The sequence below is a fragment of the Rhizobium sp. WSM4643 genome, assembly GCF_025152745.1.
Taxonomy (GTDB): domain Bacteria; phylum Pseudomonadota; class Alphaproteobacteria; order Rhizobiales; family Rhizobiaceae; genus Rhizobium; species Rhizobium leguminosarum_I.
Map to the genome: position 1 here is coordinate 3,650,172 of NZ_CP104040.1, position 55,956 is coordinate 3,706,127.

At 61.5% G+C, this 55,956-nt stretch carries 57 protein-coding genes and 1 other RNA gene (2 of these 58 running past the window's edge); 37 read left to right on the top strand and 21 right to left on the bottom strand.

From position 1 onward, the window contains the following. From tilS to ybgC, 8 genes are all read right to left on the bottom strand, one after another. Positions 1-1,397 carry the 5' portion of a tRNA lysidine(34) synthetase TilS gene (gene tilS, locus N1937_RS18155; RefSeq protein ID WP_260056678.1) on the bottom strand. It extends 79 nt beyond the left edge of the window, so the window shows 1,397 of its 1,476 coding nt (coding positions 1-1,397); it begins with the start codon at positions 1,395-1,397; the stop codon falls past the left edge of the window. A gap of 11 nt (positions 1,398-1,408) precedes the next feature. After that, a complete protein-coding gene (gene ybgF / locus N1937_RS18160; RefSeq protein WP_222294058.1) occupies positions 1,409-2,395 on the bottom strand; it encodes a tol-pal system protein YbgF in 987 nt (328 codons plus the stop codon). 163 nt (positions 2,396-2,558) lie between these two features. Then, entirely contained in the window at positions 2,559-3,089 is a 531-nt protein-coding gene (gene pal, locus N1937_RS18165) for a peptidoglycan-associated lipoprotein Pal (RefSeq protein ID WP_017968098.1), read from the bottom strand. 151 nt (positions 3,090-3,240) lie between these two features. After that, on the bottom strand, positions 3,241-4,551 hold the full coding sequence (tolB, locus tag N1937_RS18170; RefSeq protein ID WP_260056679.1) for a Tol-Pal system beta propeller repeat protein TolB: 1,311 nt from the start codon (positions 4,549-4,551) through the stop codon (positions 3,241-3,243). A gap of 21 nt (positions 4,552-4,572) precedes the next feature. Then, complete coding sequence (locus tag N1937_RS18175) at positions 4,573-5,709, bottom strand: hypothetical protein (protein WP_260056680.1); 1,137 nt, start codon at positions 5,707-5,709, stop codon at positions 4,573-4,575. 8 nt (positions 5,710-5,717) lie between these two features. Next, positions 5,718-6,170 carry a protein TolR gene (tolR, locus tag N1937_RS18180; protein ID WP_170262185.1) on the bottom strand — a complete coding sequence of 151 codons (453 nt, stop codon included), beginning with the start codon at positions 6,168-6,170 and terminating at the stop codon, positions 5,718-5,720. Positions 6,171-6,188: 18 nt separating this feature from the next. Then, positions 6,189-6,908: a protein TolQ gene (gene tolQ, locus N1937_RS18185; protein ID WP_260056681.1), complete on the bottom strand. Its 720-nt coding sequence runs from the start codon at positions 6,906-6,908 to the stop codon at positions 6,189-6,191. A gap of 375 nt (positions 6,909-7,283) precedes the next feature. Further along, positions 7,284-7,739, bottom strand: a complete 456-nt coding sequence (gene ybgC, locus N1937_RS18190) for a tol-pal system-associated acyl-CoA thioesterase (protein ID WP_017968104.1) — start codon at positions 7,737-7,739, stop codon at positions 7,284-7,286. Between the two features lie 119 nt (positions 7,740-7,858). Between ybgC and N1937_RS18195 the strand changes: the two genes are divergently transcribed. The 7 genes from N1937_RS18195 to N1937_RS18225 all read left to right on the top strand — a co-directional run bounded on the left by N1937_RS18195 (position 7,859) and on the right by N1937_RS18225 (position 14,474). Beyond that, positions 7,859-9,079, top strand: coding sequence for an NAD-dependent epimerase/dehydratase family protein (locus N1937_RS18195; protein ID WP_260056682.1), 1,221 nt, complete (start codon positions 7,859-7,861; stop codon positions 9,077-9,079). Between the two features lie 400 nt (positions 9,080-9,479). After that, positions 9,480-10,247: a glycosyltransferase gene (locus N1937_RS18200; protein ID WP_260058977.1), complete on the top strand. Its 768-nt coding sequence runs from the start codon at positions 9,480-9,482 to the stop codon at positions 10,245-10,247. After that, positions 10,244-11,161 (top strand): NAD-dependent epimerase/dehydratase family protein, encoded by a 918-nt coding sequence (locus N1937_RS18205; RefSeq protein ID WP_260056683.1) that lies wholly within the window; start codon positions 10,244-10,246, stop codon positions 11,159-11,161. The genes N1937_RS18200 and N1937_RS18205 overlap by 4 nt, the downstream gene beginning before the upstream one ends. A 60-nt stretch (positions 11,162-11,221) precedes the next feature. Continuing rightward, entirely contained in the window at positions 11,222-11,932 is a 711-nt protein-coding gene (locus N1937_RS18210; RefSeq protein WP_260056684.1) for a DUF1552 domain-containing protein, read from the top strand. Positions 11,933-12,049: 117 nt separating this feature from the next. Continuing rightward, positions 12,050-12,637 carry a 5-formyltetrahydrofolate cyclo-ligase gene (locus N1937_RS18215; protein WP_260056685.1) on the top strand — a complete coding sequence of 196 codons (588 nt, stop codon included), beginning with the start codon at positions 12,050-12,052 and terminating at the stop codon, positions 12,635-12,637. 3 nt (positions 12,638-12,640) lie between these two features. Continuing rightward, on the top strand, positions 12,641-13,465 hold the full coding sequence (locus N1937_RS18220; protein ID WP_170277149.1) for a TIGR00282 family metallophosphoesterase: 825 nt from the start codon (positions 12,641-12,643) through the stop codon (positions 13,463-13,465). 163 nt (positions 13,466-13,628) lie between these two features. Then, a complete protein-coding gene (locus tag N1937_RS18225) occupies positions 13,629-14,474 on the top strand; it encodes an MBL fold metallo-hydrolase (RefSeq protein WP_260056686.1) in 846 nt (281 codons plus the stop codon). 123 nt (positions 14,475-14,597) lie between these two features. On the opposite strand, the gene N1937_RS18230 is transcribed toward N1937_RS18225, so the two are convergent. Continuing rightward, on the bottom strand, positions 14,598-15,101 hold the full coding sequence (locus N1937_RS18230; RefSeq protein WP_170257739.1) for a pyridoxamine 5'-phosphate oxidase family protein: 504 nt from the start codon (positions 15,099-15,101) through the stop codon (positions 14,598-14,600). A gap of 138 nt (positions 15,102-15,239) precedes the next feature. Between N1937_RS18230 and N1937_RS18235 the strand changes: the two genes are divergently transcribed. Together N1937_RS18235 and N1937_RS18240 are read left to right on the top strand one after the other, a co-directional pair. Beyond that, a complete protein-coding gene (locus N1937_RS18235) occupies positions 15,240-15,674 on the top strand; it encodes a DUF6636 domain-containing protein (RefSeq protein ID WP_260056687.1) in 435 nt (144 codons plus the stop codon). Between the two features lie 116 nt (positions 15,675-15,790). Further along, on the top strand, positions 15,791-16,537 hold the full coding sequence (locus N1937_RS18240; protein ID WP_017968114.1) for a YebC/PmpR family DNA-binding transcriptional regulator: 747 nt from the start codon (positions 15,791-15,793) through the stop codon (positions 16,535-16,537). A gap of 102 nt (positions 16,538-16,639) precedes the next feature. Here N1937_RS18240 and N1937_RS18245 read toward each other — a convergent pair whose 3' ends face one another. Beyond that, positions 16,640-17,641 carry an LLM class flavin-dependent oxidoreductase gene (locus N1937_RS18245; RefSeq protein WP_260056688.1) on the bottom strand — a complete coding sequence of 334 codons (1,002 nt, stop codon included), beginning with the start codon at positions 17,639-17,641 and terminating at the stop codon, positions 16,640-16,642. A gap of 125 nt (positions 17,642-17,766) precedes the next feature. After that, entirely contained in the window at positions 17,767-20,082 is a 2,316-nt protein-coding gene (locus N1937_RS18250; RefSeq protein WP_260056689.1) for a methyl-accepting chemotaxis protein, read from the bottom strand. 245 nt (positions 20,083-20,327) lie between these two features. On the opposite strand from N1937_RS18250, the gene ruvC reads away from it, so the two are divergent. From ruvC to N1937_RS18300, 10 genes are all read left to right on the top strand, one after another. Beyond that, entirely contained in the window at positions 20,328-20,837 is a 510-nt protein-coding gene (ruvC, locus tag N1937_RS18255; RefSeq protein ID WP_003542749.1) for a crossover junction endodeoxyribonuclease RuvC, read from the top strand. A 57-nt stretch (positions 20,838-20,894) separates the two neighbouring features. Next, complete coding sequence (locus N1937_RS18260; protein ID WP_017961997.1) at positions 20,895-21,146, top strand: AbrB/MazE/SpoVT family DNA-binding domain-containing protein; 252 nt, start codon at positions 20,895-20,897, stop codon at positions 21,144-21,146. Then, a complete protein-coding gene (locus tag N1937_RS18265; RefSeq protein WP_170279781.1) occupies positions 21,146-21,559 on the top strand; it encodes a type II toxin-antitoxin system VapC family toxin in 414 nt (137 codons plus the stop codon). The genes N1937_RS18260 and N1937_RS18265 overlap by 1 nt, the downstream gene beginning before the upstream one ends. 13 nt (positions 21,560-21,572) lie before the next feature. Continuing rightward, positions 21,573-22,187, top strand: a complete 615-nt coding sequence (ruvA, locus tag N1937_RS18270; protein ID WP_260056690.1) for a Holliday junction branch migration protein RuvA — start codon at positions 21,573-21,575, stop codon at positions 22,185-22,187. Between the two features lie 54 nt (positions 22,188-22,241). Then, positions 22,242-22,502 (top strand): AbrB/MazE/SpoVT family DNA-binding domain-containing protein, encoded by a 261-nt coding sequence (locus N1937_RS18275; protein ID WP_017968119.1) that lies wholly within the window; start codon positions 22,242-22,244, stop codon positions 22,500-22,502. Continuing rightward, positions 22,499-22,897 (top strand): PIN domain-containing protein, encoded by a 399-nt coding sequence (locus tag N1937_RS18280; protein ID WP_017968120.1) that lies wholly within the window; start codon positions 22,499-22,501, stop codon positions 22,895-22,897. Before N1937_RS18275 ends, N1937_RS18280 begins: the two co-directional genes overlap by 4 nt. Beyond that, positions 22,894-23,934: a Holliday junction branch migration DNA helicase RuvB gene (ruvB, locus tag N1937_RS18285; protein WP_017968121.1), complete on the top strand. Its 1,041-nt coding sequence runs from the start codon at positions 22,894-22,896 to the stop codon at positions 23,932-23,934. Before N1937_RS18280 ends, ruvB begins: the two co-directional genes overlap by 4 nt. Beyond that, the gene (locus N1937_RS18290; protein WP_260056691.1) at positions 23,935-24,837 is read left to right on the top strand and encodes a metallophosphoesterase; all 903 of its coding nucleotides are present in this window, start codon (positions 23,935-23,937) and stop codon (positions 24,835-24,837) included. A 7-nt stretch (positions 24,838-24,844) separates the two neighbouring features. After that, positions 24,845-25,357: an NUDIX hydrolase gene (locus N1937_RS18295; RefSeq protein WP_017968123.1), complete on the top strand. Its 513-nt coding sequence runs from the start codon at positions 24,845-24,847 to the stop codon at positions 25,355-25,357. Positions 25,358-25,448: 91 nt separating this feature from the next. After that, a complete protein-coding gene (locus N1937_RS18300) occupies positions 25,449-26,012 on the top strand; it encodes a DinB family protein (RefSeq protein ID WP_162119445.1) in 564 nt (187 codons plus the stop codon). Positions 26,013-26,101: 89 nt separating this feature from the next. Here N1937_RS18300 and N1937_RS18305 read toward each other — a convergent pair whose 3' ends face one another. Further along, positions 26,102-27,484 carry a virulence factor family protein gene (locus N1937_RS18305; RefSeq protein WP_260056692.1) on the bottom strand — a complete coding sequence of 461 codons (1,383 nt, stop codon included), beginning with the start codon at positions 27,482-27,484 and terminating at the stop codon, positions 26,102-26,104. Next, on the bottom strand, positions 27,481-30,084 hold the full coding sequence (gene mprF / locus N1937_RS18310; protein WP_170257733.1) for a bifunctional lysylphosphatidylglycerol flippase/synthetase MprF: 2,604 nt from the start codon (positions 30,082-30,084) through the stop codon (positions 27,481-27,483). The genes N1937_RS18305 and mprF overlap by 4 nt, the downstream gene beginning before the upstream one ends. 237 nt (positions 30,085-30,321) lie before the next feature. Between mprF and N1937_RS18315 the strand changes: the two genes are divergently transcribed. Continuing rightward, on the top strand, positions 30,322-30,699 hold the full coding sequence (locus N1937_RS18315) for a DoxX family protein (RefSeq protein ID WP_017968127.1): 378 nt from the start codon (positions 30,322-30,324) through the stop codon (positions 30,697-30,699). 6 nt (positions 30,700-30,705) lie between these two features. Here N1937_RS18315 and N1937_RS18320 read toward each other — a convergent pair whose 3' ends face one another. The 3 genes from N1937_RS18320 to N1937_RS18330 form a co-directional block, all read right to left on the bottom strand. Further along, positions 30,706-32,814: a mechanosensitive ion channel family protein gene (locus N1937_RS18320; protein ID WP_170257732.1), complete on the bottom strand. Its 2,109-nt coding sequence runs from the start codon at positions 32,812-32,814 to the stop codon at positions 30,706-30,708. Between the two features lie 221 nt (positions 32,815-33,035). Continuing rightward, on the bottom strand, positions 33,036-34,067 hold the full coding sequence (gene gnd / locus N1937_RS18325; protein ID WP_170279788.1) for a phosphogluconate dehydrogenase (NAD(+)-dependent, decarboxylating): 1,032 nt from the start codon (positions 34,065-34,067) through the stop codon (positions 33,036-33,038). Positions 34,068-34,203: 136 nt separating this feature from the next. Next, positions 34,204-34,686, bottom strand: a complete 483-nt coding sequence (locus N1937_RS18330) for an SRPBCC domain-containing protein (RefSeq protein WP_017968130.1) — start codon at positions 34,684-34,686, stop codon at positions 34,204-34,206. A 55-nt stretch (positions 34,687-34,741) separates the two neighbouring features. On the opposite strand from N1937_RS18330, the gene N1937_RS18335 reads away from it, so the two are divergent. The 4 genes from N1937_RS18335 (at position 34,742) to N1937_RS18350 (ending at position 38,498) form a co-directional block, all read left to right on the top strand. Beyond that, positions 34,742-35,074, top strand: coding sequence for an ArsR/SmtB family transcription factor (locus N1937_RS18335; protein WP_170262166.1), 333 nt, complete (start codon positions 34,742-34,744; stop codon positions 35,072-35,074). 73 nt (positions 35,075-35,147) lie between these two features. Continuing rightward, positions 35,148-35,684: a helix-turn-helix transcriptional regulator gene (locus tag N1937_RS18340; RefSeq protein ID WP_260056693.1), complete on the top strand. Its 537-nt coding sequence runs from the start codon at positions 35,148-35,150 to the stop codon at positions 35,682-35,684. Positions 35,685-35,781: 97 nt separating this feature from the next. After that, complete coding sequence (locus N1937_RS18345) at positions 35,782-36,765, top strand: NAD-dependent epimerase/dehydratase family protein (protein ID WP_260056694.1); 984 nt, start codon at positions 35,782-35,784, stop codon at positions 36,763-36,765. Positions 36,766-37,010: 245 nt separating this feature from the next. Next, positions 37,011-38,498 (top strand): esterase-like activity of phytase family protein, encoded by a 1,488-nt coding sequence (locus N1937_RS18350; RefSeq protein WP_260056695.1) that lies wholly within the window; start codon positions 37,011-37,013, stop codon positions 38,496-38,498. A gap of 80 nt (positions 38,499-38,578) precedes the next feature. Here the strand turns inward: N1937_RS18350 and ssrS are convergent. The 3 genes from ssrS to N1937_RS18365 form a co-directional block, all read right to left on the bottom strand. Continuing rightward, a non-coding RNA gene (gene ssrS, locus N1937_RS18355) (6S RNA) lies at positions 38,579-38,737 on the bottom strand. A 69-nt stretch (positions 38,738-38,806) separates the two neighbouring features. Beyond that, entirely contained in the window at positions 38,807-39,184 is a 378-nt protein-coding gene (locus N1937_RS18360) for a cell division protein ZapA (protein ID WP_260056696.1), read from the bottom strand. Between the two features lie 15 nt (positions 39,185-39,199). Beyond that, positions 39,200-39,475: a DUF4164 domain-containing protein gene (locus N1937_RS18365; RefSeq protein WP_020486258.1), complete on the bottom strand. Its 276-nt coding sequence runs from the start codon at positions 39,473-39,475 to the stop codon at positions 39,200-39,202. Positions 39,476-39,809: 334 nt separating this feature from the next. Here N1937_RS18365 and tkt point away from each other — a divergent pair, with 334 nt between their 5' ends. The 8 genes from tkt to N1937_RS18405 all read left to right on the top strand — a co-directional run bounded on the left by tkt (position 39,810) and on the right by N1937_RS18405 (position 50,140). Beyond that, a complete protein-coding gene (gene tkt, locus N1937_RS18370) occupies positions 39,810-41,783 on the top strand; it encodes a transketolase (protein WP_260056697.1) in 1,974 nt (657 codons plus the stop codon). A gap of 81 nt (positions 41,784-41,864) precedes the next feature. Continuing rightward, entirely contained in the window at positions 41,865-42,875 is a 1,011-nt protein-coding gene (gene gap / locus N1937_RS18375) for a type I glyceraldehyde-3-phosphate dehydrogenase (RefSeq protein ID WP_024323244.1), read from the top strand. Between the two features lie 247 nt (positions 42,876-43,122). Next, entirely contained in the window at positions 43,123-43,440 is a 318-nt protein-coding gene (locus N1937_RS18380; protein WP_017968139.1) for a hypothetical protein, read from the top strand. A 258-nt stretch (positions 43,441-43,698) separates the two neighbouring features. Next, positions 43,699-43,878 (top strand): hypothetical protein, encoded by a 180-nt coding sequence (locus N1937_RS18385; protein WP_162119434.1) that lies wholly within the window; start codon positions 43,699-43,701, stop codon positions 43,876-43,878. A gap of 488 nt (positions 43,879-44,366) precedes the next feature. Further along, positions 44,367-46,241, top strand: a complete 1,875-nt coding sequence (locus N1937_RS18390) for a potassium/proton antiporter (protein WP_026154567.1) — start codon at positions 44,367-44,369, stop codon at positions 46,239-46,241. 70 nt (positions 46,242-46,311) lie between these two features. Further along, positions 46,312-47,514, top strand: a complete 1,203-nt coding sequence (locus N1937_RS18395; RefSeq protein WP_222294091.1) for a phosphoglycerate kinase — start codon at positions 46,312-46,314, stop codon at positions 47,512-47,514. Positions 47,515-47,738: 224 nt separating this feature from the next. Next, the gene (locus N1937_RS18400) at positions 47,739-48,764 is read left to right on the top strand and encodes a class I fructose-bisphosphate aldolase (RefSeq protein WP_170257724.1); all 1,026 of its coding nucleotides are present in this window, start codon (positions 47,739-47,741) and stop codon (positions 48,762-48,764) included. Positions 48,765-49,216: 452 nt separating this feature from the next. Beyond that, positions 49,217-50,140: a PhzF family phenazine biosynthesis protein gene (locus N1937_RS18405; RefSeq protein ID WP_260056698.1), complete on the top strand. Its 924-nt coding sequence runs from the start codon at positions 49,217-49,219 to the stop codon at positions 50,138-50,140. Positions 50,141-50,186: 46 nt separating this feature from the next. Here the strand turns inward: N1937_RS18405 and N1937_RS18410 are convergent, their stop codons facing one another. Then, positions 50,187-50,351, bottom strand: a complete 165-nt coding sequence (locus N1937_RS18410; RefSeq protein ID WP_017968145.1) for a hypothetical protein — start codon at positions 50,349-50,351, stop codon at positions 50,187-50,189. 172 nt (positions 50,352-50,523) lie between these two features. On the opposite strand from N1937_RS18410, the gene N1937_RS18415 reads away from it, so the two are divergent. The 3 genes from N1937_RS18415 to rcdA all read left to right on the top strand — a co-directional run bounded on the left by N1937_RS18415 (position 50,524) and on the right by rcdA (position 53,110). Beyond that, positions 50,524-51,822, top strand: coding sequence for an MFS transporter (locus N1937_RS18415; protein WP_017968146.1), 1,299 nt, complete (start codon positions 50,524-50,526; stop codon positions 51,820-51,822). Positions 51,823-52,013: 191 nt separating this feature from the next. Beyond that, the gene (locus N1937_RS18420) at positions 52,014-52,205 is read left to right on the top strand and encodes a DUF1192 domain-containing protein (RefSeq protein WP_017968147.1); all 192 of its coding nucleotides are present in this window, start codon (positions 52,014-52,016) and stop codon (positions 52,203-52,205) included. 389 nt (positions 52,206-52,594) lie between these two features. Beyond that, entirely contained in the window at positions 52,595-53,110 is a 516-nt protein-coding gene (gene rcdA / locus N1937_RS18425; protein ID WP_003542804.1) for a protease adaptor protein RcdA, read from the top strand. 193 nt (positions 53,111-53,303) lie between these two features. On the opposite strand, the gene rpmE is transcribed toward rcdA, so the two are convergent. Further along, positions 53,304-53,525 carry a 50S ribosomal protein L31 gene (gene rpmE, locus N1937_RS18430; protein ID WP_003542805.1) on the bottom strand — a complete coding sequence of 74 codons (222 nt, stop codon included), beginning with the start codon at positions 53,523-53,525 and terminating at the stop codon, positions 53,304-53,306. Between the two features lie 193 nt (positions 53,526-53,718). On the opposite strand from rpmE, the gene N1937_RS18435 reads away from it, so the two are divergent. Next, the gene (locus N1937_RS18435; protein WP_260056699.1) at positions 53,719-55,521 is read left to right on the top strand and encodes an ABC transporter transmembrane domain-containing protein; all 1,803 of its coding nucleotides are present in this window, start codon (positions 53,719-53,721) and stop codon (positions 55,519-55,521) included. A gap of 143 nt (positions 55,522-55,664) precedes the next feature. Continuing rightward, positions 55,665-55,956, top strand: partial view of a Bug family tripartite tricarboxylate transporter substrate binding protein gene (locus tag N1937_RS18440; protein WP_222280432.1) — the beginning only. 701 nt of this gene lie beyond the right edge of the window; only the first 292 of its 993 coding nucleotides appear in the window; its start codon is at positions 55,665-55,667; the stop codon falls past the right edge of the window.

The window sequence follows — 55,956 nt, forward strand, 5'->3', positions numbered from 1 at the left end:
GCAAAGATGAAGTCAAATCGTGTCAAAAAGCGGTCGAAGGGTGCGAAATAGGGCGTCAGTTCGACCTTACGGACGGATTCCTCAGATAAAGGGGGTCCCTCGGCAGACAAAACCGGCGCTGCGGCGACGGCGCGCTTCCATGCACCCTTGGGAAGGTCCCTGCCCAAGCCTCCCTCATTCCTGTGCTCGTCACGGGAATCGAGCGCGCCCAAGTCCTTGGGCGCGGGAGACTCTTCGCGCATTGTTGAGTCATTCACCGCGCCGACGCGCGGTGGCTGGATTCCTGTGACATCCCTCGGGTTGGACCCGAGGGCGGGAATGAGGGAGTGTCCGGCCTGGGCTTCCACCTCTATAGTCGTTCCAGACCTATTTACGGCCCCGAACCTTCCATCCCAAACCCCAGCCGCTCCCGGCTGCAGAACTAGGGGCAATATCCCCCGGCTCTCGCGCGCCAGATAAAGCCCGTCACGCCTGAGATCGAACACCACCCTGCCGGCGGTCACCCGTGCCGGCTTGCTGCCGGTGGCAAATGCAAGGAGACGCTCCATCTGCGCCCTGCCCGGCGCAAACGGTTGTCCACCGAAAACGGCTGCCAGACGGCCGAGTGCATAATCGAGGACCGCCCGATCCTGCCGCAGCCCGTCGGGCGTCACCTGCCCGAGTAGACCGCCGTGAAGCGTGAAATGACGATCCAGCCATTCTGCTCCCCTAGCCGAAAGAGCCAGCCGCGCTTCCCAAGCCGCGCGGACATTCCTCTCGGCACCTGCATCGGCCGAGAGCTTCCGGCGTGTCCGCACGCGCTCATAGGTCACATCTTCGTTGCTCGGATCATCGATCCACGGCACGCCCCGCTCCCTGAGGAAAGCGCGGATATCTGCCCGGCTGGAAAAGAGAAGCGGCCGCCAAATCCAGAAGCGCCGGTTGAAAAGCACCGCATCCGCAATGCCGGTCGAAATCTGCTCCGTTCGCATCCCACGCATCTGCAGTGTTTCACGCTGGTCGTCCAACGTATGGCCAGTGACGATGAGATCGGCTTCGAAACTTTCGGCGGCGGTTGCCAGCAGGCCATAGCGCGCCTCGCGAGCCGCCGCCATGATGCCGGTTTTCGGCTTGTCGCCCTCCCAGATCATGGTGGTGTGGGGAATGCCAAGCGATGCGCAGAGGTCTGCGACTTCACGCGCCTCGTCTGCCGAGCCGGCGCGCAACGCATGGTCGACGGTTGCAGCGCAAAGGGAAATCTTGAGATGGGGTGCGGCCTTCAGGGCTTCATCAAGGAGAAGAAGCAGGCCGGTGGAATCGCTGCCGCCCGATATTGCGACGAGAATGCGTGCGGGGCTTTGAAGCGACGAAAGAAACTGGAGGATCGCCCGTTGAGGCGATGCGGTTTCCGGAGACATTCCGGAAACCCTTAGCAGGCGAGGCGCTTCTGTTCGCTCGCAACCTTGCTTATGACGGCGCGCGAGGCCTTCGGATAACGCTTCGACACTTCGCGCAGCGTCGCGCACGCCGTCTCGGTATTGTCGAGGGCGGCAAGCGACATGCCGAGCTTCAGCAGCATTTCCGGCGCCTTTTCCGATGTGCCGTATTTCTGATGTGCATTGAGAAAGGTCTTGGCGGCCTCATTGTACTTGCCCTGCGAATAGAGTGCTTCGCCGAGCCAGAAATTGGCATCCGCCGCCCGCGCGCTGCTCGGGTAGTGGGTGATATACTGCGTGAATTCCTGTTCGGCTGTGCTGTAATCACCGGATAGCACGTGCCCGTAGGCGGCCTTATACTGGTCGGCCTCGCTGCCGAGCGAAGCGGTCTGCTGCGGCGTTTTGCTATTGGCATCGGGAATCGGACCGGAACCGATCTTGGCATTTTCGTCGACGCTTCCGCCGATCGGATTGCCGTTCTGATCGAAATCGATCGAGCCGAGCTCCTTCGGTGGTTGGCCGAGACCGCTATTCTCCGGCACGCTGGTGGAGGGAGCCGTTTCGGCTCCCTGCGGTGCTTGGATCACCCTGGCAATATCGTCGCCGCCGGAGGCTGCTGGAGCGCCATCGGTCTCGCTCTTCTTGACAGGTGCCTTGGCGGCACCGCCGCCACCGGTCTTTTCGAGCTGCTGGAAGCGGAATTCATTGTCTTCCTGCTGCTTGCGGATCGTCTCCTGCATCTGCAGAAGCTGAAAGCTCATCTCTTCGATCCGGCCGTTCAGCTGCCGCAGCTGCTCTTCGAGCTGCTGCACGCGGATCTCCGCGTCGCCGCTCTGCACCTTGACAACAGGCGGCGCCGCCTGGTTTTCCGCGGATCGGTCGCCGAGATGTAGCCCGAAAAACGAGGCGGAATGGGCCGCCCGTTCGCTTCCGGTCACAGCCGCGAGGCACAGCATGCCTGCCACGACAAGTTTCTTCATATGTATCGTCCTGTCCCAGTGATTCTTCGCACCTCGATGGCACGAACAGGAGATTTTTCCAATTGCTTTCAAAAAGCAACGGAGTCTGGCCAAAGTGTGGTCAAAAAGAAAAGGCGGCCCCACGCGGGACCGCCTTTCGAAAAAGCGAATTGTTGCTCGGCAGTTACATGCCCGCGCCGCCAAGCACGGTAACCGCGCGGCGGTTCTGCGACCAGCAGGAAATATCGTCGCAAACGGCGACCGGACGTTCCTTGCCGTAGGAGATCGTCTTCAGGCGCTGCGCCGGGACGCCGCGCGAAGCGAGATAGTCCTTGGCGGCAGCCGCACGGCGGGCGCCGAGCGCGAGGTTGTATTCGCGCGTGCCGCGTTCGTCGGCATGGCCTTCGACGGTGATCTGGTAGTTCGGGTAGCGGGCGAGCCACTGGGCCTGACGGTCGAGCGTCTGCGAGGCGTCGGCGCGGATCGACGAGGAGTCGGTATCGAAGAAGATGCGGTCGCCGACATTGACCGTGAAGTCCTGGGCAGAGCCCGGCGTCGCGGCGCCAGCACCAGTGCCGAGCCCGAGGTCGCCGGCGCTGTTCGGCGGCTTCTTGGCGCAGCTTGCGAGCGCTAGGCCGGCGATAAGCGCGATCATGACGGGGTTGCGGGCGAAATTCTGCATGCGGCTCATTGCCGGGGTATGAATTCGGCTCATGGCCGGTCTCCTTGCGATTTCATCAGGGTTTCCGGACAGTAACCGCACTCGGTTAACCGCCCCTCAAAGATTATGGTTAACGATTTACTGATTTGTCCCGGGTCGCTCGGTTCCATGACTTTGGGGCGACAAGAAGGCAGCAGCGCATCGCCTACTCCATAAGCGGCGACCAGGCCGGGTCGGAACCGTAGGTCGGCGTCTTCACGAGTTGCTCGTTGTAACCGGTCAGATCGATCGAATAGAGCTGCGGGCCACCTGCGCCTGCCGCCTGGCGGAAGAACATCAGCACGCGGCCGTTCGGCGCCCAGGTCGGGCCCTCATTGTGAAAGCCGGTCGTCAGGATGCGCTCGCCGGAACCATCCGGCTTCATCACGCCGATTGAGAACTTGCCGCCGGCCTGTTTGGTGAAGGCGATGAGATCGCCGCGCGGCGACCAGACCGGCGTCGAATAGGAGCCGTCGCCGAAGGAGATACGGGTCTGGCCCGAGCCATCGGCGTTCATCACGTAGATCTGCGGTTTTCCGCCGCGGTCGCTCTCGAAGCTGACACGCGCACCATCAGGCGAATAGGAGGGCGAGGTGTCGATCGCCGCCGTCGAGGTCAACCGGGTCGTCGTGCGCGAGCGCAAGTCCATCGTATAGATGTTGGAATTGGCATCCTGCTGCAGGCTCATGATCACCTTCTGACCATCCGGCGAAAAGCGCGGCGAGAAGGTCATGCCGGGGAAATTGCCGACGACTTCGCGCTGCCCGGTTTCGAGCTGCAGCAGATAGACGCGCGGCTGCTGGTTGGCAAAGGACATGTAGGTGACTTCCTGCCGGCTCGGCGAGAAGCGCGGCGTCAGCACGAGATCGCTGCCATCGGTCAGCATCCGCACGTTGAAGCCGTCCTGATCCATGATCGCGAGCTGGCGCTTGCGCTGCTGCTTGGTGCCGGATTCGGAGACGAAGACGACGCGCGTGTCGAAATAGCCCTCTTCCCCGGTAATCTGCTTGTAGATCGCATCGGCGATGATGTGGGCAACACGGCGCCAATTCTCCGGCTGCGTATAGAACTGCTGGCCGGTCATCTGCTGTCCGGCAAAAGTATCCCAGAGACGGAACTCGGCACGAAGACGACCATCCGCTTCCTGCGTAACTCGGCCGGTGACCACCGCCTGCGCGTTAATAACCTTCCAGTCCTCGAATCGCGGCGAAGCGTCCGGGTTGGAAATTTTCTCGATGAAAGCGGACTTGTTAATGGGCGCAAACAATCCGGAACGCTGCAGGTCGGCGGCAATCACTTGCGACACCTGCGCGCCCATATCGCCCTGGAGGAAGTCCGTCACTGCAATCGGCAACGGCTGAACGTTGCCCTTGTTGATATTGATCTCGACGAGAGCGTTCGCCGGCGTCGCGAACGCGGCAACGGTCATCAGACCCGCAGCGACCATAATGGCGCGGAAGAAGGAACACTTTTTCATGGAGGAAAAGCCTTTCAGCATTTAGATTCCTAGATCGCTAGGGTCGAAGTTCACGACAACTTCGTTCCAGGCGTCGTATTTGTCTTTCGGGAGCGACGAGAAAGGGGCCGATTTCATGATGGCGCGATAGGCCCCCCCGGCAAGCGCCCGGCGAGTAGATTCATTATCGCCACCAACCGCCTCTACCTCCGGCTCACCGACGATATTGCCGTCCTGGTCGAGCTTCATATGCACTTTGATGCGCACGTCGCCCATGCCTTCCATGCCGGGAATAACCGACCAATTGCCGGCGATGGCGCTCTTCAGCGCGTCCATCTCGCTCATGGAAAGCTTTGAGCCGCCATTGCTCTTCTTCGCGCCGAGCGATGCCTCCTGCGTCGAACGTTTGGCGCCGCCAGCGGAAGGGTCGGTCTTGTTCAGCAACGCCGCAACCTCGTCGGCATTGAAATCGCTCTTCATCGACGAGGCCGATTTCGCAGTCTCCTGCTTCTGATCGGCCTTCTTCTTTTCGGTCGGCTTCTCGGCAGCCTTCGGCTGGTCGGCTGTCTTTTCCGGCGGCTTTTCGGCGGGCTTCTGTGGTTCCGGCGGTTTCACCTGCGGCTTGGCGACGGGCGTCGGCACATTGTCCGGCAGCGCCTCGGCATCGGGCTTCGGCGGCTCCTCCGGCTTGGCCTGCTCTTCCGGCGGTTTTTCCTCGGGCTTCGGCGGCGTTACTTCCGCCGGCTTCGGCGGAGGAATCGAGGCGACCTCCTTCGGCTGCTCGACTTCCGTTTCCTCCTTGACGATCTCCTTGACGTCATTCGGCTTAGGATCGATCTTCGGCATCGGCTTTTCGCTTGAATTCGCAGCGGCAGCCTCCGTATTGCTGGGCTTGGCATTCGGCACCGGAGGCATCTTCAGATCGACATTGTTGTCGCCGGCATTCTCGGCCGGCTGCGCGATCGGCGGCCGCGTCGTCGGCACCGGCGCGGAAGTCTCCTTCTTCGGAGCCTTCTTGTCGCCTTGCTGCATCTGGGTAATGGATTCCACCGGCACCAGATCGACCGGCATCGCCTCGAAATCCTCCACCTTGAAAGATTCCGGCGCGCTAAGCGACACCAGCGCCCAGGTAAGCACCAGCCCGTGCAAAACAACAGATGTGACGACGCTGGCCTTCATTTTGAGCGCTATTGGTCCTTCTTCTGCTGCGTCACGAGGCCGATATTCTTGAAGCCTGCACCCTGGATACGGGCCATGACGTCGGCGATGACGCCATAAGGCGCGGTCGCGTCGCCGCGCACAAAGATCCGTTCGTTATAACCGGTGGTGGCGATCGCCTCGAGCTTGGCGGCGATCTCCACGGCCGGGATCGACGTTTCCTGCAGGAACACCTGGCCATCATTCTTGACGGAAATGGTGATCGGCTGCGTCTCGGAATTCAGCGCCTTGGCCTGCGTTTCCGGCAGGTCGATCGGCACGCCGACGGTCATCATCGGTGCCGCGACCATGAAGATGATCAAAAGCACCAGCATGACGTCAACGAGCGGCGTCACGTTGATTTCGGAAATCACGGCCCTGTTCCGACCGCCGCGACGGCGGCGTCCGCCGCCTCCGCCATTGCCTCCAACAGCCATACCCATGTGAGAATACTCCGTTGGTTACTGAGCGGCAGCGCGCGGCTGCAGTTTCTCGTCGATCTGGCGCGAAAGTATGGCGGAGAATTCATCCGCGAAACCTTCCATTCGACCCGAGAGCTTGCCGACATCGGCAGAGAACTTGTTGTAGGCGATAACTGCCGGGATAGCGGCGACGAGGCCGATCGCGGTGGCAAGCAGCGCTTCGGCGATACCGGGCGCGACGACCGCAAGGTTGGTCGACTTCGAACCGGCAATCGCCTGGAACGAGGTCATGATACCGACGACCGTGCCGAAGAGACCGATGAACGGACCGGCTGAGCCGATGGTCGCGAGCGACCCGAGACGGGCGCCGAGAAATTCGGATTCACGGGCGAGCGTCACGTCCATCGCACGATCGATACGCATCTGCAGGCCGATCGGCGAGCGGGCGCCGCGTTCGAAGGATTTCTTCCATTCGCGCATGGCAGCCACGAAGATTGCCGCGAGCCCCGTATTGTTGCGTTCCGACAGCGAGCGGTAGAGTTCTTCGAGCGACTGGCCCGACCAGAACACCTGTTCGAACTTGTCGAACTGGCGCCGCGCGCGGCCATAGGCCAGGTATTTGTCGATGACGATCGCCCAAGTCCACACCGAGGCTGCGATAAGCCCGAGCATGACGAGCTTGACGACGATGCCGGCCTGCATGAAAAGCGACCAGAGGCTGACGTCCGTCGCTGCTGCTGCCAATCCTATTTGTTCCATTGGTCCAAAATCCCCGAATCCAAACGCCCGGTGCTGGACCGGGCGGCACAAACTGATCTCGCAAGAAGTGTCCGGCGGCCGCCGCCCAAAGCCCTGGTCAAACTTCCAAGCTCATCTTCCGCCTTCTTGCCGTCAAATTTGGTCAAAGGAAGGCGTGCACCGCACAAACTCCGACTTTCCCAGTAAGACACTATTATGGTTAATAGATCGTTAGTGCCGGACTGTGACAGTAAGCCTGTATTTGGAAGATTTCGTTCCATGGATTACTTGACCGGAGCAAGGTCCGGCTGCCGAAAGAGCGCTCATCCTGCGGCGCGGGAATTCCTTCACATAAAGTTCAAGTTTTGACAAGGTCCGATTTTTCGGCAATTCGGACTATAGCGGCGTGCTGCCTTCCAGGAATTTCGCTGCCAGTGTTTCCGGCAACCGCCTCGGCCGCCCTCGAGCGTTGATGACGGCGATGATCACCCTGGCGGCGATCAGCAGCGTCTCGCCCGAGCGGATCTGCTGATTGAGCACCATTTTGGCGCCGCCGGCTTTTTCCGTATGCGTCAGGATCGTCAGGACATCGTCCATGCGCGCCGGGCTCTTGAAGTCGATCTCCATGCGGTGGACGACGAAGACGAGGCCCTCCTCGTCGGCGGTGACGAGCTCGCGCTGCTCGACGCCGAGGCAGCGCAGATAATCGGTGCGGCCGCGCTCCAGGAAATGCAGGTAGCGGGCGTGATAGACCAGGCCTGAGAAGTCCGTATCTTCATAATAGACCCGCTGGACGAGGCGGTGTCCGGCCTCCGTCAGCTCTCCCGAAATGGAAAAAGGGCGTTCCGTCATAATTTTCTCCAAACTGAGGTGCCCTCTTTGGCGCAACGCTTCCAGACAGGCAAGCATTGAATAACTGTCACAATTCCTAACTATTCCCGACAACGAGCGACCAATCAGGAGACGATGCGATGAAGATTGCGGTTATGGGCGGAGACGGTTTCATTGGTTGGCCAACATCGCTGCATCTCTCCGATGCCGGTCACGACGTCCATATCCTCGACAATCTTTCGCGCCGCTGGATCGACACCGAACTCGGCGTGCAGTCGCTGACGCCGATGGATTCGATCCAGGAGCGAACCCGCATCTGGCATGCTGAAACTGGGCGCCGCATCCACTTCAATCTGATCGATCTCGCCAAGGATTACGAACTCCTGAAGAACTGGCTTTCCGAACATCGCCCGGATGCCGTCATCCATTTCGCCGAGCAGCGGGCCGCGCCCTATTCGATGAAGAGCGACCGCCACAAGAACTACACGGTGAACAACAATGTCAGCGCCACGCACAACCTGCTGAACGCGCTGACGGAGCTCAATCTCGATACCCATCTCATCCATCTCGGCACCATGGGCGTCTACGGCTATTCAACGGTCGGCGCGGCGATCCCCGAGGGTTACCTGCCGGTCGGCATCGAAACCGCAGCCGGCGATATGGTCAACCAGGAGATCCTCTACCCGTCCAATCCCGGCTCGATCTATCACATGACCAAGTGCCTGGATCAGCTTCTCTTCCAGTTCTACGCGAGGAATGATGGTCTCAGGATCACCGATCTGCACCAGGGCATCGTCTGGGGCACGCATACCGAGCAGACACGCCGCCACACGCAGCTGATCAACCGTTTCGACTACGACGGCGATTATGGCACGGTGCTGAACCGCTTCCTCATCCAGGCGGCGATCGGCTATCCGCTGACGGTGCACGGCACCGGCGGCCAGACGCGCGCCTTCATCCATATCCAGGATTCGGTGCGCTGCATCGAGCTGGCGCTGAAAAACCCGCCGGCGCGCGGCGCCCGCGTCGAGATCTTCAACCAGATGACGGAAACCCACCGGGTGCGCGACCTCGCCGAGATGATCGCCAGGATGAGCGGCGCCAAGATTGCCTGGCTGCCCAACCCGCGCAAGGAAGCCGCCGAGAACGAGCTGATCGTCCGGTCCGAAAAATTCCGCGATCTCGGCCTCGACCCGATCACGCTGGAAGCAGGCCTGCTCGGCGAAATCGTCGACGTGGCGAAGAAATTCGCCTATCGCGTCGACCGCGCACGCGTGCCGGCCGTCTCCGCCTGGACCAAGGATATCGCCGCGACGATCAATCACGATCCGGAAGGCAAGCGGTTGAAGTCGGTGTCGTGAGTGCGGGCGTGTTCATATTGGAAGGCTCCATAGAGACTCCCTCACCAAGTCACTTTATGTGGGAAGGAGACGGCATACAGTGTGAGCCCCCCTCTGCCCTGCCGGGCATCTCCCCCACAGGTGGGGAGATCACAAGCGGCTCGCACTTCCCACCCATTTACCGTTTCGCTGTGCTGGGCGCCGGTTGCTGGGGGAAGTCGTCGCGCCTAGCTAATCTCCCCACCTGTGGGGGAGATGCCCGGCAGGGCAGAGGGGGGTGGCCACGGCACACCCTCTTCTCCATCCCGTCCTTGGGCCTGATCAAGGACAGAAACAAGGAAGTGTGGTAGTGGCTAACGTAACCACGCAACCGCCTCATCGCTTCGCCTATGTCACGCTCGTCACCAATGCCGACTACGTCATGGGCGCGACCGCGCTTGCCCGCTCCCTGCGCCGAACCAGCACCAGCGCCGACATCGTCGTCCTCCACACCGGCGGCGTCGATGCAGCCGCCCTCGCGCCCCTGAAAGCGCTCGACTGCCGCCTGATCGAAGTCGAGCATTTGCCGCTCTCCGAGGCCTTCAACGAGCGCCACGCCCGCGGTCAGCTCCATTCGACAGCCCCTTTCACCAAGGGCCGCAAGCCGGATTTTCATTCGCCGCTCGACAATTTCTGCAAGCTCAGGCTCTGGCAACTCGTCGAATATCAGCGCTGCGTCTTCATCGACGCCGACGCCCTCGTACTGAAAAACGTCGACAGGCTCTTCCTCTATCCGGAGTTTTCCGCCGCCCCCAATGTCTACGAAAGCCTCGCCGACTTCCGCCGCATGAATTCCGGCGTCTTCGTCGCCACGCCCTCGCATGACACATTCCGGCACATGCTCGAAAGGCTTGACAGGCTGGACGCTTTCTGGCGGCGCACCGATCAGACCTTTCTCGAGACGTTCTTCCCGCATTGGCACGGCCTGCCGGTTTATTTCAACATGCTGCAATATGTATGGTTCACCATGCCGGAGCTTTGGGACTGGAAGAGCATTTCGATCCTGCACTACCAGTATGAAAAACCGTGGGAAAAGGATCATCCCAAGGCAGCGCAACTACAACCTTTGATCGATCTGTGGCACAGTTTCCACGATGGCGGGGATGTGCCTGAGGTGACGGCGCTGGACAATCCGGAAGGGGCAGCATGAAGGTACTGGTGTCGGGTGGAACGGGTCTTGTCGGCCGGTATGTGGTCGAGGAACTGCTGGCCGCCGGATATCAGGTGATCGTCGGCGGGCGCCGCGCGCCACTGCCCCGCCTCTTCTCCCGCCCGGTCGAGTTCGCAGCGCTTTCGCTCGATCCCGACAAGGATCAGATCGATGTCTTCGATGACGCCTATTTCTTCGTCCACGCCGCTTTCAGCCATGTCCCGGGCAAATATCGCGGCGGCGAGGGCAACGATCCGAAGACCTTCCACAGGTTGAACCTTGACGGCACCGTTCGGCTTTTCGAAGCCGCCAAACGCGCCGGCACGCGCCGCTGCGTCTTCCTGTCCAGCCGCGCCGCCTATGGCGAACACCCGCCAGGAACCGAACTGACGGAGACGATGCTGGCCAAGCCCGAAACACTCTACGGCCAGGTCAAACTCGATGCCGAACGGGCGCTTGCCCATCTCTCGACGCCTGGTTTTGCCGGCGCAAGCCTGAGGCCGACCGGCGTCTATGGCGATCTCTCGCCGAACAAATGGGACGGCCTCATCGCCGACTACCTCGCCGGCCGCCCGGTTGTTGCCCGCGTGGGAACCGAGGTTCACGGCCGCGATCTCGGGCGGGCGGTACGGCTGATGCTGGAGACGGAAAGCACCCGCATCTCCGGCGAGGTCTTCAACGTCTCGGACATGTCGGTCGACACGCGCGATATCCTTTCACGCATCCGCCGAGAGACGGGCTGTCGGCACGCGCTGCCGGCCGCTGCCGATAGTGCCGCGCTCAACCCCATGAACACTACGAAAATCCGCGCGCTCGGCTGGGCGCCCGGCGGAGTGCCTCTGTTCGAGGAGACGATGCAGCGGCTGGCCGCTGCGCTTCCCGAATCCCCAAGACACAGTTCCACGCAAGTCTGACGTTGCAGAATGCGCCCGAATTGCAATCGGGGGCCCGAATTAAAGATCGGGGAATTGTCCATGCAGATCGCAACCACGTCTGCCTCCATCATCTTGCGCGGCACGTCTTCGGCGGCAGCCATTTCAGCCGCCGGAACCGAGACCGATCAAGGCGTGCTGAAGCTGCAGCGCGCCACCCAGGCGCTGCAGCAGATGCGCCAGACCTTGGCGAACTCGGGAGACGAGGCCAAGGCGAAGGCGCAACGCAAGCTCGAAGAGGCAAAGCAGCAGTTGGAGATGCTGCGCAGCTCCAACATGGCTCCGGAGGTGGTCGCCCGGCTGGCCGCCGAACTCGCGCGCAAGGTCGGCACCGCCGCCTCCGAATTCGCATCATCAGTCGCGGCCGACAGCGCGGCAACGGCTGTTCCGGTGGATGCAACAACCACGGATGCGACAGCAGTCGCAACCAGCGGGGCCGCCGCTGCGCTGACGGATACTTCAGGAGAAGCTGCGGCCGGCGAGACCGGCTCCCAGGAACCAGACGCCGCCACCAACGCCCGCAACGCCTATGCCAGCGTCGCCGAGGATGCCCCGAAATTCTCGGGCATCTCGGCCGATGATCGCGAAACGATGGAAGAATTCAAGGCGGTGGTGCGCGAACTCAAGCAAGTGCTCGAAAAGGCGATGCGCGAGTTGCGGCTGCAAGATCGGCAGGCCGGAGCCAATGCCGTTCCTGATATGGCAGGCTTCTCCATCGCCGCGGCGACAATACCGACAAGCATCATCGTCTGACGATCGCTGCCGTCGGCGGCCGAGGCATGAAACGCGCGTGATACCGTCGCATCCGGCATTTGCATCGGACATCCCGCCGTCTATGCTCGGGTAAATCTCTCAGAACCGGCAGATCCAATGACCGCGAAAGAATTGAAAGCGCAGTTGCGCAACGAGCGGCTGTCCGCCCGCGACGCTATCCCCGCCGAGAAACGCGCCTCCAAAAGCCTCGCAATGGCCGAACATGCCGGCGAGGCCGTCGGTTTTGCACTGGGTACGATCATCTCCGGCTTTCTGCCGATCCGTTCGGAGGCCGATCTCAGGCCGCTGATGGCGCGCTTTGCCGTACGCGGTGCGCGGCTCTGCGTACCGGCAATCCTCGATCGGCAGACCATTGTCTTTCGCGAGCTGGCGGAAGGTGCGCCCCTCGTCGATACCGGTTTCGGCACGGTCGGCCCCGGCACAGATGCCGCCATTCTTGATCCCGAGATCATGCTGGTGCCGCTTTCGGCCTTCGATATCAGAGGCCACCGCATCGGCTACGGCGCCGGCCACTACGACCGCGCCATCAGCCGGCTAAGGCAAAAAGGCCTGCATCCGAAGCTGATCGGCATTGCATTCGACTGCCAGGAAGTGGCACATGTGCCCGCTGAGCCGCACGACATAAGCCTGGATGCCATCCTGACAGAAAGCGGCCTTCGCTTTTTTGCCTCTTGGATTGGATAGGGAATGCGGCTGCTTTTTCTGGGTGACATGGTCGGCAAGACGGGACGCACGGCGGTCTGGGACCGTCTTCCCGGCCTGGTTTCCGACCTCAAACTCGATTTCGTCATCGTCAACGGCGAGAACGCCGCTGGCGGCTTCGGTATCACCGAGGACATCTTTCTGGAAACGATCAATGCCGGTGCCGATGTGGTAACGACAGGCAATCACGTCTGGGACCAGAAGGAAGCCGTCGCTTTTGCCGGCCGGCACGATCAGTTCCTGCGTCCTGCCAACTATCCGCAAGGCACGCCTGGCCGCGGCTCCGGCCTTTTCTACGCCAGGAACGGCGCGCGGGTGCTTGTCGCCAACGTCATGGGCCGGGTCTTCATGCATCCGGAACTCGACGACCCTTTCAAATCGGCGGAAGTCATCCTCGACGCCTGCCCCCTGAAGGAACAGGCCGACGCGATCATCTTCGATTTCCATGCGGAGGCGACCAGTGAGAAGCAGTGCTTCGGCCATTTCGTCGACGGCCGCGCCAGCTTCGTCGTAGGCACCCACACGCATGTACCGACCGCCGACGCACAGATCCTGAACGGCGGCACCGCCTATATGTCGGATGCCGGCATGTGCGGCGACTACGACTCCTCCCTCGGCATGGACAAGGAGGAGCCGCTCAACCGCTTCATCTCCAAGATGCCGAAGGGCCGCATGGAGGCCGCGACCGGCCCCGCGACGATCTGCGGCGTCGGCGTGGAGATCTCGGATACGACGGGACTTGCCGAAAAGATCGCGCCGCTCCGGCTCGGACCGCGGCTGGCGGAGACGGTGCCTGAGTTCTGGCGGTAGCAGGCTGCGGGCGCCATCCAACACGCAATTGTGAGCACCCTCCGTCTGGACCCCTGCGGCCTCATGCCGCATCCTCCCGCCATTCGCGCATAACCCCGAAAATCGGAATCGATTTTCGGGGTTATGCGCCGATCAAAGGGTGATAGAGCGCCGGAGGGGTGGCATGAAGCCGCGATATCTTGTCCTCGCTATCGCATGCCTTGCGGCCTTCGCCGCGCCGAATCTTGCCGGGGCACAAGAGCAGCGGCCACCGGCCAGCCAGTGCCAGGCGATCGCGCAAACCATCCCCGAGGTGACCTTCGCAAGCTTTTCCGGCGCTCCGCTGCTGATGCCTGCCGTCTCCGAGGGCGAGGACGTCAAACTCACCTTCCTCGGCCACTCCACCTTCGAGATCGAAACGCCCGCAGGCATCGTCATCGCGACAGATTATAATGGCTGGTACAGGCCGCCGACGATGCCCGACGTCGTGACCATGAACAAGGCCCATTCGACCCACTTCACCTTGACGCCCGATCCCGGCATCAAGCATGTGCTGCATGGGTGGAGCGATATTCCGGGCGAAAAGGCGAATATTAATCTCGTCGTCGGCGATGCTTATATCCGCAACGTCACGACGGATATCCGCTTCAGCTATGGCCTCGGCGGTGCGCACGAGAACGGCAACTCCATCTTCATTTTCGAAATCGCCGGCCTCTGCATCGGTCATCTCGGCCACCTGCACTACGAACTGACGGATGCCCATTATACCGAGATCGGCCGCCTCGACGTCGTCATGGTCCCCGTCGACGGTGGCCTGACCATGGGCGCTGACAGCATGAGCCGCGTCATCAAGCGGCTACGCTCGTCGCTGATCCTGCCGATGCACCGCCGCGGCCCGCCGGTCGAAGCCTTCGTCTCGATGTTCGGCAAGGATTTCGACGTCGTCAATGCGCCCGATGACAGTATCACCGTCTCGATGCGCACGTTGCCGAAAAAACCGCTGATCTATGTGCTGAAGGGTGTGCAGTAAACAGGCTCGGCGGTTTTCCGCGCGTCTTTTAGGCGCGCAAAGGACGCTGTAGCACTCTGAACTGCTGCATAATTCTATCCCTAAATCGATTCCAATTTAGGAGTTATCCAGGAGCCTCGTACATCAGGCGAACTGCAGATGGCGCTTGATTCCGACATCCGGCATCTTGTCGTCGTCGAGATTGGCCTTGGCGATCTCCCAGCCGAATTTCAGCGTGTTGCCTGTGGAAACCCAGATCTCGGCATCGTCGACATGGAGGGACAGCATGGTAAGCTTGGGGTCCTTCTTGCCGCCGTCATACCAGGCCGCGACGATCGAACTCCAGTATTCCTCGATCTTGGAAGGGTCGGGGCGCACGTCGATCACGCCGGCAAGGCAGGCGTGATAGTCGTGATCCTTGCCGACGACACAGAAATGCGCGCGGCTGCCGGGCTTGATGGCGCGCACGATGTCGGCATCGGTCTTGGTGTAGAACCAGATGGTGTTGGTGGTGGGATCGGCATGCGGTGCCATCGGCTGCATGTGCATGTCCAGTCCGGAAATTCCGAGCATGCCGGCATGAACATCGTTGACCTGATCCCAGAGCTGACGTGCTGGATGTTCCTGCGCCTCGCTGAGACTTGCCATGACCGTTCCTTTCCGTTGTATGGAGTTCGGTTTGAAACGTCATCTCCTCGCCTTTGTTCCGTTCGGAAGCAGCGGACGGTGCCCTCTTTTCCGCGCAGGGGAATATGCGATAGTGCGCGCCTGACCGGGAGGATCACGATGCGAACAGGACATTCGATTCTGGCTTTAATCTTTTGCGCAGCCTTTGCGCCCAAAGGCCTCGCGGCGGAAAAGACTTTCAAGCCTGACGGGAACGGTCAGGTCGTCTTCGTCACGCCCACAAGAAATATCGGCTGTGTCTATACGCCAAAGGGCGGCGTCGAAATGTATGTTCCCGAAGACGGCGGTCCGGAGCTTGCCTGCGATCGCATCGAGCCGCTCTACGTCCGCCTCATCCTGCCGGCGAGCGGCAAGGCCTATATCTTCAAGATGGTCGGCGACACCGCCTGCTGCAGCGAAGAGCATGTGCTCGACTATGGCGAGAGCTGGAGGGACGGGCCCTATTCGTGCACCTCCAGCACGGAAGGGTTGCGCTGCCGACGCCGGGACGGACATGGTTTCTTCGCTAGCCGCAAGCGGCTGACGGTTGACTGAGACAGGCGACAGACCCGTGCATCATGCGGCAAATCTACCGCTTTTTCCTTGAACGGGTGCCGTTTCGCTCTTATAAGGCGGCCCATTCCGAACAATGAGACGTGAACAGGGGTGCCATGGCTGGCCATTCACAGTTTAAAAACATCATGCACCGCAAAGGCCGTCAGGATGCCGTGCGGTCGAAAATGTTCTCCAAGCTTGCGCGCGAAATCACCGTTGCCGCCAAGGCCGGCCTGCCCGACCCGACGATGAACGCCCGCCTTCGGCTGGCGATCCAGAACGCCAAGGCCCAGTCCATGCCGAAGGACAATATCGACCGCGCCATCAAGAAGGCAGCCGGCGCCGACGGCGAGAATTACGATGAAGTCCGCTATGAGGGCTACGGCCCCGGCGGCACGGCGATCATCGTCGAGGCCCTGACCGACAACCGCAACCGTACCGCCTCCAACGTGCGCTCGAGCTTCACCAAGGCTGGCGGCGCTCTCGGCGAAACCGGTTCCGTGTCCTTCTCCTTCGACCATGTCGGCGAAATCACCTACAAACTCTCCGTCGGCGATGGCGACAAGGTGATGGAAGCCGCGATCGAAGCCGGCGCCGACGACGTCGAAACCGACGAAGACGGCCACTACATCACCTGCGCCTTCGAAGCCCTCGGCGAAGTGGCGAAAGCGCTGGAATCGAGCCTCGGCGAAGCCGAAACCGTCAAGGCCGTCTGGCGTGCCCAGAACAACGTCCCGGTAGACGAGGAAAAAGCCCAGTCGCTGCTGAAACTCATCGACAGCCTGGAAGACGATGACGACGTGCAGAACGTCTATTCCAACTTCGAAGTCTCGGAGGAAGTCCTGGCGAAGCTCTCGGCCTGATCTCCCCAGGCAGGTGTCAAATAAAACCCGGATGCAACGCCGGGTTTCTTCTTGCCGTAAAGGATTCAGATTTTAGGCCGACCGGCCTAAAATCATCCTGTTCTAAGCGGCGGCTCGCATGAAATTTCCCAGCCCGGCGAATAGTTCCACCGATGTCAGCCGCGCCTCGATGTCGTGGATCGGCATCGAGATGATCACCTCGTCGGCCTGCGTTTCCTGTAGGAACTCCGTCAGTTTCGCCTCCGCCGTCTTCTGCGAGCCGACCACGGCATAACGCAGCGTGTGTTCGACATTCATCTTTTCCATCGGCGACCAGAAGTCCCCCATATCGGCCACCGGACGCGGGAACGGGCCGCGGACGTTGCGGCGCAGATTGACGAATTGCTGCTGGGCGGAGGTGAAATGATAGCGTGCCTCCTCGTCCGTCGCCGCCACCGCACCCATCACGCCGACCATCACATGGGGCTTGTCGAGCGTCGCCGAGGGCTGGAAGCGGTCGCGGTAGATCGCAATCGCATCGAGCAGCATGTCGGGCGCGAAATGCGAGGCGAAGGCATAGGGAAGCCCCAGCATGCCGGCGAGTTGGGCGCTGTAGAGACTGGAGCCGAGCAGCCAGATCGGGATATGTGAGCCATTGCCGGGAACCGCGAGGATCGCCTGGTTCTCGACCGGCGTATCGAGGAGTTGCTGCAGTTCCACCACGTCGTTGGGGAAACTGTTTGCACCGGCCTCGAGGTTGCGCCGCAGCGCTTGTGCTGTGCGCATGTCCGTTCCCGGTGCACGCCCGAGGCCGAGATCGATGCGGCCGGGGAAGAGCGCCTCCAGCGTGCCGAACTGCTCGGCGATGACGAGCGGCGAATGATTGGGCAGCATGATGCCGCCGGAGCCGATGCGGATGCGCTTTGTCGCAGCCCCGACATGGCCGATGACGACCGCGGTGGCAGCGCTGGCGATCCCCGGCATGCCGTGATGTTCGGCGAGCCAGAAGCGCTTGTAACCGAACTCCTCGGCCTTCACAGCCATCCGCGCAGAGCCATCGAGGGACTGGCGCACGGTGCTGCCTTCGGCAACGGGGGAAAGGTCGAGTATGGAGAAGGGAACCATGGGAAACCTGCCGGGCAGTTGGACGATGCCGTCTATGTAGGTTCGCGCCCACACCATTCCAAACCATGAGCGCAACAAAAAGGGCCGCGCGAGCGCGGCCCCTGTGCAATGTTGAAAGCGCTGAGTTACCGGTGACGGCGCAGCACGTGCACCTCGGCGCTCGGTTGATGGTGGCCGGGCGGCAGCGTGAAATTGCCGAGCTGGCGGTCCATTTCCAGGGCTTCCGTCGCCAGCCGGTGGATCGCCGCCGTCGTCTCCTCGACCATCGAGGCATTCTGCTGCGTCATCGCGTCGAGTTCGGCGACGGCGCTATTGATCTCGCGCAGCGTATTCGCTTCCTCGCGGGTCGCACCCATGATCTCGTTGATCTGCCCGTTGATCGCCTCGACATGGGCGCCGATGCCCGTCAACGCAACGCCCGCTTTTTCCACCAGCGCAACGCCGCTTTCGACCTCATGCGTCGATTTCTGCAGCAGGCTGGAGATCTCTTTGGCCGCGCTCGACGAGCGCTGGGCGAGTTCGCGCACTTCCATGGCGACGACCGCGAAGCCCTTGCCGGATTCACCGGCGCGCGCTGCCTCGACACCGGCATTGAGCGCCAGGAGGTTGGTCTGGAAGGCGATGTCGTCGATGACGGAGATGATCGTGTTGATCTGGCGCGACGAGGCCTGGATTGCCTCCATCGCCGCGATCGTCTCGCGCATGATCTGGCCCGAGCCGGTCGTCTCCTTCTTCGCGTCGCGGGCGATGCGCTCGGCCTGTTCGGCTCGCTCGATCTGCCGGCGGACCGACTGGGTGATGGCGCTGATCGCATTCGCCGTCTCGGTGATCGAGGCCGCCTGGCGCTCGGTGCGCCCGGCAAGTTCGTCGGCGCCGGTGCGCATCTCCTCGGAGCCGGCGCGCACCGCCATCGAATTACCGCCGATTGCCGTCATGGTTTCGCTGAGTGTCGCCAGCGCCTCGTTGAAATTGACGCGCAGGCTTTCGAGCTCGTTCGGGAAGCGGGTATCGATCTGATAGGCGAGATCGCCGTTCGCCAGATGATGCAGGCCCTCGTCAATCGCCTCGACCACCTGCTGCAGCCTCTTCGCCTCGGCGTCGCGCTCGGCCAGATTCTGCTGGCGGTCTTGCTCGGCCTGCAGGCGCGTCTCCTCGCTGGCGGCTTCGAGCTCGCGGCTTTCGATCAGCGAATGGCGGAAGCGGTCGAGCGCGTTCGCCATCGTGCCGATCTCATCCTTGCGGTTCAGGCTGCCGATCTCGCTGTCGAGCTTGCCGTCGGCGACATCGCGTGTGACGCCGGCAAGCCGCGCAAGCGGCGAAAACAGCAAATTGGTGACGAGCCCGGTCGCGATCGCCATGACGACGAGTACGCCGATGCCGATCATCGTCAGCAGGGTGGCGATCTCGATCGAGCCGGCATTGAGCTCGCTCAAAAGCACGCTTTCGACCACGAGGAAGCGATCGCCGCGATAATCGATACCGCGGACATAGGCGCGAGCCGCACCATCCGCTCGGCCGAAATCGGCAACGGTCATCGCCGAACTGGCAAGCGCACTCTTGATGAAGGTGAAGGGCGTCGCGTCAAGCGTCGCAAGCTTGCCGCTTCCGTCGAGCCCGACGGCGGAGCCATCTCCCGAGACGATCGCCGCCCGCGCCGTGCTGCCCTGGATGATGCCCTTGGCGAGGATGCCGGTGACGATCTCATCCCGCACCTTGAAGAGGATGATGCCCTTGGCCGCCCCAAGCTTGATGATCGGCACGGCATAGAAGATCGCCGACTTGCCGCTGCCGGCATCGACGCGAAGACCGGAAAAGCCTGTCGGCGCGGCGTCATCGGTCGCCTTGGCGGTATTCTCGATTGCCTTGGCGAAAGCGATGCCGGCGCCGGTGGTCTTCCAGGCGTCCGACTTCAGATTTTCGGCGAAATCGTCTTGCTTCTTATAGGAATAGAGCACGGTACCCTCGAGATCGACGATCAGCAGATCGCTGAAGGCGGTATCATCGAGATCGCGGGCGACTTCGCCCTGCGTCTTCTCGTGGCTCGAATAGTAAAAGCCGCTTGGCCCCTCCGGTTTGATCAGCTTCTCGCGCTGGTCGGCGGGGTTGGGGTTGCCTGCTATGAAAACCTTCTTCAGTTCGGCGCGCGCATCCCCCGCGGTCTTCTCGATGGTCTTCCAGCCGCTCTTCAGATTGGTGATCGACATTTGCAGCGCCTCGATGCGCGCGATGGAATTGGCCTGGTTTTCAAGCTGCGTCAGTTGGTCCTGCAGCATGTCGCCGCGAAAGATCAGCACGCTTTCCTTGGCCTTCAGCGCCTGCTCGTCGGAAATGCGGCTGCTGGCGAAATAGGCAAGCACATCGATGACCGCGATCGACAGCACGGTCAGCAGAATGAATGTGACGATGACCTTGAAGGACAGGGATTGAAATCTCCGAGCCATGTACGACGAACCCCTTCTGAAAGCACCTGCCAAGCGCGGGCATGCAGCGCATGCCTGATCAACTGACCTATAAACAGAACATCGGGGGCTTAAATCTTCGCGAAGAGAAGCCCCTCTCGTATTCGATGACTAGAATTCAGGCATCTGTTTTAATTCGCGGTAAATGGCAGGGCCGAAATCCGGGAATGTTTTTGTTTTGTTCACATATCAATGGCAGTTATTTCGCAATCGCTATAGGTTGAACCATGCAAAACACGATTCGCATCGTCGGTATCGATCCCGGGCTTCGCCGCACCGGCTGGGGAATCATCGAGACATCAGGCAATTCCCTGCGGTTTGTGGCGTCCGGAACCGTGACCTCCGATGGAGACATGGACCTTGCCTCCCGCCTTTGCCAATTGCACGACGGCCTGGCGGAGATCGTCCACAGTTACAAGCCGGACGAGGCCGCCGTCGAACAGACCTTCGTCAACAAGGATGCGGTGGCGACCCTGAAGCTTGGTCAGGCCCGCGGCATTGCCATGCTGGTACCGGCGCGCGCCGGGCTGCCGGTCTCCGAATATGCCCCGAACGCCGTGAAGAAGGCCGTCATCGGCGTCGGCCATGGCGAAAAGCAGCAGATCCACATGATGTTGAAGATCCTGATGCCGAAGGTCGAATTCAAGGGCAACGATGCCGCCGACGCCCTGGCGATCGCCATCTGCCATGCGCATAATCGTGGCAGCAACCGAATGCGGCAGGCATTGGCCGGATAGCTTGTTCTTGACTTGTTCCATTGGTAAGGATAATTCTTACTATGAAGGAGCAACAAGATGCGAGTTACGTCCAAAGGGCAGGTCACCATTCCTCGTGATCTCAGGGAACTTGTCGGCATCGAGGCCAATAGCGAGGTCATTTTCTCGATAGAGGGCGGCAAGCTCGTTCTCTCGCCGAAGAACGGCAAGCAGGAGATCGAGGATCGGGGCCGCCTGGATCGTTTCATACAGACGATCCGTCGCCTCGAGGGCACTGGCGATCAGGAGATCGATGCCGAAGACCTTATGTCGATGACCCGTGATCGCTGATGGCCACACTGATCGATACGAACATACTTGTCGATCTGGCCGTGGTCGGTTCGGACTGGCACGGTTGGTCGCGTCGAAAGATGCTTGACGTCTTCAAAGACGGTCCTGTCCTCATAAACCCGATCATCTATTCAGAATTTTCCGTTCGGTACGACGACGTGGACGAAGTCGATCGACTGCTGCCGCAGGATGAATTCCGCCGCGAGAATCTGCCTTGGCCGGCTGCATTCGCCGCCGCTGCGGCCTTCCGGCTTTACCGTCGCGCCGGCGGTGGACGCGAACGGGTCTTGCCCGATTTCTTCATCGGCGCGCATGCGGCGATAAGGGGCTACAGAATTTTGACCCGCGATCCCAGCGGATACCGCTCCTATTTCCCCTCCGTTGACCTTATAACCCCCGAAACGCATCCTTGAGAGACCGCGACCCATGATCGGCAAGCTGAAAGGCACCATAGACGAGATCGGCGAAGACTATGTGCTCGTCGACGTGCACGGCGTTTGCTACGTCGCCCATTGCTCGGCCCGCACCCTGTCCAAGCTCGGCTCGGCCGGCGAGGCCTGCGTGCTCTTCATCGAGACCTATGTGCGCGAGGACCAGTTGAAGCTCTTCGGTTTCATGACGGCGCTGGAGCGGGAATGGTTCAACCTGCTCCAGAGCGTCCAGGGCGTCGGCGCCAAGGTGGCGCTCGCCGTGCTCTCGACGCTGACGCCAGGCGAACTTGCCAATGCAATCGCCCTGCAGGACCGCGCCGCCGTCTCGCGTGCGCCGGGCGTTGGTCCGAAGGTGGCGATGCGCCTCGTCACCGAGCTCAAGAACCGGGCGCCGGCCCTTGCCGGCGAAGCGATCAATATCGCCCTCAAGCAGGAACTCGGCGAAGGGGTCGCGGCCGCGCCTGTCGCCGACGCGGTTTCAGCACTGACCAACCTCGGCTACAGCAGAGACCAGGCGGCGAATGCGATTGCCGCAGCAATGAAGACTGCAGGCGACGGCGCCGACAGCGCCAAGCTGATCAGGCTGGGATTGAAGGAGTTGGCGCGTTGATCTCCTTGAATATATCGCAATTCCTTACTAAACTCGAATGGTAAGGAGATCCGCATGAATATCTACTACGGTACGATGACATCGAAGGGCCAGACAACAATTCCGGCTGAAGTTCGTGAATTGCTGAATCTGAAGTCCGGCGACAGGATCCGCTACATCAACCGCGATGGCGAAATCATCATGAAAGCCAAGAACAAACGCGCCATCGACCTGGCAGGCAAGTTTCACGATCCGAACCGACCGACGATCACTTTGACGCAAATGGACGAGGCGATTGGGGAAGCCATCGCCGATCACGTAACCAGTGCAAGATGATTGGCCTCGACACCAATATTATGCTGCGCTTCCTCCTGAAGGACGATGTCGTCCAGACGGAGAAGGTCACAACGCTCTTCGCGAGCCTGTCCGATACGGCACCCGGCTATATCAGTTGCATCACGCTGATGGAATGCGCGTGGTTCTTGAGACAACGGATCAAGCTGAAGAGAGAACAGATCATGGAGGCGATTTCGGACTTGTTGGACTCGGCCGACCTGATCCTTGAAGATGAAAGAGTAGTCGAGGAGACGCTCGCAATCATGGTGCGGACGAATGCAGAATTCGCAGATGTCTTCATTGCCCTTCGTAATCGTGATGCGGGTTGCGTGACAACCAGGACATTCGATGCCCAAGCCGCAAAAACCATACCTGGAATGGAACTTTTGACATGAGCGAATCCGCCCGCCTGATATCGCCGGAAAAGCGGGGCGAAGACCTTGATATCACGTTGCGCCCGCAATCGCTGGACGAGTTCACCGGCCAGGCGGAGGCGCGCGCCAATCTCAAGGTCTTCATCGAGGCGGCGAAAAACCGCGGCGAAGCGCTGGACCATGTGCTCTTCGTCGGGCCGCCCGGCCTCGGCAAGACGACGCTGGCGCAGATCATGGCCAAAGAACTCGGCGTCAACTTTCGCTCGACCTCCGGCCCTGTTATCGCCAAGGCCGGCGATCTCGCTGCCCTGCTCACCAATCTCGAGGAGCGTGATGTGCTCTTCATCGACGAAATCCATCGCCTCAACCCCGCCGTCGAGGAAATCCTCTATCCGGCCATGGAAGATTTCCAGCTCGACCTGATCATCGGGGAAGGCCCTGCCGCTCGCTCGGTGAAAATCGACCTGTCGAAATTCACGCTGGTGGCGGCCACCACCCGCCTTGGCCTGTTGACGACGCCGCTGCGCGACCGCTTTGGCATTCCGGTGCGCCTGAGCTTCTACACCGTCGAGGAGCTGGAGCTGATCGTGCGCCGTGGCGCGCGGCTGATGAACCTGCCGATCACCGAGGAGGGCGCCCGCGAGATTGCAAGACGCGCCCGCGGCACCCCGCGCATCGCCGGCCGGCTGCTGCGGCGCGTGCGCGACTTTGCCGAGGTGGCAAGGGCGGAAGCCGTCACCCGCGAGATCGCCGACGAAGCGCTGACCCGCCTGCTGGTCGACAATGTCGGCTTCGACCAACTCGACAAACGTTACCTCAACATGATCGCGGTCAATTTCGGCGGTGGCCCGGTCGGCATCGAAACCATCGCCGCCGGCCTTTCCGAGCCGCGCGACGCGATCGAGGACATCATCGAGCCCTATATGATCCAACAGGGTTTTATTCAGCGCACGCCACGCGGCCGTGTTCTGACCGCAATCGCGTGGAAACATCTGGGAATGCAACCGCCCAAGGATATGGAGGCTGCGCAGTTTCGGCTGTTCCAGGAGGACAACTGAGTGATCACTCGCCGCGGATTTTTCAAGGTGCTGGGCGGCGGTATCGCAGGCGTCATGTCGCTCGGTGGTTACGCCTTCGCCTATGAACCGCTCGCGCGGCTCGCCATCACCCGCTATCAGCTGACGCCGCCCGGATGGACGCCCGGACTCAAGCTGCGCGTCGTTGCGCTCGCCGATCTCCATGCCTGCGAACCCTGGATGTCGGCAAGCCGCATTGCCGCGATCTGCCACAGGGCGAATGAACTCGAAGGCGACGTCACCGTCCTGCTTGGCGATTACGCCGCCGGCATGAACATGGTGACGCAGTACGTGCATTCGAGCCAATGGTCGAAGGCGCTCGCCACCTTGCAGGCCCCTCTCGGCGTCCACGCGATTATGGGCAACCACGATTGGTGGGAGGACAGGACCGCCCAGAAGAACGGCGGGATGGAAACATTCGGACACCGGGCTCTCGCGGACGTCGGCATCCCGGTCTATGGCAACCGCGCCGTTCGGCTCGAAAAGGATGGCCGCGGCTTTTGGCTCGCAGGCCTCGAAGATCAGCTGGCGCTGCTGCCGGGCCGGAAGTGGGGCCGCACGCAGATGCTCGGCCTCGACGATCTCGAGGGAACGATGGCGCAGATTACGGACGATGCGCCCGTCATCCTGCTCGCTCATGAGCCCGATATCTTTCCGCGCGTGCCCGAGCGCGTCTCGCTGACGCTATCGGGCCACACCCATGGCGGACAGATCCGTTTCCTCGGCCGTTCGCCGATCGTGCCCTCGCGCTACGGCAATCGCTACGCCTATGGCCATATCGTTGAAGAGGAGCGTAATATCATCGTTTCCGGCGGCCTTGGCTGCTCCATTGCACCCGTCCGATTCGGCGTGCCGCCGGAAATTGTCATGATCGATCTTGGATAAGAATGGCATGACCAAGCGCATTCACATCCGCCTGAATGCAGGCGGTCGGCGTTTCAACTATCGCATCGCCGGCCTCGGTTTTCGCGATGGCCATGTGCTGGTTCATCGCGCCGTACACGAGCCCTTCTGGACTTTTCCGGGCGGTCGGGCGGAGATCGGCGAAACCTCGGAAGAGACACTGAAGCGCGAGATGGTGGAGGAACTGGGCGTTGAGGTGACCGTCCGTCGCCTGCTGTGGATCGTCGAGAATTTCTTCCACTACGAACAGCGCGATTGGCACGAACTCGGCTTCTATTATCTGATGGACATCCCGCCGGAATTCCCCTTCCGGCCGGGCCAGATCATCCATCGGGTCGAGGACGACGACAACCATCTCGAATTCAAATGGGTGCCGGCAACGCGCCATGCCCTGATCGCACTCGACATCCCGCCCTATTTCATCGCCGATGAAATCGAAACCCTTCCCGTTTCGCCACGTCATCTCGTCTGGCGGGACGGCGATCTCGACGGCAAAGACTGACGCAAGCAATTCAAGGCGTTACAGCGCCCTTTGCGCGCCTCAAAAGGCGCCCGGAGCTGTAGCCAAAAGCGCTTAAGGAGGAGATGCGCCGATGCCGACCTTCGATCCTGTCAGGCCATTCCGCAAACTTGCCTATAACAACGCCCTTGCCAACCGCCGGCTGCTTCGGACCTGCGCGACATTGAAGCCTGGCGAATTCGAAGCGCCACGCACAAGCTTCTTTCCCTCGATCAAGGAAACCTTGAACCATATCATCACGGTCGACTGGTTCTATGTCGACGGCCTGGAAGGCGGCACGCTCGGGCTCAAGGCCTTTGAGGTCGACGAACCATTCGATGACGTCTTCTCGCTGGCAGAAGCCCAGGCGAAGGTCGATCAGCGCCTGGTGACACTTTGCGAGGCCCTGACGCCGGAGAGGCTCACCTCGACCATCGGCCTCCATCGCGGCGACCGCATTCAAGAAGAGCGGATGGACGACGTGCTCGGCCACCTCTTCCAACATCAGACCCATCATCGCGGACAGGTGCATGCGATGCTCTCCGGCACCAGCGTCGCTCCGCCGCAACTCGATGAATTCATCGTTGCCGACGATGCCAGGTTCCGCGGCAGCGAACTCGCAGCGCTCGGCTGGAGCGAAGAAACGCTGATGCGTTAGCGCGTCGTGCAGGACGCGTGGCACGCTTTAAGTCTTTATCTGATGCCTGTCGTGGTCCGAAACCGCTGCACGGTTTTCGGCATCATGCTCTAATCCTGCAGCCGTCTCTTCAGCCCGTCGATGATCGTCTCGGTGAGAAGGTCGTAATTCTCGTCGAAATGATGGTCGCCGGGCAGCTCGATGACCTCGGCGCCGCTGTCCTTCAGCGCCGGGCAGGCGACATCGTCATCGTCGTCCTTGCCGTAGATGCATTGCACGAGCTTCGGATCGATGTTCTTCAGATCGCCGACGGGATCGCCTCCCGCCCCTTCCGTCTTCTGGCCGAGCCAGCCGAGAACGGAGATGACGTAGTCGACTTGGTGCGAAAGCGACAGCAGCGACAATTGCGCCACCGCCGACTTTTCGGCTGGCTTGAGGAGCTGGTAGGTGGCGGGTACGACATCGGCACCGAACGAATAACCGACGAGCAGCACATGCTTCACCTTCCATTGCTTGCGGTAGAAATCGATGATCTTGGAAAGATCGGCGGCGGTCTCCTCCGGCTTGCGCTCCGACCAGAAATAGCGGAGCGAATCGACGCCGACGACCGGAATGCCTTCCTTCTGCAGCGTGCCACCGACCTCCTTGTCGATGTCGCGCCAGCCGCCGTCGCCGGAATAGATCACAGCCATCGTATCGAAGGCCGGCGTTGCCTCGAGCACCGCCAGCGGCAGGCCGAGCGGGTTGCCGAAGGCGCCGGAGGCGGTGACGAGATCGTCGAGCGTATCGGCAAACGCCGTCTGCGCATCGTCGGCGGAATCGCGGATCTCGATCGCGGCATGGGCCTTCTTCAGCGCCTCGGCGTGCGCCCGGCCATCCTTGTTGGCATCAGGCGTGAAGACAGTAATGATCGGGTCCGGCAAGATCCCGTCGCTGAGGCCATAGACCGTGCGTTCGCCAACCACCTGCTTGGACGCCGGCGTGCAAAGCTCCTTGGCAAGCGGAATGCCGGCGACCGGATTAACGGCAAGTGTCTGGCCGATCGTCGCATCCGGCGTTTGCGCGGCGATCGCCAGCGCTAAGGCCCCGCCCTCGCCGATGCCGGCGACGATCGGCAGGTGATAGGCGTTGTTGCCGGTCGCGCGCTGCACCTGCTGGCTCAGCGATTCGATGTCCGAGACCATGTAGACGCAGCCATCGTTGAGGCTGACGTCGTACCGGCTAAGCGCCTGGATATAGGATGGAAAATCGATGCCGATGACGACGGCGCCTTCGGCGACCAACCTGTCGGCTTCGGCCTTCTCATAGTCGCCCCAGCCGGCGGCATCCGAGATCAGCATCACCGTGCCCTTCACCTCCCCTTCCGGCAGGAAGATGTGCGGCGACGGGATAAGCCCGGTTTCGAAGGTCTGCGTGGTCTCCTCGGCGGCATCAGCCGGTGCGGCCGCGAGCATGCAGGCGCATGCCGTGGCAAGAAGGATTGTCCTGATCATTTTCTCACTACCCCTTTCAATCCGCCCCCAATCAGCAATGTCGCGTCCATCAACGCGATCATCGGATTGCCCCCTCCGGAGACCGCAAGATAGCGCGGTTGCCAGTGCGGATGAAACTTGGATTTGAATGCCCGAAGGCCTTTGAAGTTATAGAAGCGCTCGCCGTGTTCGAAGACGGTGCTGCCGATGCGGTCCCAGACGGGCGCAGCCTCGCGTTTCGACATGCCGGAAAGAGGCGCCATGCCGAGATTGAAATGGGCAAAACCCTCGCCGCGCAGATATTCCATGATCTGCACGAAAAGAAAATCCATCGATCCCTTCGGCGCGGCCGGCGAGAAGCGCATGAGATCGATCGTGCCCTCCTCTTTGGATTCGGTGATGAGGATGTTGGCGAAGGCGACGATCTTGCCGTCCTTCTTCAGAATGCCGACGGGCTGCGAGGAGACGTAATCGGGATCGAAGGAGCCCAGCGAGAAGCTCTTTTCCTTGGCATTGTGGTCTTCCAGCCAAGCCGTGGAGACGGCGGCGAGATCGTCGATGATATCAGGCACGTCCTCTGGTTGGACCACGGCGAATTCCAGCCCGTCGCGCTGGGCGCGGCTTGCGGTCTGGCGAAGGTTCGCCCATTTGCCGCCCTTCATCTCGAAAGTCCGGAGATCGGCCACCGCTAGTTCGCCGAGCTTGAAGGCGCGAAGGCCGGCATCGGCGCAATGGGATAGCAGCGCCGGCGAGATTTGGTAGAACACGGCACGGCAGCCGGCGGCACGCGCCGCTTCGACGAATCGCCAGACGAGTTCCTGCACGGCGCGATGGTTGCCGACCGGATCGAACAGCGCGATCCAGGAGCGGCCCTGCCGACCATACATGATGAAGGCGTCGCCCTTTTCCGAGAACATGATGCTCTTGTCGCCCATCCGCACCAGATTGGCGTCGGCATTGCCCTGCTTCATGACGATCTCGACGGCGCGCGCCAGCGCCTCGTCCGTCGCCGGTTCCGGCCGGAAGGTCGCCGGTCGAAGCAGGCTGAAGACGGCGATCGCCGACGAGATGATGGTAATGCCGAGCACGGCGCGCAAGCCCCGCGGCGCTTCGGCGGTGAACTCGAACTGCCACCAGAGCTGGTTGCTGTATTCGACGTCGCGATAGACGAAAAGCAGGATGACGACGGCGCCGACGACGATGACGGCGATCGCCATCAGCCAGGACGCCGTCAGCGCTTGGTTGAGCAGCGAGGCCTGTCGGCTAAAGAGCCGGCGGCTGACGAAAAGCCCGAAGATGAGGAAGGCGAGAAAAGCGGCTTCGACGAGCGCGATCGCCTTCAGCAGCGACAAAGTCAACGCGGCAAGCGCCGAGAACACGGCCACCCACCAGGCGCCGTCGAGCCGCTGGCCGAGGCCGCGCGCGGCGACGACGAGTGCCAGCCCCAGCAGGCTGGAGAGGAAATGCGCGCCTTCGACCATCGGCAGCGGCAGATAGTTGGAGAGGAATTCGAGATTTTGGTCAGGCGTCGGCGTGACGCTCGAAAATACCAGCATGACGCCGAGCAGCAGCGCGAGAGCCGACAGCAGCTGCGGCATCAGCCGTCCGCCGATGCGCCGCATGCTGGAGGCGGCCGGATGGTCGACGAAACGACGCAGCTCCGCCGCCGAGACCGCGAGCACCGCGATCAGCAGCGGCAGCACATGATAGATCAGGCGGTAGAGCACCAGCGATCCGAGCACGGCATCGATGTTCACAGCACTGCCGAGCGAGGCGATGATCACGGTCTCGAACACGCCGAGCCCGGCCGGCACATGGCTGAGCACGCCGAGACCAACGGCGATCGCATAGACGGCGAGGAAGACCGGCCAGCCGATCGCCGTCTGCGGCAGCAGCACGTAGAGTACGGACGCCGAGGCGGCGATATCGAAGGCGGTGACGAGGAACTGGCGCGACCAGGTGCGCGAATCCGGCAGGCGGATTGCCACAGGCCCGAGATCGAGCACACGCCCCCCGCGGCCGATGATCATCACCGCGGCCAGAATGGCGACGATCGAACCGGCGATTATCCGCAGAAGGAATGGGCTGACGCTAACGAGCGGGCCGATCTCGTCGGCGATGACGATGAGGGCGATTGCCGCGACGCCCGCAAGCCCCAATCCGAAGGACAGGGTGACGAAGGCGATGATGCGGCCGATATCCTCCGGCGAGAGCCCGAGGCGCGTATAGGCACGGTAGCGGATCGCGCCGCCCGAAAGCGCGCCGAAACCGGCGGTGTTGCCGACGGCATAGGCGCTGAACGCTGTCAGCGCCACATGCGGAAAGGGCAGCTTCTTGCCGATGTACTCGATGGCGTTGAGATCGTAGAAGATCAGCGAGATGAAACTGAGCGCCGTAAAGAACAGAGCAAGCAGGATCGCGCTCGGCCTGGTCGCCGCCAGCGCACCGACGACGTCGTCATAGCGCACCTCGTTGGTGAGCTGGACGATCGCGTAACCGACGAGGCAGAAAGCCACCAGTGACGCGGCTGCCAGCAAAGGCGTTCTGTAACGCCTGAAAAGCCCGCCAAAAGAAAAACCGTCCGCTTCTTCCATCTCTTCCAAATTGCCGTGCCCCGACATTCTCGTACCCTGCTGCAACTGCCAGCTTGGCGGGAATCATTTCAGATGATGTAACATGAGAGGCATATAAGCTCTATGAAGCCATGCCGCCGCTACCCCAGCCCCGCCGCCTGCGCCTCAATCATCCTCAATTGGGGCGAATTTGCGCAGGCGGGGGTCTCCGCACATTGCATTTTCGTAAGCTTCGGCAGAGCCTTGCCCTCGACGGAGATGTGAGAGGCGGGAGAACGGTTCGATATGCAGGATGGTTCGGCCTTTGTAATGCTTACCCTCGGACGTCTGCTGCTGGGCGGCCTCTATGTCGCTGGCGGCATTCATCATTTTTTCATCATCGTGCCGCTGACCGACGCGATCGAAGCCCGCGGCATTCCTTTTGCGAAAGGAGTGCTGGTCTTGGGCAGCCTGTTCCAGATCGTCGCAGGCATCCTGCTGATGCTCGGCCTTTTCGTCACGGCAGCGGCATTCGGTCTCATCGTATTCACGCTGGCGGCCACCGTCATGCTGCTGAATTTCTGGGACATGCAGGGAACGGCGCGCGACAGCGCGATCAATACCTGGAAAACCAACATGGCGATCATTGGCGGCCTGCTGATCGCAGCCGCCGGCGCGATGTGAGGCGGTTCAGGCCGCCGGCTCGCCCGCCGCCCGCGCATGCGCGGCGTAGCGCGCGACGGCAGCATCCACCTCCGCGTCGCGGTCGCCCGCCACCTGCACCGTCGGCACGGCAAATTCGATACCATTTTCCTGGAAGGCATTGCGGATCATCGCCAGCGCATTGCGGCGGATGACGAATTGCTCGCCTGGCTTCGTCATCATCGACAGCCGGATTTCGATGGCGAATTCGCCGAACTGCTCGACACCCTTCATCTTCAGCGTCTCGATGATATGGGGACCGAATTCCGGATTTTCGAGCAGCGTCTGGCCGATCTGCTTGATCACCTTCTTCGCCTTGACGAGATCTGTGTCGTATTTGACGTTGAGGCTGATCTTGTCGATCGTCCAGTCGCGATTGAGGTTCTTCACTGCGCCGAGTTCACCGAACGGCACCGTCGTCAGCGGACCGCGATGATGCCTGAGCTTCACCGAGCGAAGGCTGAAGGCCTCGACCACGCCCTTATGGCTGCCGCTTTCGATATATTCGCCAATGCGGAAAGCATCGTCCCAGAGATAGAACATGCCGCTGATGACGTCCTTGACGATCGTCTGAGCGCCGAAACCGACCGCGACGCCGACGACACCGGCGCCGGCGATCAGCGGCCCGATCTCGATACCGAGGCCGGAGAGCACCATCAGAGCAGCAATGACGGCGATCACGACGGCGAGAATATTGCGGAAGATCGGCAACAGCGTCTGTATCCGCGCGCGTTTGGCCTTCTCTTCATCCGTTGCTCCGCCATCCACGGATGAATCGAGCAGCTTGCCGTCGATATAGGCCTTGATGACATGCCAGAGCAGATCGGCGGCAAGCAGGATGACGATGCCGCCGATCACGCCGCGCGCGATCTTGTCGATCATCGTTTCGCCGGCGGCCATCGTATCGGCACCGACGCCGAGCATATGCCCAAGCCAGACGGCGGCGACGGCGATGATCAGCGCCCGCACACCCCGGTCAAGCAGCACGGCTGCAATGCGGCGCGTGGCAAGGAAGCTCGCTTCGGTCTGCTGCAGCGATTTTACCGCAATCGTCGAGACGGCGAGCACGCGCGGCAGCAGCAGCACATAGACGCCGAGCCAAAGCAGCCAGTTGAAGCCTGCGACCCAGAGGCTCCAGAGCACCAGGAAATAGACGGTAAGCGCCCAGGAGGTCCCGTGACCGCGCCTCTCGTCCTTGTGCGGCCGCGACCAGACCGCCGCGATCGCGATCAGCAGCAGGCCGATGCCCAGGATATAGCCGACGAGGAGCCGCACGCTCGAGGAATAGCCGAGCGGCTCCATCGACTGGATCACCGCCCAGCCGAAAATGAAATAGATGACGAAAGTCGCACAGCGTCGATACCAGAAGAATGCAACCGCGCGCGCCGGCATGATCGCAGTGGTGACACCCTGCCGTTCCTCCTCAATCCGCGCCAACCCGATGAGATCGACCAGGACGCCTCCGAGGCAAATCGTGAAGCGCTGGACCACGAGCGCGACAACGCAAACGATCGCGATGCTCTGGCTGACCGGCGGCCAGCTGACGCTGAGAAGAGCAAGCGCCGTCGCCACGGCAAAGATCAGCGCCGGGATGACGCGCGGGGCAAGATGCATGCCCGCCATCTGCGCCGCCTGGCGGCGGCGGCGAAAGGCATAGCGGGCAATGCGCTCGACGATGGTGCCGAGCAGGAAAATCGCCAGAAACTGCGCCGCCATGCGCGGCCAGCCGGCTGCCGCGATTTCACCGAAGAACAGCGAGGAAGCATTGCCGACCTGTGAGGGCAGCATCATCGCCGCATCGGAGACCATCGAGACGTGCCGGCGGGCATGCTGGAGCAGACCTGACAAGACCGACATCTGGTCGCCGGCAGCGGAATCGCTCGCGGGCGCCGCCGCCATCTGCGTCGACATCCATTGCTTGACCTGAGGCGTCTGCATCAGTTCCATCATCTGACGCACCTCGGCCGGCGGACCTGCCGTAACAGGACCCGCAGGTGGGGTCTGCGCAGCACCCGGCGGGACTGCCGAAAAAAGCGCGGACAGCGCCACTATGCAGAATAGGACGACCCTGGAGATCCCTGCCACGCCACGCTTCATTGCCGTCCTCCGATGGGCCGCCGACCGCCGATGCAAGGCCAACGTCTTTCGACAGCATCGATAGCCTCGACCGGCGCTGTCAGCAAGGAGGGTGGAGGCGAAGATCATCGGGAAGGCAGGCGGTGGAGCAGAGGGACCGTCGATCTCAAATTCAGGGCCTGAATTCGGGGACTGGCGGCCTCAGCTATGACGGCGGGCGCTCTACAGCGCCTTTAATTGTTTCAGGATTTCGCGACCGGTTTTTCCACGTGGCCACCGAAGCCCGCGCGCATCGCCGACAGTACCTTGTTGGCGAATTCGTCGTTATCGCGCGAGGAGAAGCGGCCGTAAAGCGCAGCGCTCAGCACCGGCGTCGGCACGCTTTCGTCGATTGCCGCCATGATCGTCCAGCGGCCTTCGCCGCTGTCCGAGACGCGGCCGGCATATTTCGAAAGCGCGGGATCGGCATGCAGCGCGTCGGCCGTGAGATCGAGCAGCCAGGAGGTGATCACGCTGCCGCGGCGCCAGACTTCGGCGACATCCTGCAGGTTGAAATCATATTGGAAATGTTCCGGATGAGCGAGCGGCGCTGTCTCCGCATCGGCCTCGTGCGAGGCGGCGCCGATATTGGCATGTTTCAGAATATTGATACCTTCGGCATAGGCGGCCATCAGGCCGTATTCGATGCCGTTATGCACCATCTTGACGAAATGACCGGCGCCATGCGGGCCGCAATGCAGGTAACCCTGCTCCGCGGTGCTGGCAGCAGCCGCTTCGGCGCTCCGGTTCGCCGAGGCTTCCGTCTTGCCGACACCGGGCGCCAGCGTTGCGAAGATCGGAGAAAGGTGTTCGACGATACCCTTCTCGCCGCCGATCATCAGGCAATAGCCCCGCTCGAGGCCGAAGACGCCGCCGCTGGTGCCGACGTCGACATAGTGGATGCCCCTGGTGATGAGTTCGGCGCCGCGGCGGATGTCGTCGTGGTAGTAGGAGTTGCCGCCGTCAATGACGATATCGCCATTCTCGAGCAGCGGCATCAGGCTCGCCAGCACCTTGTCGACGATCGCCGCCGGCAGCATCAGCCAGATCGCGCGCGGATGGGTGAGCTTCGAGACGAACTCCTGGAGCGAAGCACTGCCGGTCGCGCCGAGGCCGGCGAGTTCGGCAACGCTTTCCGGCCTGGCGTCGTAAACGACGCATTCGTGACCGCCCCGCATCAAGCGCTGGACCATATAATTGCCCATGCGGCCCAAACCGACCATGCCAAGTTGCATAATGAATCTCCTGGAAACCGAAATGAAGTATCGAATCCGGAAATTAGCACCCGCAGTGTGACAGGCAAGCAAAGTCTCGGTGATATCGGTGAATGCGACGATTGCACCCGCCGACCTCGCTGAGATCGACGTATCGTCAAATGTCCGGCGCGCTGGCCGGCTCACCCTTCATTTCGCTGAGGAACATGCCCTCGCGCAGATTGATGCCGTATTCAACGAAAGCCTTCATGCAGCAGAGCATCTGCGTCCAGCCTTCACAATTGAGATAGGTGCCGCGCCGGCCGGCATCGTCTTCGCGCCAGCCGGTCTCGGCGATCGTCACCAGCGTGCCGCCATCCTCCAGCGGCTTGAAGTTCATCTCTACCATCGTCTTGTATCTTGCCTCGTCCTCGCCAGTGCCGCCATCCCAGCGCAGCACGATGCGGCTTTCCGGCACGAGTTCGACGACCTCGACTGGCGCATCCTTCCACCAGGTCACCGTCGTGCCCTTCACGAGCGGCGCGCTCGCCCCACCGATCGTGGTGAAATAGCTGCTGAGCTTCTTCGGATTGACGACGGCATCGAACACCTCTGCAACGGGACGGCCGATGCGGCCGGAAACGCGGATTCCGAGAGACATGATACTTCTCCTCTTCTCCATTGTGCCTGGCATCATTATGTTATAAAAATATAACATGTCAAGCGAATCAGCCGACGACCCGGTTTTCAAGGCGCTGGCGCATCATCGCCGCCGCGACATCCTCGATCTGCTCAAGGATGGCCCCAGAACCACAGGAAACCTTTGCGAGATGTTTCCGGAGATGGACCGCTGCACGGTGATGCAGCATCTGAAGGTGCTGGAGGAGGCCGATTTGGTCGTCGCCAGGAAGGAAGGTCGCGAGCGCTGGAACCACCTGAACAGCCTGCCGATCAAGCACATCTATGACCGCTGGATCAGCGTCTATGCCGGCCATGCGCTCTCCATCCTCGACCGGCTGAAAGGCGACTTGGAAGGTCAGCCCGAATAATGACGCGGCTGTAAACCGGCCTTGCCGCCCGGTCTGCCGAAGCCTTATGCTACCAAAAACGGGGATCAGACGGATGACGATATCAGGAGCCGGCATACGCCGCATGCGGCTGCTGCGCAGCATGAAGCAAGGCCATCTCGCCGAACTCCTTGGCGTCAACCAGGCGACCGTCTCGCGCTGGGAGCGCGATCAACTCGCCCTGCCCGTCGAACAGGCCATCAAGCTGGAGCGGATTTTCGCCGCGCCGCCACATGAAGCAGTCGATACGGCGCTGAAGCGGCTGGTCGAGGATTCCGTCCGGCCGGTGCATCTGATCTGCGACCGCACCCACCGGCTGCTCGCCGCCTCTCGCCCGCGGCAAGCGGAGTGGCGGGCGCCGCTCGGCGCCTTTCTCGGCCGTTCTCTGTTCTCCTACGCCTCCGCCGAGATCGCCGCCGCCGAGCAGTCGCTGGAGGAGTGCGGCTGGCATGAGGGCAGGCTCTCGTCGCTGACCCTCGATACCGGCGCCAACGGCAATGCGCTGCTGCCGATCGCCGCCGGCCGCGTGACCTGGGAACGGATCATGCTTTCCGATGGCAGCGCCGGCCGCCTTGTCACGACCATCGGCTAAGCCTCAAGCTTTCCTGCATCCCCATGCATAATTTATGCGTTGTCCGGAAACCTTAGCCTTTATAGCGTCCGCCGCCGAAGGGTCAGGAGACGATGTGATGACGATACTGATAACGGGAAGTGCCGGCCATCTGGGCGAGGCGCTGATGCGAACCTTGAGGGCGGAAAGCCGCTGGGTGCGCGGCATCGATATCAAGCCCTCGGCTTTCACCGACATGGTCGGCTCGATCAATGATCGCGCCTTCATCAGGCAGGCGATGTCGAGCATCAGCCACGTCATCCATGCCGCGACGTTGCACAAGCCGCATGTGGCAACCCACGACAATTACGATTTCCTCGACACCAATGTCGCCGGCACACTCAACCTGCTCGAAGAAGCGGTCGCCGCAGGCGTTGCAAGCTTCGTCTTCACCAGCACCACCAGCACCTTCGGCGCGGCATTGACGCCGGCTGCCGGCGAACCGGCAGCATGGGTGACCGAGGATGTACTCCCCGTCGCGAAAAACATCTACGGCGTGACAAAGCTCGCCGCCGAAGGTCTGTGCGAACTCTTCGCCCGCAAGTCCGGCCTGCCGATGGTCATTCTCAGGACGTCGCGTTTCTTTCCCGAAAACGACGACGATCCTGACATTCGCAACGGCTATTCGGCAGAGAATGCCCAGGCCAACGAGCTTCTTAACCGCCGCGTCGATATCAGCGACGTGGTCGGCGCCCATCTGCTGGCGCTCGAAAAGGCGCCGGCAATCGGCTTTGGCCGCTACATCGTCTCGGCTACGACGCCGTTTTCATTGGGCGATCTTGCTGCGATCCGACACGATGCGCCTCAGGTCGTCGAGCGACTGTTCCCGGATGCGGGCGCCCTCTACGGATCACGCGGCTGGAAGATGTTTCCGGCGCTCGACCGCGTCTATGTCAACGAACGCGCAAGACGGGAACTCGGCTGGCAGCCGCGATATGACTTCCGTTTCGTGCTCGATTGCCTGCGCGACAACAGGGAATGGCGAAGCCCCTTGGCACTCGACGTCGGCTCTAAAGGCTACCACGACGAGGTCTTTGCCGAAGGGCCTTATCCGGTCGGATAGAGCGCGAGCTGGAATGCGGCCATGCGAAAGCCCGACATTCTCTCGGCATGGCCTTTTCGCTGAAAAGCGTCATCCAGATATCATGATCCCGTCATAGACCGTCTGCCGGGGATATGGGCGACGAATTCCAGGGCGTGTTGTGCCATCGGGAAATCGAATCCAAGGCGGGGGTGTCATTTGAAGCGGTGTCCAGCCTGCGGGCGGGAAGCCGTTTCGAGAGCGCTTTTGACCGAGAGGGTATTTCCATGAAGAATGTCAGACCATACGCATCGCCGCTCTTCGCCGCGGTTCTAGCCGCATCCGCCGCCTTGCCAGTCGTCGCAATGGCCGAGAATTCCGCCACCGTCGGTGGCCTCATCTTCGTCAACAAGGGCCTCGTCGGCATTGGCCGCATTGCGGCCAACCAGCGTGACAAATTCGGCGAGACCTTTGGTTCCGGCTCGGGCATGGCGGTCGATCCCGCCGCCTGGAGCCGCGACGGCGCCGGCTACAAGGGCACGCTCTACCTGCTGCCCGATCGCGGTTACAACGCCGTCGGCACCGCCGATTACCGGCCGCGCCTGAACACCATCTCGATCGGCTTGAAGCCGACCGCTCCGGGTGCGACACCCGGGGCCGGCAAGGAACAGTCTGGCGTCGACGCAAAGCTCGTCGATTCCATGCTCTTCGTCGACGACAAGGGTGGCGACATGACTGGTCTCGACCCGGAATCCGGCGTCCGCCCCGCTGCCGGTGATTTTCCGCCGCTGCCGCAAGCGGTAAACGGCAAGATCGCGCTCGACAATGAAGCCATCATCCGCATGGCCGACGGCACCATGTTCGTAAGCGACGAATATGGTCCTTACATCTACCACTTTTCGGCCGACGGCCACCTGCTGTCGGCCACCCAGCCGCCGAAGGCGCTTTTGCCGATGCGCAAGGGGGCGCTGAGCTTTGCCTCCAACAATCCCGGCCCCGGCGCATCCGCTCCGGACCCGAAGGATCCGGAGACTGGCCGCCAGAACAACCAGGGTCTCGAAGGCATGGCGATGACGCCTGATGGCAAGTTCATCATATCAATGCTGCAGTCGGCGGCGCGCCAGGACGGCGGCGACTCCGGCTCGACCCGGCAGAATACCCGCGCCATGATCTATGACGCCGCCGATCCCGATCATCTGAAACTGGTGCACGAATATGTCGTGCCGCTGCCGGTCTTCAAGGATGCGAAGGACAAGACGACGATTGCCGCTGAGAGCGAAATCGTCGCCCTGTCCGACAAGACTTTCCTGATGCTCGCCCGCGACAGCGGCAACGGCCAGGGCCTGAAGGGCGACACCTCGCTCTACCGCAAGGTCGGTATCGTCGACATTTCGAATGCGACAGACATCGCCGCCAGCGATTTCGACGCCGGCAGGCCGATAGCGCCGAAGGGCGTCGTCGATCCCTCGCTGACGCCGGCGACGCTGACGCCCTTCATCGACCTCAACGACAAGGTCGACCTCGCCCGCTTCGGCCTGCACAACGGCGCACCGAACGACAAGAACAATCTGTCGGAAAAATGGGAAGCCATGGGTCTGGTGAGCGTTCTCGACCCGAATCTGCCGGACGACTACTTCCTGTTCGTCGCCAATGACAACGACTTCTTGACGCAGGATGGTTTCCAGGTGGGTGCAGCCTACAAGGCAGATGGCGGTGCCGACGTCGACACCATATTCCAGGTCTTCCAGGTCACCCTTCCAGGCCTGAAGAAGTAACGGATGCACTGAAGGGTGGACGCCCAAACCACGCGTTCGCCCGCCATATCCGGGATCCCTGCCGACGATAAAAGGGAAGGGTGCGATCCACGACCACCGGTGGATGTTTACGATCCTGGGTGCCTACAAACGTAGGTGGGCGCCGTGTGTCCAGGCCCACGGGCCTGGCCAGGGACAGCTCCCTTTGGATCGAGTATGGCCCCAGGGATTGTGGTTCCTGTCGAGAGGCGCAGACCGCATGGCGATATATAAGGTCGTTTGCGCTGACGCGCCAGTGGCGACAGAAGCCTGCCGCCATTTAATTGAGATCAATTGAGTTCGGGTGCGGACCGGCCGTTCAGCTTGTCGGTGATGCTGCGGATTCGGCTCGACACCTCGCTCAGCGCTGCCGCAAGATTTTCTTCGGTTCGGGCGGTCGCTGCAAGCACCGTATCGCGGTTGCCGCGCAGCGACTCGAGCTCGGATTCCAGCCCGGCGACGCGGCGCGTCAGCTCGGCAATCTCGTCCATGACCATGATGCCGGCCATGACAGTGATCCTGAGATCACCGATTTCCCCGAACTGACCCTTGAGATGGCCGACATAGCGGTCGAAGCGGGTGGCGAGATCGGTCAGGTGATCCTCCTGCCCTTCCTCGCAGGCCATGCGATAGGCCTTGCCGTCGATCGTTACCGTCACCTGCGCCATGCCAAACTCTTTCTATCAGCGATCCAGAACTGCGCGGATCGTTTCCATGGCCGTTACCAGCCGCCGCGATACCTCGCGGTTGACCTCTTCCAGCCGGTTGGCGCGGAATTCGGCCTGGTCGAGCTCCTGCGCCAGCCGCGAACGGTCGGCGTGTACACGCCGCACCTCGCCCTCGATCTCGCCCTGCTCTCGCTGCCGCTCGACGCGCATCTCGACGGCGTTTTCGAGGCTCGAAATCGCCTGTCTCAACTCGTTGAGCGCTGCTTCCATGGTTTTGCCTGTGGGCATCATGCCTTTCCGATTCCCGCGCAGGATCCGCGAATCGTCACTCCGCGCCGATCCTGCGATGTCAAAAGGATATGCAGTTCGCCGACGGCCCGTCAATAAATCCTGTCACCTGTCCGCCAGCCTATCCTGTGGATGAGCGTTTTACACATGTCCGTCACATCAGATTCGTCATTTGTACAATCGCCCGATCAAATGTCAAAAATCGCTGCTGCCCGCCCGGATTTGGCCTGCCATTTATTGACTTGCCCGTCCCAACTGCTATGTCTCTGCCGCTTTCACTCGATGGTCTTGGAGGCTCGAGGCCATCCCCCCGACACCCGGAACTTGCGGAAAAGCCATGACCTCTCCCGAACAACACGACCGGATGGCGAATGCGATCCGTTTTCTCGCCATGGACGCCGTTGAAAAGGCGAACTCCGGCCACCCGGGTATGCCGATGGGCATGGCTGACGTGGCGACGGTCCTGTTCTCCAAATATCTGAGGTTCGATCCGAAGAAGCCGCACTGGCCGAACCGCGATCGCTTCGTGCTGTCGGCCGGTCATGGCTCGATGCTGCTCTATTCGCTGCTGTATCTGACTGGCTATCCTGACATGACGATCGAAGATCTGAAGCAGTTCCGCCAGCTCGGCTCGAAGACAGCCGGCCATCCGGAATATGGTCATGCCACCGGCATCGAAACGACGACTGGACCGCTCGGCCAGGGTATTGCCAATTCCGTCGGCATGGCGATTGCCGAGCGCAAGCTGCGCGAGGAGTTCGGCTCCGATCTCCAGGATCACTATACCTATGCGATCTGCGGCGACGGCTGCCTGATGGAGGGCATCAGCCATGAAGCCATCGCGCTCGCCGGCCACCTGAAGCTCAACAAGCTCGTCCTGTTCTGGGATAACAACTCGATCACCATCGACGGCGCCGTCTCGCTGTCGGATTCCACCGACCAGATCGCCCGCTTCAAGGCCGTACACTGGAACACCATCGAGATCGACGGTCACGATCAGGCCGCCATCGCCGACGCGATCGAAGCTGCCCATCAGTCCGACCGCCCGACCTTCATCGCCTGCAAGACGATCATCGGCTTCGGTGCCCCGAACAAGCAGGGCACCCACAAGGTCCACGGCAACCCGCTCGGCGCCGAGGAAATCGCGGCCACCCGCAAGGCGCTGAACTGGGAAGCCGAACCCTTCGTCATCCCGTCGGAGGTCCTTGACAGCTGGCGTGCGGCTGGCGCCCGCTCGGTGGACCTCGTCAGGTCCTGGGAAGATGGCCTCGCCAAGGCTCCGGCCAGGGCCGAGTTCACCCGCCGCATGGCAGGCGATCTGCCGGAAGGCTTCGACGCCGCAATCAGCGCATACAAGAAGAAGCTCGCCGAGACCAAGCCGACGGTTGCGACCCGCAAGGCTTCGGAAGACGCGCTCGAGGTCATCAACGGCTTCCTGCCGGAAACACTCGGCGGCTCCGCCGACCTGACGCCGTCGAACAACACCAAGACCAGCCAGATGCATTCGATCACCCCGACGGATTTCGCCGGCCGTTACATGCATTGGGGCATCCGCGAGCATGGCATGGCGTCTGCCATGAACGGCATTGCGCTGCATGGCGGCCTCATCCCCTACAGCGGCGGCTTCCTGATCTTCTCGGATTATTGCCGCCCGCCGATCCGCCTTGCTTCGCTGATGGGCATCCGCGTCATTCACGTCCTGACGCACGACTCGATCGGCGTCGGCGAAGATGGCCCGACGCACCAGCCCGTCGAACAGCTCGCCGGTTTGCGTGCCATCCCGAACCTGATGGTCTTCCGTCCGGCCGACGCCACGGAAACGGCGGAATGCTGGCAGATCGCCATCAAGACGCACAACCGTCCCTCGGGCCTTGCTCTGACGCGTCAGAACCTGCTCGCAGCCCGCACCGAATACAGCGAAAAGAACCTATGCGAACAGGGCGCCTATGTCCTCGCCGGCAATCCCAACGCCAAGGTGACGATCTTTGCCTCCGGCTCCGAAGTCGAAATCGCTGTTGCGGCTCGTACGGCACTCGAAGCCAAGGGCGTCACCGTCCGCGTCGTATCGGTTCCCTGCACGGAACTGTTCTTCGAGCAGCCAGAAGCCTATCGCAAGGAAATCCTCGGCAACTCGCCGGTCAAAATCGCCGTCGAAGCCGCCGTTCGCGAAGGCTGGGATGCGTTCATCGGACCGGAAGGCACCTTTATCGGCATGAAGAGCTTCGGCGCTTCCGGCCCGGTTAAGGAAGTTTACAAGCATTTCGGCATCACCGCCGACGCCGTCGTTGCGGCCGCGGAAGCAAAGCTTTAATGAGGGCGCCTTGAGGCGCTCTCCATCTCCTCAATTCCAGGCCCTCGCTATCGGGCCCTACTCTATCGGGAGTGAATGAACATGACAGTCAAGGTTGCCATCAACGGTTTCGGCCGCATCGGCCGCAACGTCCTTCGCGCCATCGTCGAATCCGGCCGTACCGACATCGAGGTCGTCGCCATCAACGATCTCGGCCCGGTTGAAACCAACGCCCACCTGCTGCGCTACGACTCGATCCACGGCCGCTTCCCGGCCACGGTGAAGGTCGAGGGTGACACGATCATCGTCGGCAACGGCAAGCCGATCAAGGTCACGGCGATCAAGGATCCGGCAACGCTCCCGCACCGCGAGCTCGGCGTCGACATCGCCATGGAATGCACCGGCATCTTCACCGCCCGCGACAAGGCTGCCGCTCACCTGACGGCCGGCGCCAAGCGCGTCATCGTCTCGGCGCCTGCCGATGGTGCCGACCTGACGGTCGTCTTCGGCGTCAATCATGACCAGCTCACCAAGGAGCACTTGGTCATCTCCAACGCGTCCTGCACCACCAACTGCCTGGTGCCGGTCGTGAAGGTTCTCGACGACGCCGTCGGCATCGACCACGGCTTCATGACCACCATCCACTCCTACACCGGCGACCAGCCGACGCTCGACACGATGCACAAGGACCTGTATCGCGCCCGCGCGGCCGCCCTTTCCATGATCCCGACCTCGACGGGTGCAGCCAAGGCAGTCGGCCTCGTTCTGCCGCATCTGAAAGGCAAGCTCGACGGCACCTCGATCCGCGTTCCGACCCCGAACGTTTCGGTCGTCGACTTCAAGTTCGTCTCCAAGAAGGCGACCAGCGTTGGCGAAATCAACGAAGCCATCATGGCTGCTGCAAACGGCAAGCTGAAGGGTATCCTCGGCTACACCGACGAGCCGCTCGTCTCCCGTGACTTCAACCACGACAGCCACTCCTCGATCCTCGCAACCGATCAGACCAAGGTCATGGAAGGCAACTTCGTGCGCGTGCTGTCCTGGTACGACAACGAGTGGGGCTTCTCCAGCCGCATGTCCGACACGGCAGTCGCTTTCGCCAAGCTCATCTGAGCGCTCTTGAGGCATCGACATACAAGCGGCCCGGGAAACCGGGCCGCTTTTTGTTGCCGTGCCTCCGAACGAAACCGCCCCCGCAATGGTATCTTTTCATCCATTGCCCGGATGAGATCTGCTAGAATACGTCACCCTGGACATTCCAAAATGCCCAGTTTCCTCACGCCGCATCGGCCACCGGCCAGGTGCGGAATGCCAATACCGTGCGGCAGCACTGTCGCCCGGATGAAAATGAGAGAGATGGATGGATTACTTTACCGTTGAAATCGCCGGCCGTGCCGTTGCCAGTTTTCGTTCGGAAAATCACGAGGAAGCGACGCATTTCTTCGAGGCGGAAGACTTTCGCGACGATCTGACCGTCCTGGAATCCGAAGGCAGGCCTCTTTGGGACCGCAAAGCGGCCCTGAGCCTGCGCAAGGCGACCACCGAGGAAGCAAGCGAAGTCGAGCACGCCTATGAATTCGACGATGATCCTGAACGGACCATCGAGGACGAGTTCGTCGTGTTCCTCGTCCCGGTCGCGGATCTGACCGCTGGCGAAGACGATACCGTCGAAGACTGATCGACGATCCGCATCTTTTTCCGGTTTCGAAGTCATATCGAAGCGGCCGGTTCGATATGACGCCGCCGTTCGCAGGACAGGATGGCGGTGCTGACGCTACTCGGGTTCGAATTCAATAGGCGTCTCTACACGAAACCATCGTCGACGAATTCCTTGGCCGCAAGGATGATCACGGGTTGGCAATCCGCTGGCCAAGCGTGCTAGATTGAGGAAATGCACAGCGCTGCACAATGGCTAGTGAGCCAAGGGAGGTGATAAATGGCAGAGGCACAAAAGCGCTTGTCCCATACCACTCTCAAGCGGCGGCAGCGGTTTCACCCCAAGCGGGACGTCAGACCTGCCGTGTTGGCAAGGGCCAATCGCCTGGTCATCTGGGTCGCCGCGTTCATTGGCCTCTCGTTTCTCGCGATCGTCATACTTCAGGCGGTGTTGGGATAGCAGAGCAAGGGCCGGCCGCTTCTGGCGCAAAACTATAGCCGGCTGCTCTCGCTGGGCGGCCGGCATTTCCACCCGATATCGAAATATCTCAGCCTTCATTTTCCCCGCTCTCCGCACCCGCCCATGCAATCCATTCTTCCCGGACAGGGCAAGCGGGCCGCGTGAAAAGAGGAGCGTGTTTTATGTTGTTGCCATTCGCAGATACCGGCAGGAAAAATCCGTGCCTGTCTCTTTTGCCCTGCTCTCGCCTGATTTTCCTATACATTCTTTATAGAGACTTTCTCCCGTAGCATTCCGTGTCGGTTGGCCGTCCGGCAGCCGATCAGCAGCATGAAGCAGCATCGCGACGAGGTTAAGCCGCAAGGCCTACCCTTCTCTGACGTTTTGCCGTTTACTGGTGGATCGCCGCGCGTGATGGAGGGGTTGAATAAAGGCGGATCGGCCGGGTGCGGCTGTGTTCGCGAAGCAGTCGATGGAAAGGGGTGGGCATGGAAGCGTTCTATATCGTGGTGCTGGTTTCGACGGCACTCGTGCTTCTTGCCGCTTTTTCGAGCCTGCTCGCCTTCCGCTTCGGCGCCCCCCTGCTGCTGCTCTTCCTGATGATCGGCCTTGCTGCCGGCGTCGATGGCCTCGGCATCGAGTTCAGCAACAATTATCTCGCCTATATTCTCGGCTCCATCGCGCTGGCCGTGATCCTCTTCGATTCCGGCTTCGGCACGCCGATGCAGGCCTTCCGGCTGGCCGCCGTGCCCTCTCTGGCGCTCGCCTCGGTCGGTGTGCTGATCACCGCCTCGCTCTTTGCCTTGGCCGCCATGTGGCTTTTGAATTTCACTTGGCTGGAAGGCCTGTTGCTTGGCTCGATCGTTGCATCGACGGATGCGGCCGCCGTCTTTTTCCTGCTGCGCATCGGCGGCATCAACATCCGCGATAAGGTGCGCTCGACGCTGGAAGTCGAATCCGGCACCAACGACCCGATGGCGATCTTCCTCACCATCGCCCTCGTCGAGGTGCTGGCAAGCGGCGAGCGTTATGCCGGCATCAATATCGGCATGCTCGCCATGTTCGTGCAGCAGATGGGCCTCGGCGTCATCCTCGGCCTACTCGGCGGCATGATGATCGTGCTGATCGTCAGCAAGCTCGATACCGATCGCGGCCTGACGCCGATCTTCGTGCTGGCGCTCGCCCTTCTCGTCTTCTCCTTCACCGGCGCAGTCGGCGGCAGCGGCTTCCTCGCTGTCTATGTCGCCGGCATCTACGCCGGAAACCGCAAGATGCAGGCGATCGGCACCATCAAACGCTTCCAGGACGGCATGACATGGCTGGCGCAGATCATCATGTTCCTGGTGCTCGGCCTGCTCGCCACGCCGTCGCAATTCCCTGTCATCATCGTGCCGGCCATCCTGCTCGCCCTCTTCTTGATCTTCGTCGCCCGACCCTTAGCGGTCTGGCTGTCGCTGCTTCCCTTCGATTACACGCAGCAGGAGATCGGCTTCGTCGCCTGGGTCGGCCTGCGCGGCGCCGTTTCCATCCTGCTTGCTATCATGCCGATCCTCGGTGGGCTTGAGAACGGACAGATCTATTTCAACACCGCCTTCATCATCGTGCTGGTCTCGCTGCTCGTCCAGGGCTGGACGATCAAGCCCGTCGCCAAGAAGCTCGGGCTGATCATTCCGCCGCGCATCGGCGCCGTCGACAAGGTTGAGGTCGACCTGCCGGGCGCAGCCCACCACGAACTGCTCTCCTATCGCGTCATCAAGGATAGCCCGGTGCTGCGCGGCGAGCGCATTCCACGCTGGGCGACGCCCTCACTCGTCATCCGCGACGGCAAGTCGATGCGTTACCAATATGCCGGGCGGCTGCGCGAGAACGATCTCGTCTACCTCTTCATCGTCCCGAGCTACTCCCGCCTGCTCGACCGGCTCTTCGCCAGCCGTGCGCCTGTCGATGACGACGATGCCGAGTTCTTCGGCGCCTTCGCGCTCTCTCCTGCCCGCCCCGCCGCCGATCTCGACGCCGCCTATGGCCCCGGCCTGCTCAACGAATCCGAAAAAGGCCTGACGATCGCCGAATTGATGCGGCAGCGCCTCGGGGGCAAGGCCGATTATGCCGACCGTGTCCGCCTCGGCTCGATCATCCTCATCGTCCGCGATCTCGACGAGCACGACCACATCACCTCTGTCGGCATGTCGCTCGAAGCGGTCGAACCGGCAATTACGCTGCCGATCTTCATCAATCTCAAGGACATCATCCAGCGCATCCGCGACCGGTTGAACGGACGCCGGAACCGGGAAACCGCAGCCTCCGAAAGCACACCGAAAGCGCCAGCCGGACGCGACGAAGGCACACGCGAAAACGGCCGTTGAACGCCTTGCGTCTCGAATGATCCTTGCTATGTTCGGCGCAACTTTCGCCAACCACGACAGGATCCTCCCCATGCCTTCTTTCAAGACCCTCGACGATCTTTCCGACCTCAGCGGCAAGCGCGTTCTCGTCCGCGTCGATCTCAACGTCCCGGTGAAAGACGGCAAGGTCACCGATACGACGCGCATCGAGCGTGTGGCGCCGACGATCCTCGAACTGTCCGAAAAGGGTGCCAAGGTGATCCTGCTGGCCCATTTCGGCCGACCGAAGGATGGCCCTTCGCCGGAGCTGTCGCTGTCGCTGATTGCCCCTTCCGTCGAGGAAGTGCTCGATCATGCCGTGCTGACGGCTTCCGACTGCATCGGCGAGGCCGCCGCCTCCGCCGTTGCCGCAATGAATGACGGCGATATCCTGCTTCTGGAAAACACCCGCTTCCACAAGGGCGAGGAAAAGAACGACCCCGACTTCACCAAGGCGCTTGCCGCCAACGGCGACATCTATGTCAACGATGCCTTCTCGGCCGCCCACCGCGCCCATGCCTCGACCGAGGGTCTTGCCCACCACCTGCCGGCCTATGCCGGCCGCACCATGCAGGCCGAGCTGGAGGCGCTGGAAAAGGGCCTCGGCGACCCGGCTCGCCCTGTCGTTGCGATCGTCGGCGGCGCCAAGGTCTCCACCAAGATCGACCTGTTGATGAACCTCGTGAAGAAGGTCGATGCGCTCGTCATCGGCGGCGGCATGGCCAATACCTTCATCGCCGCCCGCGGCACCAATGTCGGCAAGTCGCTCTGCGAACATGATCTCGCCGAAACCGCCAAGCAGATCATGATCGAGGCCGCCACCGCCGGCTGCGCCATCATCCTGCCGGAGGATGGCGTGATCGCCCGCGAGTTCAAGGCGGGCGCCGCCAACGAGACGGTCGATATCAACGCCATTCCCGCCGATGCCATGGTGCTCGATGTCGGCCCGAAGTCCGTCGAGGCCATCAACGCCTGGATCGAGCGCGCCGCAACCCTGGTCTGGAACGGTCCGCTCGGTGCCTTCGAGATCGAACCCTTCGATGCTGCAACCGTCGCTGCTGCGAAATATGCCGCTGGGCGCACGGTAGCCGGCAAGCTCACCTCCGTTGCCGGCGGCGGCGATACCGTCTCCGCGCTCAACCATGCCGGCGTTGCCGACGGTTTCACCTATGTCTCGACCGCCGGCGGCGCCTTCCTTGAGTGGATGGAAGGCAAAGAGCTTCCCGGCGTCGCCGTCCTCAACGCTGCTAGATAGTCACCAAGACTGATTGCGCAGATTTTACATGTGGATAGACCGCGGAAGAAAAACAGCTTCCGTGGTCTTTTGCTCAGAGGACGAAAAAAATCCCAACTTTCAAACGATTGAATTGAATTCAATCGTTTCAATGACTTAGCCTTGCATTTTCCTCCCTATAAACTTCTGTTATCCGCGTTCTATATTCCTGAAGTGCCGATGTTTATTGTTGTGGAGAGAACGAAATGAGCGAACGACTGGAAGACATTGCAGTGCAGATGGTTACGGGCGGCCGGGGACTGCTCGCCGCCGATGAATCGACCTCCACCATCAAGAAGCGTTTCGACGCGATCAATCTCGAATCGACCGAAACGAGCCGGCGCGACTATCGCGAAATGCTCTTCCGCTCCGACGAAGCGATGAAGAAATATATCTCCGGCGTCATCCTCTTCGAAGAGACGCTGTTCCAGAAGGCTGCCGACGGAACGCCCTTCGTCGACATCATCCGCGCCGCCGGCGCTATCCCCGGCATCAAGGTCGATACCGGCGCCAAGCCGATGGCTAAATATCCCGATGAAACCATCACCGAAGGCCTCGACGGTCTCCGCGAACGCCTTGCCGGATATTATGAAGCCGGCGCCCGCTTCGCCAAGTGGCGCGGCGTCATCGCCATCTCGTCGACCTTGCCGACCCGCGGTTCCGTCCGTGCCAACGCTCAGGCGCTTGCTCGTTATGCCGCACTCTGCCAGGAGGCCGGGATCGTTCCGATCGTCGAGCCGGAATGCCTGATGGACGGCAAGCCGGGTGACCACAATATCGACCGCTGCGCCGAAGTGACCGAGTTCACGCTGCGCATCGTTTTCGAGGAACTCGCCGACGCCCGCGTCAATCTCGAAGGCATGATCCTCAAGCCGAACATGGTGATCGACGGCAAGAACGCTCGCAAGGCCTCGGTCGCGGAAGTTGCCGAACGCACCGTCAAGGTGCTGAAGGCGACCGTTCCGCCTGCCGTTCCCGGTATCGCCTTCCTCTCCGGCGGCCAGACGACCGAAGAAGCGACAGCCCACCTTTCGGCGATCAATGCCATCGGCGACCTGCCCTGGTTCGTCACCTTCTCCTACGGCCGCGCCCTTCAGGACAGCGCGCTCAAGGCCTGGAACGGCAAGCAGGAAAACGTCGCCGCCGGCCAGCGCGAATTCACCCACCGCGCCGAGATGAACAGCCTCGCCGCCAAGGGCAACTGGAAGAAGGACCTGGAAAAGGCCGCCTGAGTTTTTGGAAATTTAAATTTTGGGCAGGGAGCGGCGGACGCAACCTCGCTACTCCTTGCCCAATCCCGCTCACTCATTCCTGTGACGAGCACAGGGGGAGTAAGGCCGCCCCGTCCGTTCCTTCGGGCTCCTGGCGGATGAGAGAGGAATACGGCGCTGCCACACGTCTCTTCTCCCCAGCGGGGAGAAGGTGCCGGCAGGCGGTTGAGGGGGTGAGCAGCGAAGCCGCGAATGCACTGAGCGCAAGCGAAGGGCAAAGAATAGTGAAGGTTGTGCCGTGTGGCCCCCTCATCCGACCCTTCGGGCCACCTTCTCCCCGCTGGGGAGAAGAGGAAGCGAGAAAACCAGTTCTCGAGTACACACATCCCTCTCATTGTCACGGCGACAAGAAACCGCTTTTTTTCGCGAAAAACCGTGATTACTCATAGCTGCCTGTCACAACAGGAGCCGCCATGAACACCCTCTCCTACGTCACCGTCGATGTCTTCACCTCCACCCGTTTCGAGGGCAATCAGCTTGCCGTCATTTCCGGTGCGCGCGGCCTGAGCGACGCGGCGATGCAAAAGATCGCCACCGAGTTCAACTATTCCGAGGTCACATTCGTGCTGCCGCCGGAAGACGCTCAGAATTCTGCCCGCGTGCGCATCTTCACTCCGACGATGGAAATACCCTTCGCCGGCCACCCGAACGTCGGCACGGCCTATGTGCTCGGCCAGCAGGCGGAGATCTTCGGCAAGCCGGTTGGCGATACGCTGCGTTTCGAGGAAAAGGCCGGCATCGTCGAGGTCCGCTTGAAACGTAACGGCGGAAGGGTTGCTGCTGCCGCCATCCGCGCGCCGCAGCCGCTGACGATCGGCGACACCATCGCCGTGGAAGCCATCGCCGGCTGCGTCTCGCTCGACCCCGGCGTCATCGTCAGCAGCACCCATGCCCCAGTCTTTGCTTCGGTCGGCCTGAATTTTGCCGTTGCAGAACTGAACGGGCTCGAAGCGCTGGCCGCCGCCCGCCCTAACCTTGCCGGGTTCCAGGCAACTGCCGGCCGCCAGACGACCAGCGGCCACGATTTCTCGCTCTTCCTCTATGTGAGGACAGCCGAAAACCCATGGAATATTCGCGCCCGCATGTTTGCGCCCCTCGATAACGTGCCCGAAGATCCGGCAACGGGCAGCGCTTCGGCCGCGCTCGGCGCCTATCTCGTCTCGCTTGCGCCGGAGGCCGATATGAACGTCCGCATCACCATCGAACAGGGCGTCGAAATGGGCCGCCGGAGCGTCATCACCCTTGATGTCGTGAAATCCAAAGGCATTGTCACCGATGTCGTCATCTCGGGAGGCTGCGTTTCCGTCATGCGCGGAGAAATTAGCTTGCAAGACTGACAGTCGCAGGTCGGCCGTCATCCCCGGGGTACATGTAATCCAAGGATTACATCAGGAAGTCGCGTGAAAGCAGAGCCACTGCCCAGACCGCAAAAGCGATCAGCGTGATCTTCCAGAAATCCATCCGGCGCCTGAGGCCGGGAAGCCCGAGCGGCTTGATCACCTGTATCGCCATGGCAAGGATGAGCAGCAAGGCTATCAGCTTTGTCATGCTTTATTTTTTCCGTTTTTCGGAATGTCACAGGACGGACATTTTTCCGCGCGAACAAGAGGATCTCGACACGCCGTAAAGACATTCCGGGGCACAATCAATCATCTTGAGGCTGGGCTGACGCAGGTCTTGCCTTATGTCATTGCAAATCGTTAAGACCGAGTCTGGGGAAATGAAGAGAAATCTGCTGTCCGTCGCCGCGCTGCTCTTTGGCACGCTCTTCCTTTTCATGGGCAACGGCCTGCAGGGCATCCTGCTTCCCGTGCGTGGCAATCTCGAAGGCTATGCAACGACGACGCTTGGCCTGCTCGGCACCTCATGGGCCGGGGGTTTCGTCATCGGCTGCCTGGTTGCGCCGAAGATCGTGCGCCGCGTCGGCCATGTGCGCGCCTTTTCTGGCTTCATCTCGATCATCGCCATCATCGCGCTGGTCAGCGGCATCATCATTCATCCGGTCTGGTGGGTGGTCCTGCGCGCCGTCACCGGCTTCTCCACCGCCGGCACGTCGATGATCATCGAAAGCTGGCTGAACGAGCGCGCCAGCAACGAGAGCCGCGGCGCAATCTTCTCGCTCTATATCGGCATCACACTGCTCGGCGTCGTTGGCGGCCAGATGATGATACCGCTCGAGGATGTGCGCACGCCGGTGCTGTTCATGATCTGCGGCATCTTCTATTGCATCGCCATGCTGCCGACGACGCTGTCGACCGCCGCTTCGCCGCAGCCGCTGAAGGCAGTGCGCCTCGACCTGCCGGCGCTCTATCGCAACTCGCCGGTCTCCTGCCTCGGCATCCTGCTCGTCGGTATCGCCAACGGTGCCTACGGTACGCTCGGCGCTGTTTTCGGCGCCGGCGCCGGCCTTTCCGACACCAGCATCGCCGTCATGATGAGCTCCACCATTTTCGCCGGGGCGGTGATGCAGCTGCCGGCCGGCCGGCTTTCCGATCGTATCGACCGGCGCTACGTGCTCGCCGCCATGTCGGGGATCGCCGCCCTTGCTGGCCTGCTGATCTTCCTGCTCCACCCCACGTCCCCCGCCTTTCTGATCGGGCTCGTTGTCCTTTACGGCGCGGTGGCCAATACGCTCTATCCGATCGCCGTCGCCCACGCGAACGACTTCGCGGCGTCGGAGGATTTCGTCAAGGTCTCCGGCGGCCTGCTGCTGCTCTACGGCATCGGCACGGTGATCGGCCCGACGATCAGCGGTCCCGTAATGTCGGCGATCACGCCGCATGCGCTTTTCCTCGTCACCGCCATCGCCCATGTGCTGATCACCGTTTACGCCATCATCCGAAGCCGCATCCGCGCTGCGATCCCCGCCAGCGACCGCGACGCCTACACGACGATCCCGACCGGCACCTCGCCGATGCTGACACCGCAAAGCATGTCGCTTGCCGACCGCGGCACCAGCAAACCTCCGGAAACCGGAAAGTCTCCCGAAAGCGACGATCCTGCTGTAAAGTTCGGCTAGAAAAGGATGTTTTAGGCCGGGTCGGCCTAAAATCTGGATCCTGTTCTACATTATGTAGTGAGAGCGTGATGTCGTCCGAAAGCCGATCACACTTTTCGGCATCATGCTCCGGAGCAATTCCAGCAAAACTGCGAAGCGATTTTGCCGGGAGTTGCGTAACAAGCTATATGCAGCCAACGGAGGACGAACCCATGAGCTTCATCGATGACGACCAACCGCAGAAGAAGGTCGCCCATGAGATCGGCGCCGATCTCTCTATGCTTTCGGTCGACGAATTGAAGGCGCGGGTGGAATTACTGAAGACGGAGATCGCCCGTCTCGAGGCTGAGGCCACTCGCAAGGCCTCCGGGCGGCGCGCGGCGGAAAGCTTCTTCCGCTCGTAACCCGCCAAAACTCCGAAAACAAGGTTATAGGTGGATAAAACGGACCGCCTCAAGTCTTAATTCAGCACAATGTTAATAAAATATTAAGCTTTATAAGGTATTACTATATTCATCCGGATTTTCTCTGGATCTCAGACAGTTTTCCAAGCGGTGAATTGGTCTGATTTTTCTCCCTGTTTTACCTTGAGAGCCGCGTCTGCGGCTCTTCTTTTTCCTATGGCCGGCGCACTTCCACGAAACTGTGGAGATTAACCCTTTCTTAAGAAACGGCTTGCGCATTTGAGCTAATGATACCATCTTAAAGTCACAAAGACGGGGCCCGGAAACTTTTCCGTCGGTGCCGGCGTTACCTGAATATATGTAGCTGCGTGCAAACAGGGACTATCGCGATGTCGGAAGTTGGATTGAACACGATCAGTTTTGCAGGCCGCGCCGCTGCATCCTCGCAGTTCAAAGCACTTTACGCGGAAGGCATGTCGCTGGTCGAAGAGACTGCCGCCTACCTCGACGGCCAGGGCCGCGCCGCCTCCAAGGTTCTGCCGCGGATGGCCTCGGTCCTGTACGCCGCGGAATCGATGCGTCTCACCACCCGCCTCATGCAGATGGCCTCCTGGCTGCTGCTGCAGCGCGCCGTCAACAATGGCGAAATGTCCCGCGACCAGGTACTGGCCGAAAAGAACAAGGTCCGTCTCGACGGCTTCAACGTCGACCGCGCTGCGCCCGGCTGGGGCGACCTGCCGGAATCCTTCCGCGACCTCGTCGAGCGCTCGCTGCGTCTGCAGAACCGCATTGCCCTGCTCGACCGCGAGATCTACCGCCCGTCCGAAGCCGTGATCGTTCATGATAATCAGAACAGCGTCCAGGCTCAGCTTTCCCTGCTGCAGACCGCCTTCGGCAACAACTGACCGGATCTGCAGACTTCTTCGAAACAGACCGGCTGCGTCTTATACGCGGCCGGTTTTTTGTTTGCCTCTGAACACCGGCATCCCTGGAGCGTCCTTTGCGCGTCTGAAAAGACGCGTGGCGCAGTAGGGCATTGCGAACGCAAAAAAGCCCGGCAAAACCGGGCTCTCTTCGAATTCCGTCGAGCAAAAACGATTAGAGGCCGAGGCCGCCGAAACGCTTGTTGAACTTGGAGACGCGGCCACCGCGGTCCATGAGTTGCTGGTTGCCGCCGGTCCAGGCCGGATGCGACTTGGAATCGATTTCAAGGTTCATGACAGCGCCCTCCGAACCCCAGGTCGAGCGGGTTTCGTATTCGGTGCCATCGGTCATGACCACCTTGATCATGTGATATTCGGGATGGATGCCTGCCTTCATAACAATCTTCCTGCGATACCGGAGTTCAAATTGCCGCATGCAGTTGCAGCCACCGAACCGATTGAATAAATGAAGCCGCAGTCGTGATGGCTACGGCTTCCCATTAGGATGCGGTGCCTATACATGAAGGACGCCTAGATAACAAGAGCCTACAGGCCGCATTGCGCGGGTCCTGCGGGCGATCGGAGACGATTTGGCAGAGCAGGCACGGGCTGAGGAAAACAAAAGACGATCGCTGCGGCCGCTCGGCAGGCTGACGCCCTACGTCATGCGTTATCGCGCCATGGTGGCCGGTGCGCTGATGTCGCTGGCGCTTGCCGCCGTCACTTCGTTGGCGCTGCCGCTCGCCGTGCGTCGCATGATCGATCACGGCTTCACCCAGTCGGACGGTCGCTTTATCAACAGCTACTTCGCCATGCTGATGGTCATGGCCATCGTGCTCGCGGTCGCCAGCGCGCTGCGCTATTATTTCGTCATCACCATCGGCGAGCGCATCGTCGCCGATCTTCGCCGCGATGTCTTTTCCCATGTGACGAGGCTGTCGCCCTCCTTCTTCGATGTCAACCAGTCCGGCGAGATCGTCTCGCGGCTGACCGCCGATACCACGCAGATCAAGTCCGCCGTCGGCGCCACTGCCTCTGTAGCGCTCAGGAACCTCATCCTCTGTATCGGCGCCATGGGCATGATGATCGTCACCTCGCCGAAGCTTTCGAGCCTCGTCATCGGAGCGATCCCGCTGATTGTCTTCCCGCTCGTCGCCTTCGGCCGCTCGGTGCGCAAACGTTCGCGCGCCGCCCAGGATACGCTCGCCGATGCCTCCGCCTTCGCCAACGAGACGATCGCAGCGACCCGCACGGTTCAGGCCTTCAACGGCGAAGATGCCGCAGCGACGCGTTACGGCACTGCCGTCGAATCCGCCTACGAGGCCGCCCGCGCCGCGATCCGCTCGCGCGCGTTGCTGACGGGGATCGCCATCACGCTGATCTTCGGCAGCGTCGTCGCCGTGCTCTGGGTCGGCGCCCACAGCGTGCTCGCCGGCACGCTGTCGGCCGGCACGCTCGGCCAGTTCCTGCTTTATGCCGTCATCTCCGCCGGTTCGCTGGGCGCGCTGTCGGAGGTCTGGGGCGAACTTTCGCAGGCAGCCGGTGCCGCAGACCGGCTGACCGAGCTTCTCGACGAGGTCTCGCCGATCACAGCCCCCGCCAGCCCTGAGCCGCTTCCTTCGCCCAGCCGCGGCCGCGTCGAATTTTCAGGCGTGCACTTCGCCTATCCCTCGCGTCCCGGCAAATCGGCGCTGCATGGCTTAAGCTTCGCCGTCGCGCCAGGCGAGACGGTCGCCATTGTCGGCCCTTCCGGTGCCGGCAAGAGCACCGTCTTTTCGCTGCTGCTGCGCTTTTACGATCCGCAGCAGGGCAGCGTGAAGATCGACGGTGTCGATGCGCAGCTGACGACGCCCGACGAGCTGCGCCAGCGCATCGCCATCGTGCCGCAGGACGTCACCATCTTTGCCGCCTCGATCCATGACAACATCGCCTTCGGCCGTCCCGGCGCCTCGCGTGACGAGGTCCGCGCCGCAGCCCTTGCCGCGCAGGCCGACGAATTCATCGTTCGGCTGGACAGGGGCTACGAGACCGAGGTTGGCGAACGCGGCATCATGCTCTCCGGCGGCCAGCGCCAGCGCATCGCCATTGCCCGTGCCATCCTGAAGAACGCGCCGGTGCTGCTGCTCGACGAGGCAACCTCCGCGCTTGACGCTGAAAACGAGACGCTGGTGCAGAAGGCGCTCGACGGCCTGGTGGACGGCCGCACGACGCTCATCATCGCCCATCGCCTGGCGACCGTGCTTAAGGCCGACCGCATCCTCGTCATGGATCAGGGCCGCGTCGTCGAGGAGGGCACGCATCAGAGCCTGATCCGCCATGGCGGCCTCTATGCGCGGCTGGCGCGGCTGCAATTCGACGCCGCCAACGAGGATGTGCTCGCCGCAGCGAAATAGCCGGCGCCACTTCTCCGGCCAACAGCGACTAAAGTCTGACCGCCACCGTGCCTTCCTGCGGTTGTCTTTCGCGCGTCCCGCCCTAACCTCTTCAATCCCCGGGTGGGGGATATTGCGGTTGAAATCCTTGGGAGGAGATAGGAATGGCGCTTTCCGATATAACGCGACGTACAGGCCTTGCGCTCGGTTTCGCTGTGCTTGCAGCCTTTGCCGTCGGCGCGCCTGCCGCTGCTGCGGATTTTCCCGATCGCACGATCACCATGGTCGTACCCTTCGCGGCCGGCGGCTCGACCGATGTCGTCGCTCGCATCGTTGCGCAGAAGATGTCGGAGGATCTTGGCCAGCAAGTGATCGTCCAGAACGTCGCCGGCGCCGGCGGCAATCTCGGCGCCGGTAACGTCGCCCGCGCCGAACCGGACGGCTACACCATCCTGA

Coding starts and splice junctions, on each gene's coding strand:
- rcdA (WP_003542804.1), top strand. CDS start 52,595: ATGTCGGAAGTTGGATTGAACACGATCAGTTTTGCAGGCCGCGCCGCT.
- N1937_RS18220 (WP_170277149.1), top strand. CDS start 12,641: ATGCGGCTGCTTTTTCTGGGTGACATGGTCGGCAAGACGGGACGCACG.
- N1937_RS18260 (WP_017961997.1), top strand. CDS start 20,895: ATGCGAGTTACGTCCAAAGGGCAGGTCACCATTCCTCGTGATCTCAGG.
- N1937_RS18250 (WP_260056689.1), bottom strand. CDS start 20,082: ATGGCTCGGAGATTTCAATCCCTGTCCTTCAAGGTCATCGTCACATTC.
- N1937_RS18390 (WP_026154567.1), top strand. CDS start 44,367: ATGGAAGCGTTCTATATCGTGGTGCTGGTTTCGACGGCACTCGTGCTT.
- tkt (WP_260056697.1), top strand. CDS start 39,810: ATGACCTCTCCCGAACAACACGACCGGATGGCGAATGCGATCCGTTTT.
- mprF (WP_170257733.1), bottom strand. CDS start 30,084: ATGTCGGGGCACGGCAATTTGGAAGAGATGGAAGAAGCGGACGGTTTT.
- ruvA (WP_260056690.1), top strand. CDS start 21,573: ATGATCGGCAAGCTGAAAGGCACCATAGACGAGATCGGCGAAGACTAT.
- N1937_RS18235 (WP_260056687.1), top strand. CDS start 15,240: ATGCGAACAGGACATTCGATTCTGGCTTTAATCTTTTGCGCAGCCTTT.
- N1937_RS18405 (WP_260056698.1), top strand. CDS start 49,217: ATGAACACCCTCTCCTACGTCACCGTCGATGTCTTCACCTCCACCCGT.
- ruvC (WP_003542749.1), top strand. CDS start 20,328: ATGCAAAACACGATTCGCATCGTCGGTATCGATCCCGGGCTTCGCCGC.
- N1937_RS18395 (WP_222294091.1), top strand. CDS start 46,312: ATGCCTTCTTTCAAGACCCTCGACGATCTTTCCGACCTCAGCGGCAAG.
- N1937_RS18305 (WP_260056692.1), bottom strand. CDS start 27,484: ATGATCAGGACAATCCTTCTTGCCACGGCATGCGCCTGCATGCTCGCG.
- gap (WP_024323244.1), top strand. CDS start 41,865: ATGACAGTCAAGGTTGCCATCAACGGTTTCGGCCGCATCGGCCGCAAC.
- pal (WP_017968098.1), bottom strand. CDS start 3,089: ATGAGCCGAATTCATACCCCGGCAATGAGCCGCATGCAGAATTTCGCC.
- N1937_RS18230 (WP_170257739.1), bottom strand. CDS start 15,101: ATGGCAAGTCTCAGCGAGGCGCAGGAACATCCAGCACGTCAGCTCTGG.
- N1937_RS18265 (WP_170279781.1), top strand. CDS start 21,146: ATGGCCACACTGATCGATACGAACATACTTGTCGATCTGGCCGTGGTC.
- N1937_RS18345 (WP_260056694.1), top strand. CDS start 35,782: ATGACGATACTGATAACGGGAAGTGCCGGCCATCTGGGCGAGGCGCTG.
- N1937_RS18195 (WP_260056682.1), top strand. CDS start 7,859: ATGAAGATTGCGGTTATGGGCGGAGACGGTTTCATTGGTTGGCCAACA.
- N1937_RS18385 (WP_162119434.1), top strand. CDS start 43,699: ATGGCAGAGGCACAAAAGCGCTTGTCCCATACCACTCTCAAGCGGCGG.
- tolB (WP_260056679.1), bottom strand. CDS start 4,551: ATGAAAAAGTGTTCCTTCTTCCGCGCCATTATGGTCGCTGCGGGTCTG.
- N1937_RS18210 (WP_260056684.1), top strand. CDS start 11,222: ATGCAGATCGCAACCACGTCTGCCTCCATCATCTTGCGCGGCACGTCT.
- N1937_RS18410 (WP_017968145.1), bottom strand. CDS start 50,351: ATGACAAAGCTGATAGCCTTGCTGCTCATCCTTGCCATGGCGATACAG.
- N1937_RS18335 (WP_170262166.1), top strand. CDS start 34,742: ATGTCAAGCGAATCAGCCGACGACCCGGTTTTCAAGGCGCTGGCGCAT.
- ybgC (WP_017968104.1), bottom strand. CDS start 7,739: ATGACGGAACGCCCTTTTTCCATTTCGGGAGAGCTGACGGAGGCCGGA.
- tolR (WP_170262185.1), bottom strand. CDS start 6,170: ATGGGTATGGCTGTTGGAGGCAATGGCGGAGGCGGCGGACGCCGCCGT.
- ruvB (WP_017968121.1), top strand. CDS start 22,894: ATGAGCGAATCCGCCCGCCTGATATCGCCGGAAAAGCGGGGCGAAGAC.
- N1937_RS18315 (WP_017968127.1), top strand. CDS start 30,322: ATGCAGGATGGTTCGGCCTTTGTAATGCTTACCCTCGGACGTCTGCTG.
- N1937_RS18365 (WP_020486258.1), bottom strand. CDS start 39,475: ATGATGCCCACAGGCAAAACCATGGAAGCAGCGCTCAACGAGTTGAGA.
- N1937_RS18330 (WP_017968130.1), bottom strand. CDS start 34,686: ATGTCTCTCGGAATCCGCGTTTCCGGCCGCATCGGCCGTCCCGTTGCA.
- N1937_RS18200 (WP_260058977.1), top strand. CDS start 9,480: ATGGGCGCGACCGCGCTTGCCCGCTCCCTGCGCCGAACCAGCACCAGC.
- N1937_RS18225 (WP_260056686.1), top strand. CDS start 13,629: ATGAAGCCGCGATATCTTGTCCTCGCTATCGCATGCCTTGCGGCCTTC.
- N1937_RS18380 (WP_017968139.1), top strand. CDS start 43,123: ATGGATTACTTTACCGTTGAAATCGCCGGCCGTGCCGTTGCCAGTTTT.
- N1937_RS18280 (WP_017968120.1), top strand. CDS start 22,499: ATGATTGGCCTCGACACCAATATTATGCTGCGCTTCCTCCTGAAGGAC.
- gnd (WP_170279788.1), bottom strand. CDS start 34,067: ATGCAACTTGGCATGGTCGGTTTGGGCCGCATGGGCAATTATATGGTC.
- N1937_RS18300 (WP_162119445.1), top strand. CDS start 25,449: ATGCCGACCTTCGATCCTGTCAGGCCATTCCGCAAACTTGCCTATAAC.
- N1937_RS18360 (WP_260056696.1), bottom strand. CDS start 39,184: ATGGCGCAGGTGACGGTAACGATCGACGGCAAGGCCTATCGCATGGCC.
- N1937_RS18245 (WP_260056688.1), bottom strand. CDS start 17,641: ATGGTTCCCTTCTCCATACTCGACCTTTCCCCCGTTGCCGAAGGCAGC.
- N1937_RS18240 (WP_017968114.1), top strand. CDS start 15,791: ATGGCTGGCCATTCACAGTTTAAAAACATCATGCACCGCAAAGGCCGT.
- rpmE (WP_003542805.1), bottom strand. CDS start 53,525: ATGAAGGCAGGCATCCATCCCGAATATCACATGATCAAGGTGGTCATG.
- ybgF (WP_222294058.1), bottom strand. CDS start 2,395: ATGAAGAAACTTGTCGTGGCAGGCATGCTGTGCCTCGCGGCTGTGACC.
- N1937_RS18215 (WP_260056685.1), top strand. CDS start 12,050: ATGACCGCGAAAGAATTGAAAGCGCAGTTGCGCAACGAGCGGCTGTCC.
- N1937_RS18175 (WP_260056680.1), bottom strand. CDS start 5,709: ATGAAGGCCAGCGTCGTCACATCTGTTGTTTTGCACGGGCTGGTGCTT.
- N1937_RS18420 (WP_017968147.1), top strand. CDS start 52,014: ATGAGCTTCATCGATGACGACCAACCGCAGAAGAAGGTCGCCCATGAG.
- N1937_RS18320 (WP_170257732.1), bottom strand. CDS start 32,814: ATGAAGCGTGGCGTGGCAGGGATCTCCAGGGTCGTCCTATTCTGCATA.
- N1937_RS18295 (WP_017968123.1), top strand. CDS start 24,845: ATGACCAAGCGCATTCACATCCGCCTGAATGCAGGCGGTCGGCGTTTC.
- N1937_RS18205 (WP_260056683.1), top strand. CDS start 10,244: ATGAAGGTACTGGTGTCGGGTGGAACGGGTCTTGTCGGCCGGTATGTG.
- N1937_RS18350 (WP_260056695.1), top strand. CDS start 37,011: ATGAAGAATGTCAGACCATACGCATCGCCGCTCTTCGCCGCGGTTCTA.
- N1937_RS18415 (WP_017968146.1), top strand. CDS start 50,524: ATGAAGAGAAATCTGCTGTCCGTCGCCGCGCTGCTCTTTGGCACGCTC.
- N1937_RS18275 (WP_017968119.1), top strand. CDS start 22,242: ATGAATATCTACTACGGTACGATGACATCGAAGGGCCAGACAACAATT.
- N1937_RS18400 (WP_170257724.1), top strand. CDS start 47,739: ATGAGCGAACGACTGGAAGACATTGCAGTGCAGATGGTTACGGGCGGC.
- tolQ (WP_260056681.1), bottom strand. CDS start 6,908: ATGGAACAAATAGGATTGGCAGCAGCAGCGACGGACGTCAGCCTCTGG.
- N1937_RS18340 (WP_260056693.1), top strand. CDS start 35,148: ATGACGATATCAGGAGCCGGCATACGCCGCATGCGGCTGCTGCGCAGC.